Origin of the sequence: Vibrio penaeicida (genome assembly GCF_019977755.1) — a bacterium.
In the GTDB taxonomy this organism is placed as follows: Bacteria; Pseudomonadota; Gammaproteobacteria; order Enterobacterales; family Vibrionaceae; genus Vibrio; species Vibrio penaeicida.
Window position 1 is genome coordinate 229,912 of record NZ_AP025146.1, and the last position, 55,110, is coordinate 285,021.

Here is a 55,110-nt window from a genome sequence, read left to right on the forward strand (position 1 = left end):
AATTAACAAGTTCTTCCTAGAAAATCCGAGAATAAAAATATCCTATGAAAAAGAGTTCAAAAACAGCGTGTCCCCAATCACGCTAGAGCCAAGAGATCTGCATAGAACGGCAAAGACTGTAAAAATGGACGACCCCATTCAGGTGAAAGTCATAAGGGCAAGAGTACTCATTCAACTGAGAAATAAGAATTTCCCAACTAAGCAGGATGTTATCTGGAATAAGGACACCAAAGAATACTTTGACGCTGAGTTTCAAAAAGGTCGATTAGGACTTTCTGCGGAACAATCAAAGTACGTCTCCAAAATTATTCAGGACGTAAATTACTTCAACGCCATGTTTATCGAGCATTACGACCAACTGCATAACGTCAAAACGCTTCTAGAACGAAATATTGATTTATTAGAGGGTATGTATGATTAGGCTGACTGATGAACAAGACTGCGCTGTTAAAGACACTGGTAACTCAATGATCATTGCCTGCCCCGGCGCAGGTAAAACAGCTGTCTTAATCCAAAAAGCTATCTACTTGATTGACCATTGCGGAGTTAATAGCATTCATATCGTAACTTTCACCAGAGAAAGTGCCAAAGAGCTCCAGTCAAGGATTGATGGCCAAGGTGAGTTCTATAAATCACGTGTCCACTGTTCCACCCTTCACTCAATTTGCTTGAACCACTTAAAGAAATATTGCGGACGTACTTCAATGGTTTCATCAGAAGAACAGCACACCTACATGCTTAACGCCTGGAACCAGAATTTAAAGAAAATTGAATCAATAAACCTTACCCGAAAAAATAATGCAGACGAAAAAGGGAATTGGACCAAGATTGAGTTCGAAGACTTTGAAAGGTATGTCGACAAAAGAACAAATAGCCCAATTGCTGATTCAAGTGGAATGATAACTCTCGGCAAAAATTACGATGCGAACGACTGTTTTGATGCAATGTATCAGCACTACACTACATTCATCGATAAGGAAAAATTCTCCAGTATCCAAAACGTAATTCAGACTACTGTTGACCACATGCAAAATGACCCGAATTTTCCTTTGCTCCCTACCGAACACCTATTTCTAGATGAATGCCAAGATGCAGATTCTGCTCAATTTAAGTTCTTGGCGTTACATACACTCAATGGCATAACCACTACGGTTTGCGGGGATGACGATCAAAGTCTTTACGGATTTCGTTTCGCCTTAGGCGTTAACTTGTTTAAGCAGTTCATTGCTATATGCCAGGAGTCCGGTTTAACGCAGCATAATTTAACCAAGAACTTTCGAAGTAAGGCAGAGATTGTCGATGCGTGCCAACGACTGATATCACATAACAAAGACCGCTGCGAAAAGCACATGGTTGCGTCACAAGGCGGGGGTGGAAAAGTAGAAGCGGCTACCTTCGCTAATGACGAACAGCAGCTGCAAGAGATCGTCAAAATGATTTCTGACGACAATCATTCCTCATCGATTGCTATTTTGAGTCGAACTAATAGGGAATTAGATGGAATAGAGAAGTTGCTAACTGAAGCGAAAATTGCGTACAAGCGCACTGATAGTAAAGGTTACTTCGAATCTTCCGTCTGTAAGCAATACATAGCCATTCTGACGGCATGCGCAAACAGCGATAAGAGAAGAATGGTCGCGGCCTTAGAACCGATGATTGGTTCAAAAGATGCAGCTAACGTCATTGCTGGTTGTATTGCTCAGCATGCTACCCCTAGTGGTGATGCAATTAAAAATAAGGTCAAGATATCAAGAAAGATTGTCGAAGCCCTCGGGTTCGCTTACACAAACGTCGCTGAACATGCGCTACGCTTGTTTACTCCAATCTTCATTGAAGTTTTATATCAGAAAAAAACACCGAGTTACGAGTGCATGAAGATTAAGCAGCTCAGCGAAATTTTGCTTAATTTCAGAGGTCCATTGAAGGAAAGATTGAGTGTGCTTCAGTTCGAAAAAGAGGCGAGCCAATGCCGCGTGTCGCTCATTAGTAGTCATGGTTCAAAGGGCTGTGAGTTCGATACCGTGTTTGTCATCAACTGCGACGAAAACCATTTTCCTTACATCCGAGACAATGACGAACGAGATTACGAAGTCGCTATGGAAGAAGAACGCCGGCTTTTCTTTGTCTCTATGTCACGAGCGATTAACAATCTTTACCTTTTTGTTGGCAATAACAATTCGAGTCGATTTATACACGAGGCCGGTATTGATATGAAGGATAGAACGTACCTTTAGTTTTCGCTTATAGGGAGGACACCAACAAAAAAGGAGTCTTTATGCTTTCTCATATTAACCCTAAGGATAACGCTACTGCCTTACTGCTGATTATTGGCTTTTATGTATTCACTGCAGCAAGCCTTATTCTCATAACTACATTAGGTATTCAAGTCAGTGTTTTTGTTTCTCTACTGCCATTTGCATTCATCGAAGTGTTACATTATCGAGCGCTTTGGCATAACGTGAACTTTTACAATATCAAAGCGGTTGGCACCCTTTTAGTTTTGAGCACCATTTACGCCTATCTGATGTTGGAATACAGCGTCACCAAAACGAGTCACCTTTATGTCGTATATGCCTTTGTAGTTGCAGGTGTACTCTTTGGCCATATGAGGTTTGTACTGATTAGAATGAAACAGATTAAGGAAACTCAAAAATGACAAACTCAAAGAAAAGAAACGGTTTAGCCTGGGGTCGATATTTAGGTGAATCAGTCGTTATCGTTCCACACGAACAAGCTAACCTAATGACACCTTTATTCCAGGTGCTAAATGAACCGGCCGTTATTAAGGTCGATACCTACTCAGGGTTTGCGACAATCAGCAACAACGAAGGCGAAACGTCCCGATGTAAGATTACTCATGAACCCAAAAACGGCGACTTAATCCCAGTGCTGGTTGACGACAAGTTTGGAATTCGAGTTGAACTAGACCGATTTAAAGTTAGCCTTCGCTGCTTCACAAGTGAGTATCTGGTACCTAAGCGTTTGGAAAAGGTCAAACGAGTCCCAACTGCAGACGTTCACTATGAAGAAGTTGAGCTTAATGATCTAAAAGGTATTGAGGGCTACGTAGAAGTTAACCAAAAACTACAGAACCTTAGAGCGCTCAAGCAAGATATACATACTGAAATGCACGAGAGAGGTTTAACTAAGGATCGACAATCATATCTAGGTTATGTACTTGATAAGGTGAAAGTGGATATTGAACGCTGTCAATCTGCTGAGAATGAGCTAAAAGTTACCTTGTTATCTGACTTGGAATATGCACAAAAGTTCATGGATGCAGCCCTCGTCACACTAGACCATACTGTTGTGCAAAAAATCCAAGAGAATATTGATTAACCGTCTAATTTTATTAGGCATATTGGTGAAAGAATAGGCTTTGATGTTGTTTATTTGTTAGTATTCTGCTTCATTTCAACCCTAAGGATGGAGTTATAATGAAGCATATACAATCAGTCTATTCTTTGCCTGCCCTGCTGTTATCCACCAGCACAGTATGTGCATCTACTTACTTCGACTCAAACCCATACGACATAAAGAAAGTCTACACGTCATCCAAGATAACGGTTGAAAGTAACGAATCCATAGTCCCTTTAACGGTCATTACAGATCAGGATATTGAGCGATTTGGTATTCAAAGCTTCGAACAGCTCTTCCTTCTTATTCCACAATTGAACGTTGCCTTTGACGGGACAGGGATAGATGTTTCAAACAACATTAGTACCTTAGAACCTCTGCGCATGCAGGTATTAATCGATGGGGTTGTCGCTTACGGTACTGGCGTTCTAGAAATGCACTGGGAAAAACTCCCAATATCGGTATCCCAGATTCAGCGAGTGGAAGTCGTCCACTCACCAAGCAGTTCTGTGTACGGCTCAAATGCGTTTGAAAATGTCATCAATATCATCACCAAGAAACCTCAATCAATTGGTGATCAGTTTCGTTATATTGAGCGCGGTTTTGAAAGGCGTCTATTTGGGCATTTGCTCATCAATAACCTTTACAATGAAGATGACGCATCTAACTTTCATCACAATACTGGGCTTTCAATCGACTATGTTGATAGCGATGGATATGACCATTTAAGTAGTCCGTGGGATAAGCTCTCACTCAAGGCTAGATCTGTAATGATGATTGGAGATCACCAAACATTGGATCTTACCTTGGCCTATACAGAAATGAACACAAAACACTGGGATTCATCCTGGGAAGGGCAAGCACCAAACAACTCATCGGAAGATTGGGCATTTAGACTGAATTATGAAAACCAGATTTCAGAACGGTCATTAATCAAAATCATCACTTCTGCCGATGTACAGAAAGAATCAATGAAAATGAATGCTTACTTCAACCCTTTGCTCTTCCTTGACGAAACTAGGGTTGTTGCTGAGAAATATGGCCTTGGCATTGATGATATCGGCGACATTGCCTCATTACCTGTTACACCTGAATTAATCGCATTCGCTCAGCAATACGCGCTTTGGTTAGGATTGGGCAGTCCTGTATATAACATGGACGCAGCTCTAAAGAATAACACTGAACGGTACTACACAGGCTTTGACTACCTATACAACATTAGTGATCAACTCACTTTCTCAATCTCCTCCAATGCGCGATATGAGAACTATGATACTGACTTTGCGAAAGAGAAAGACTCGGTCTACCAGCTCAACCATGCAACTGAGCTTGCTTACCATAGCCTCGACCATGACTTAATTATTCAAGCAGCTGTAATGGCCGAAAGGATTAAGGACTACGACTATGAGGCGCCCTATCGTTTAGGTTTCAACGCGGGCCTTACGAGTTCTGTTCGAGTCAGAGGCTCATACGACACCAGTTATCGATGGCCAAGCCCCTACGAAAGATTGGGATTACTGAATATTCCGATTGTGTCTGCAGAAGATAACCCGTTCAACATTGGAGGCGGATCATCTTTTGCCTTTTACCAACAGGCCAATAACACTCATTTAAAACCAGAATCAGTGAGCTCTACAAAGATCGGCTTAATCGTAGATACTCCGGGCTGGGGGCGCGGATATTCTGATTCAGTCTTTGAAATCACCGCTTATCACAATGACTATGACGATCTTATCCTTGGTACCATAAACCTTGGGAACTCATACCTTTCGAATGATGGAAGTATGTATAGAATTGGTTTAGACACGAGCCTAATTGGTGAATATGAGAATCTTTTTTACAGACTTGGCGCTTCATGGGCTCAAGACTCAAACCATGCATTTACCAGTGACATTCAGGATAATTTTGAAGAAAACGTTGAAAATTATGGTGTTTCTTCAGCCTTGGCGTATGTTATAAACGATGTCACATTAAGGGGTAAATACTTCTGGCGCTACATACCTGATCAGGCCAATCGCACAATGTATGGAACTGGAGTAAGCTATAAAGGTATTCAGGATGCTGAATTAAGTTTAGATGCCCAATACATAACTAATTCAAAAAACTGGTCGGCAAGTTTCGATAATCGACCGGATGAACTAATAATTTCTGCTGAACTGGTGTTTGATTTTTAATGAAGATAGTGAGCATTGCCTTAATTACCTCATTTTTGACAGCTTCAATCGCTGTTCAAGCAAGGCTTTACGACACTACCACCAGTTTAATTAACAATACCCTTGAATATCGTTCAACATCCAGCCGTTCGGATAGACCATGCCTAGTTATTGGGCTGTCTGAGTTAGAGAAGTTGATTGAAATTAACGTACCTTTAAATGGCTGCAATATTGTCTCCGAAGATGAACCCGAATTTTCCTCTATCCTAGAGCTGCTTGCAGAAAACTCCGTTGATGATGCTAATCCGATATCCCCTATTCCACGTTACGACAAAATTGCCGAATTCATGGACGACATCATTGGCAAGAAACGGGGCCGATTAACCGTCATCGCAAGTCCAAAAACCCATCATTTAGCCAATACCATTTCCGCTCATATACAATCCAATACAAATCTGGTTATCGACGTTCAAGTACCAAATAAAATGCAAGACTTACCAAGAGTCTTTAAACGCATTGATGGTGACGCGGTATTGATGCTGCATGATCCAGAGATATTCAGAAACCCAAAACAAATTCGATCATTTATGGAGTTAATGATCGCACGACGCACTCCGGTCATCGGTGTTTCCCCATACTTTAAAGAGCTCGGCGGCCTGATTGAAATCTCAAAACCTCTTCAACGGACATACCAAGAGGCTATTGGAATTAAAGCTGTCGACGACCGTGATTACATAGTCGAATACTGGGATACGATACCTAAAATCTTTGGCCTCGAAAAAGACCTCAAAAAATGGCGCTCTTAACTTAAAAAGCCCCCATTATGAGTCCACCAGCTCACTAAAAAACCGTTTCTCAGCAACGGGAATTACTTCGCTTATTAGTTTGTACGGAACTGATCGGGAGTAAAGACCTTATGAACTCGGCAAAAATTGTTGGTGGATGGATACTGATATTTGTCCAAACTGCCTTCCCAATATGGATAAACATCTTGAGTGCACTGATGTACTCGCAAGTAGCAAATGCCTCTCAGACATTTGATGAAAAATACAACCAGCTTCTACAGCAAGGAGCTATGGGTGCAGCTAATTCTGTTTATAACTACGATATGCCCACCCTCAACACTGATACTGACCATACACTGAACCCTGACGAATACTTCACAGACGACACCAAGAAGTACTTTAAGTCAGAAGTGCATGCGAAAGATTCAGTCACTAGCTTTAATGCTCCTAGCGGCTACACAATTGATGATTTCAATGAACAGGCTGCTACCAATCAGGGCTATATGGAAGATCCCAACTCCATCAATGAGACCCTCGTTGATGGTGACTTCTTGAATAGTGCTAATGATGTGGATTGTTCATCGGCGACTGGACATGAGAAAGATGTGTGTGAACAGCGAAACAATCGTAAGTTCTTGCTCGATTCAGCAGTTGGCAGACACAACTTTGACTCAACGGTAGACTTCGTTCTAGACGCCACGAAAGACGAACTTGATGGCACCTCCCCATTTATCCAACAAATTCTTGGAAATGACGCCTGCTCTACCGTCACAACAGGTGGCGAAGATGGCGAACCCATTTTAGTGTCGAGACAAGAATCATGTACGCGACAATATCAAACACCCACTCAAGAGTGTTTGCTTCAGCGAGATATGAAAACGGTCTTTCGAGCAACTAAAACCCTATACAAGATTGATACTCTTGTCGGAGTGAGTAACTCTCCGGTCAACTTCATTTCATGTGGTAGTGGCTGTAACTTAGCTTGGCTGGGTACCGTAGGTGATAACTACCTGGCTGGTCGATGTAAAATATATCAAGAAAACATACCTCTTCAGGTCGTAAAACCATCAGCCATCATTGACGCGAAAATTGATTACGCAAAATGGGATGACTACATGCAAATTTGGTTAGATAACCGAAAGGTATGGTCTGGCCCAAATAACAATTTTCCACCTGAAACCGGAGGTGCTTGTGAGTTAGGTACCAGTTGGTCACGAAACCCTAACACCAGCATTAAGCATATATTTCAATCGAAACGCCCGGGCGATATTCTGAGCATCAAAAACCGTGTATCAGTAACAGGTCACGGTGAGGCTTACGCTAGAGCAAGGATCACATGGCGACCGTCACAAGTTACTTGGGAGCATTGCCGAAACAATACCGGTGACAGGAAACCATTTCGCCGAATCTGTAGCGACTTCGTTCGAAATATTCAAACCCCTGCCATGTGTAGTTGGGCTCTCGCTGGCCACGGCGGTTCTACCATACGAAACTACGCGCGAAGCCTTGGGTGCAGCAACTATTTTAATGGTCTCAATAATCGACTAAACAGTGTCCATAAACAAAACAACCATGAGCCGTCCGGTAGACAAACCTGGTACGTCCCAAGCAATGTAATGGTGGGTAATACCAGCGAAGGCGCACGAAAGTCGGTCAACCCCAAATTCCTAAACTCGTGTGTCAGTATGCTCGATAAGCAGAACGTCCCTACGTCGACAAGAGGGCAGATAGAGAGAATTTACTCTAATCTTGGCCTTGATTATCGAGCGGGTAAGATTGCCGCGGCGTACAATGCCCGTCGAGTGTTATTGGAATGCCCACCTATCACCGCTGCGGCTTCGGGCGCTCCTGCTGATTTAACAGGGGAACACATCCTAGACCTACCAGTAATGGGAGCCGTCGGTACACAAAACAAAACCCGATATGAATCAGCGTTTGGCATAAACACGAACGTGACCAGACGCAATTTCAGGCTCGACCATTATCAGCCGGGTACGCATGTGCCGTGGTACTTAGATGTACATACCGATGGATTGTACGATTATGAAATCCTTGATTGGGGTAACCCCGGCAATAACTGGACGATCAAACTTAAACTCAACCTGAAATATGCCTCATTCGTTGAGGTGAAAGTTAATCTTCATGAAGTGGTGACCGCCTCCTTTAAGCCTGCGAATGATTGTCAAATCTGTCCGACATTGACCGCGTCGGTAGATGGCAAGACCTACAAAGTTCAAGGTACCGGTAAAGGGGATTGGGCAACCACCAATGGACGCGTTTCAGGCTCTTCAAACCATGTAACGGCAAACCCAAATTCTGGCCGTTGTTACTATGGATTTCAGTCAGATTCAGGAAATTGTCCGAATGGTTGGACGAAGAACCCAAATGGCTTCTGTAGCAAATCGGTCACACAGTCTTGTTCGACCAACCTTGGTCAATATGACTTTGAGCGAGAAAAGTGCCGAATTGGATACCAGGAGTTCATCAACAACCGTCTTGACGGTGATCTAACCTGCTTGCAAGAGGTGGACGCCTTTGAGACTCAACAAGGAGTGATCTTCGATAACCATCACCCTGGCTTTATGTTTATGCTGCCTTCTTGGAAGCTCACAATCGGCACAAACGACTTACCACAAAACTGCTATCAGGCTGTATTGTCGCTTGAAACCGAAGATGACGCGTTCGATAACTATGAGTGCAGCACGCTAGAAGGTAAGCAGAAAGAAGACTGTTTAAGAGGTGAAATTTGTTATCCGGGGCCAATACCGGAAGACGAAGTCTGCTACCCATTGGATACCCCGTGGTTAGACGACCCTAACGCCCCATTAACGCCAGATCACCCTGAATGTGGTGAGTATGTCGGAAACCCTAACTGTACGATTGATGAAACTCTTTCAGGCTGTATTGACTGGGTAGATGATGCGGCAGTCAGCGGTGAACGCCAATGTGTGGCAGAAGAAGTGGTCTTTAACTGTACTGAGCAAACAGGAACGATGCCGGGCACTGGGGATTCAAGCTCGCTGGTGTGTAACTCCGATATTAAGTGCCTGGGCGGTGAATGTGTGCAGGTAACAGAAGAAACCAACGGACACTTCGTGGAAGCGGCAACGGCGTTGAAAATGGTCAACGAAATGCGTTCAGGCATGAACTGTGCTGACAAAGAAGATCCAACAACGTGCCGTCTTTTCGATGGAAATATGAGCCGATGCCGCGATTACACGATGCCAGGCGCACCGGATTGTTGCTCTAAAAGCGATACTGGGGTTCCGTCTGGTGGGTGGGTTGAAAAAGCCAAACTCGGCTATGCCATGTTCCAGTTCGCTTCACATGAAATTACGACAAAGCTGATGTTTCAAGCATGGACAGGCGTAACCGGTATGTCTCAAGTGCCTGGCGCAGAGTGGGCCGGAGCGACCTATGAAACCATTGTTAACGGCGTCAATACCTACGTCACCAACCCTATTATCAGTGGATGGAACAGTTTGGCTCAATCCGCTGGCGCAGATTGGGCAACCATGGAACAAGTGACCATGAAAGGGGCTGAGGGTGCTGTTGGTACCGCTACTGGTCAAATGGCTGCCGAAGCCGGTACTGAATCCGTATTTGGTGACGGTATGGCTCAATACGCTGCAAAAGGCGTAGTTAAAGTTATGGATACTTTTGGTGGTCGAGAATTAACGAAACAGTACTTTAAAGTCGGTACTGATGGGGTGGTAGAAGGATTTACGAATGAAATGGCCAACCAAGTGGCGACTTACATTGGTAATGTTTTCACTGTGATTGGTTGGATCTACCTCGCTTATCAAATCTACAACATCCTGATTGGGCTGCTTTACGCCTGTGATGAAGAAGATGTTCAAACCGTACAGCAAAATGAAACATTGAACTGCTATCGAGTGGATAAGAGCTGCACCAGTAAGTCTTTTTGGGGTAAGTGCCTCGAATACACAGAAAGGTACTGCTGCTATGATTCTCCGTTTGCCAAGGTCTTTTATAAGCAAGCCGCCATTCAGCTGGGTGAACGTCAAGGCAAAAGCTGGGTTCAATACATGAAGGACCAATCATGTAAGGGGTTCCCATTAAGCGAAGTGACGACGTTAGATTTCGACCGAATGGATTTTACTGAATTTACCAACTTACTGATGACCCCAGGAATATTGGCTTATGATCCGAACGCAATGCCGATGGACTACAAACCGCAAGGGAAATGGTCTGATGGTGGCGCGAATACAGGGCCTGGCATGAATCAATTGAACGAGGAAGCCATTGTTCCAGGCTTGACCTTTATGGATGAAGCGCATAACGATAAACGTACAGACGTGGTTGTGAATGAGTCGGAAGAAATGATTTGGTTCGATGATCATCAATCTTCAGGTAATGTCTGTTATACAGACTGTAATGTGGGAGGTAAGACCGGCACTTTTGACTCGGACCTTGGGTTCTGCGTTGAGACTGTGGAGCAATATGCGACGCCATTGTATTCATGTACGGACCCTGACCACAATCTGGTTGGCGATAAGTGTAAGTTTCAGGTCATAGGCCCAACTTACCCAACGTGTGGACCGGGCTTTGAATTAAAAAGGGGTAAGTGCGTCGCAGACAATATCGTTCGTGAGCCGGCTATCCCATCTTGCCCGTCTGGTTATGAAGCGAATCTTGCTGAAAACCGTTGTGAGAGTTTACAGTTTGCCAATAAGTACGCGACTTGTAGTGCTCACGGTAGTGGATTCTCTATCGTCGGTGATAAGTGCGTGAAAAACGAAGTAGACGTTCAACCAATTCAGTTTGATTGTCCGTACAACTACTCGCCGAGCCCTACGTATGATCAATGTGAGCGGATTGTTGAGCACTCCCCTAATCCTGATCTGACTTGCGATAAAGGTGTGTACGATTCATTGTCAGGGAAGTGTCTAGAGCGGTTTACTAAGCCGATTGACAAGTCATGCCCGAGTCGAGATTACGTTCATGATGGCAATGGCAACTGCGTGAAAACGTCGGTACTGGAATACTACGTAGCTTTAGCTTGTCCTAGTGGGTACACCGAAAGAGATACTAAGACGTGTCAACGTCCGGGTCCCACGAGAACGCTTAATTATGGGTGTAAAGCAGGTTGGACGTTTGAGAATGGCGATTGTGTGATGAATGTGTACGAAGAGCAAGCGGTCGGTACGTTCTGTGAAAATGAAATGCTGATCTACCAACCTGGCACGCGAGATTGTCGAAAGACATACGAGACCAGCGCTGCAATTTCTTGCCCAACGGGATACGTAGAGAATCTCAATCGATGCGTCAAAAGAGAGGGCAATACTTATACCGGTAATTATGTGTGTCCGTAATTACTCGTGCTCAAAAACAAAACCCAGCCAAAAAGGCTGGGTTTTTTATGTCTGCGGTACTTAACGGTAGATCGAGCCTTTGGCAAATTCCTTGTACCAGTCCTTGGCTTGATTTTTAGATGATATTCGTACGACACGGTCATACTTCTCGTCACAAGTACGGCACGTAGACATCGTTCCCTGCCAATCCGTTGCTTCCATGATGGCCATAGAGTCAATTTGATTTATATCCGCTAATTTCCCGATATATAGAAACGATACGACTCTGTAATCACCCTCGGCGTTTTTAATGACAAGAGATGTCATACCAAGTAGGTACTCTTCTCCATCAATAGAGCAGTCATATCCGGCGGCGTACTGAGATAAAGGGCGAACGAATACTCTGGAAGCGGAATAGTTGTCGCCATCTTCAATTGGGTCGTAGTCAGCTGGCAAACATTCGATACCTTGCTGTGACAGGGCCTCAATCGTGCCATTTAACCCATTGAGAAACGCAGTCTTGGTTTTCAGATGGATTTCATGGTGCGCACTTTTTGGCTCAATGCCTTGATAGGGTTCAAGCTCATCCATTGTGTTAATGGAGGAAAAAAAGTGAGAGTTGGCTGACATATATTGCGTATTTCGTCTGTAATTGAGCTGCGCGCGATATTCGGGGCTACCCCAACTCGGGCTATCATTATTCATCACCAGCAAAGAGGCGAGGCTAAGGTTGGTGAATGAAGTAAAAAACGTGGACGCTAAGTACACTTTTTCATGGGTTTTAAAGCCTAATGTGTCCTCAATATAGACATCGCTAAACGGTTCACCAGTTTCATCAAAAGAGAGGATCAGGTGACTCGCAATGTCACCTAGCTGCTGGCTTTGCATTACCTCAAAGTAGATTTCGTCTTGTTCCCAGTCTGTGTAATCTTCCTCTTCGAACATATCGTATACCTGAGAAAGAGTTCTTGGCTGACTTGCGCAGCCTTGAATTAGGACAAACCCTAGCAATAAAATTGATTTAAAAATTGTGGTCATTATGCACCTCCTTGCAGGATTTAGACTAAACGAAAACGTCCATATTCTCGGCTGAATTGAGAACAAATCGAATCAAAGTCTCTTAAATGACACTAAACAACGCGAACTATTCGATGAATCGCCAAGTTCGTAAGCTTCCATGCCACTTCACACTCATACAGCGTTGACGTTCTTGCCTGCTCAATTCGAGTGGAAATTTCCCGTTTGAGCTGCTCATAAATGTCATAGATAAGACGATGAAACACGTCTTGCTCGGAAACGGAATTAAACAGGGCCTTCGTAGGCTTAATCATGCGCTTCATTAGTGGTTCGCTGATATCGCCCTTTTCTACCTCTAACGAGGTTATCCATAACGGGAATGGTGTCTGCGCTACATGCGTAGCAATTGCAGTGCGATCTAGTTTCTGGAAAGCTGGGCGAGTTAATTCAGCGACCAGTTGGTTATAGAGAAGAATCGCGGTGCTAAAGATCATTTCTTGAGAACGCTCTGAAAGATGATTTTGCGAGTCAGTAAACTCGTATTGTCTACCATTGAAACCGCATTCCTCTAACTTAATTTCGTTCATGTATTTGCTTACAGTCATTCGAGGGTCCTCTAAACTTCGCAAAGCATCATGTGGCTATAGCCATCTACTTCATTGGCTCTCACCAAATGGGTACTTAAATAGGATGGATTGATTAGTAAAGCCGACAATTCACTGTCGTTGTGGGCCTCGTAGCGATCGTGTACCAGCAGGTCAAACACATAACCTCGAGCAAAGAACTGCGGCGATTTGGTGTTAATCAATGTCTGATAAACCGCATTGAGTGACTCTCTCTCAAAGCCGTCTACGATGGTTGATCGCGCCAGTAACACATTGATAATCACTCTTAGATGCTCATGGAAATAAAACAGCGTGCTTTGATGCTCAGTATTATCTAGTTGCTGCTCGCACACTTGCTTTGCCTTGCTGCAAATGAATTGATGAAGCGTATTGTACTCGCCGAGTGTTAAAGACGTTTTCATTGAGTCAGTATCGAACTCGCTATAACTCATCTGAGCGCGCTCTAGCAAGTCACACAACATTATGGCAACGTCATTTTGAAGTTCTCGGTCAAACAGTTTTTGGTTGTCGATTCCAATTCTGCCAATTTTTGTCTGAATGACCGTTTCATTCGCACTCATTTCCGCTTTCCAATCTGTGGTCATCAATTCGATGAAGTCGTCCTTCACGTAGTACTTCAATAGTGAAATGACCAATTGAATCGCTTCTCTGTCTTCTTTCGAGTAAAGCTGTGCCATTACGCATCTCCTTTCTTTCGGCTTTACAAACAGTGTCCTGCAAGCTTTTAAGCCGACAATGGGTTTCGCTTATTAGGGAAAACGACAAAAGGAATGTTGAAATGAGTCGAATAGTAAAATTTCAGTCTCTAATCAGTCTGATAATTTGGGCGGTGCTTGGTCTCTCATTCTTTTCTGAAGAGCCATTGGGATTAGTCGCCGCAGCCTTATACCTAATGCTGTTGGAAGTTCTTGTTATCGCCGAAATGGATGCAGAGCGAACCCGCTTGCGCAGCGCATTGAATGAAATACGTGTTCTATTGCCTGAACTCGAAGGTAAACCAGGCAACGAAGCACTAAAGCACAGATTCGCTGATCAGTGCAGAAAATTTGAAAATAGTCACCACAAACTCTTTGGGCAACAAGAGGTGAATGCAAATGACAGCTAATACCATATTCGATCTGACATTTCGGTTTTCAAAAATCGAAAACTCCTTCGTATTCGGGATCGATAACATGACACTACATTGCCAAAATAAGAGTGGTCATGAGTTTAAGTTGTTCATCGATCGAGTGACATTGACAAAATTCAACGACGCAGGAAGTGTTTTCTCTCGTTGCCTAGAAGAGCAATGCAAATTCCACTGGTTGCCAATATTAAATATCTTCTGTAGCGAGTACCGGCTCAAACCTTTCTTTGCCCATCTTCTATGCCAACAAGAAAAAGACACGACCACACTACTCAACATCTACAGAATTGAATCGCATCCTGATGTAACACTGTTTGAACAACGCCGCGCAGTCCAATACGCTCTAAGCCAGTTGAACCCTGACGCAATGTTTTACGCCTTTGATCAGAAAGTGCCGACTGAGTACAGATTTGCCAAACACCTCGTACAAGAAAACATCCCTGTTCTCACTTTTACCGAAGATGAGCGCAATAATAAAATTGGGGAAGGTTTCGCCGGAAAAAGCATTGCTTTTTTCAACTACTACACGTTTTCTTAGGACGCTGAGTGCGGCGAACGTAAATTGTGGTGAGAAGCCAAGGTGTGAACACCTTGGCTTGTCTGGCAGGAAGTTAGGCTTTTTCACCGATCAATTCTGGGGTATCTCTGAAACGCCCAAATCGGGCATGCTGAAGACTGCCATCAGTCGTCATTTCTTGCGCAACCAATTCCACTTTTCTATTCATGAATTTGTCTTGGTTGGCATAAATTTCATCACGCAGTTCGTTACTAAATCCACCGCCGCAATATACGGTCTTTCCGTTATCTTCAAGTAGAACCCCAATTCTACCCAATGTGTTTTCTAGCTCTTTGCCCTTGTCGCCAGCCAAAATTTCCGTAATTGTTCCATCAAACGTTTTCACAGATTTCAGCTTCAACCATGAATCATTTTTACTAAAGAGATAGGGTTCATTAGGGTTCTTGACCATCACCCCTTCGCCTCCTGCGTAGATTATGCCATTGGCAATATCAAAGATTTCTGACTCACTGTTTACAAACCATGTTTTAACGATATCGCAAAAGCCCGTCAGCTCAGGTGCACAATTTAACTCTGACACAGCTTGTTTGAGACGCTGATAGCGGATTTTGGTCGCAGTCGGTTCTCGTTCAGCACCAGCTGTAAATGAACGGTCACAAAAGTAATCAAACGCTCGAAACTTAATGTTTGTTTCCACTTCCCCTTCACGCTTATGGCCTAACGCAGATGCCGCCTCTTGCAATGTACCCACTTCGTCGCCATGAAAGTACACGCCCTCACCGTCGATCCAAATTGTTGTTGAATCCGCGAGTCTTGGGTCAATAAATTTGAGCAGCATAGCAAGCATCAACATTGGTCTGCGCAAGTGGGAAACTGTGATGATGGGGTTGCCTGTGTAAGTGAAAAAGGAAACGGATTGATCATCGAGATTGCACGATGCCAGTACACGCCATCCGTTCTCTTTCATCTGCACGATTGTTTCATCACCTAGTAGGGGGTTAAGAGCCCAATTCGAATATAAGGATGACGTGTAAGTTTTGCCCTTTTGCACTTGAAATATAGGGATTAATCGAGGGAAAATTTCGTTGGTGGCTGTCACGCCAACGCCGCAACCCGTTGATTTCTTAAGGCATAGCTGAATGAAGCGGTGTAACTCCGGTGATGAATCTGAGCTAAATGACTCCAACGCACGCTTTGCAGCATTGCCCGACAGCTCACGGCTTGCCAACTTATCCAGTAGCTCGAATGTCTCATCATCCCCTATATCTGACTCCATAGCGCCGCTGTGTGGAGGAAGTTTAGCAGCACCAACGCCATAGTTTATTTTGGGGTCGAGCAAGTAACGTAAGCCTTTTTGACCGACTGTGTCTAACTCCGATAAGAGTTCCTTTTTGGCGTTAATGCCCTTTAAACCGTTTGCTTTTACAAGTGATGTCACGAGATTCTGGATTGACATAATGAAGTTCTCCCTTTCTGTTGTTAAAACAATAAAGGGAGTATTAGAGCCGACAACTTTGTGACTTATGGCTTTGAGTGTCAGTAGCTAATCAAAATCGTAAGTTATGAAGCGAGAAGAAGAGGAACCGACTTATCAGTGATTTGCAAATTCTTGGTAAAAGCAGGTAACGCAATTTCTGGTGAAATGTCTAACTCATCAGCCGCTTCATAACCATTTTTAATCCACCCTCTTAATCGCCCGTTTTCAATGTTTAAGTCGCATATAAACGATTGTGCAAATCTCAAATGGACGTTCCCGTTTTGAAACGCACGACAATCAAAGAGTAGTTCTTGTTTCCCTGTCGTGTGATTGTGATAAAAGAACTCATGTTTTACGTTTGATGCCCAGTGAAGCGAGTCAGGCCTTTCAACCTTTGATATGTCATAGCCTAGATTAGAAGCTACGGTAATAATGTCGTTCAAGAAGTTCAAGCAACGGCTCTCAAGGCCACACGCAGGTGAGCGCCCCCATGTATCAACTTTAATTCCTCCCACTTTTGAAACAACGATACGAAGGTCAAGCTTATACCTGTCGAGGCCATCAGGTGTTCGTGAGTAACGCCACTCTTCTTTTCCGAACGTGCGCTCATTTGAGCGATACAATGTAATGTTCGCATGACCCGTCATTGTGTCGAAAAGGTCAATCAATTGATCATCAAAGTAAGAATTGGCATTTTTGATCGCCCATATAATGATTGAATAGGCATTCTGAGCGTTAAAATCAACACTGGTTTGATTAAAGAGTTCTTCAAGCATTTGTTGTCGGGAGTTTGTTGTTAACTTGTCCAATATGACGCCCATGTTGTCAAAAAGCTCTTGCCAATAGAGGTTTTTCAACGATGCGATCTTGTTTTTTAGCCCCTCCTGTACGTTTTCGATACTCACGTTCAGCTCCTTAAGTAAATCGGCATCAACGCGATTTAACATCAAATACGTATCCATGATTTGCTTCATTTCTCGGTGGTATAACAATTCAAGGGTTTTAACTAATCCTTCGTTCTTTATGAGCTCGTTGCTGTGGGAAACCTGCTCTTTCATACGCTCAGCCATGCTTGCTTTGCGCTGGAACTCCTCTTGTTTGGTTTCATGTGTGCTGACCTTAAAGTGCTTAGAAAACCAAAGTGAAAAAGGGTCAACGCTCATATTGTTGTCATCATAATGACGATAACTTTTACGCCCCGATTTTAGATCGATTTTTACAATATCAACTTTCGCACGCGCTCGGCGGTCAGCCTCTAAAAAGTCACCCGAATAAATGACATTAGATATGGCTTTACGTGCCTTTATTGCATCACTGATCACATCTGAGTTTTTCCAGCGTTGAGGAATAACGAGGTAAATATACTCGGCGTTCGCTTCAAGAATGATTTTCTCAGCCCATTGAGTAAATAGGCTATAAGGGGGATTTGAAAAGATCACATTTGCTGACTTGTCTATCAAAGTGTTTGATTCAAAATCTGAACCCACTACATAAATGCCTTTATCCATCTCCTTGATGAGTCGCTGTGATTTTTCGATCGCAAACTTTTTACCGACCGTTAAAGCCTCCAGAGCTGAACCAGTGCCAGCGCCAATATCAAGAACGCTGCATCGGGGGTATTTCGTCTCATCACAACCGGTATCATAAATTTCTAGCATATCGGTTCGAACTGCAGCCAACATTTCGCTCGTGGTTGGATAAAACTCAAAATCCTCATTAGCTGCTTTAAGGTCTTCTACTAGTGCCGTTACACCCATTGTTCAGGTCCTTTGATTGGTTCAGATAATCAAAAATTTACAGCGAGTAAAGCGCCCGACAATCCTCTTGCTCTTTTCGCTTATAGCTTCAAGCGAATATGCGTTACCCAATATCGACAAAACTACAGATAGAGAGAAACCTGAATGACAATGACCAGTGCAGAAGTAAGCCTACTTATTTCAAGTGCCTACACAAGAGACCGCAACAAACCGCAGCTTGTCGCTTTTAAAGAGATATTAAGAACGTCACGAAAGTACGGATTCCCGATTGTGTATGCTCTTTCAGACAAGAGCAAAGATGAACAAATTAGGTTGGGAGCGAAGATGTTGCTGTCAGTCAGCAAGTCCTGGCCGTTGGAAGATGTGCCTGATAATCTAGATGTGAATTTGGGCTCAAATCTTTATAACGACGCTGAATTTTTGATTAATATTGCCCTTTCAAATACAAAAGGCTAAACGGATTAAGTGATCTGTCCAAGCCGTATAAATGACCATAACGGGTACTGTTCATTCGTACCCGTTTCTCCACCTAGTTATCGTCAGAACCATGAAGCCCTTACGCTAGATTAGAGGCTACTTACATGCAAAGATTGCATCGGTGTACCATGTCTCGCCATCGTTTTTCGGTGACGTGTTCAAAAGAAATGGGAACTCCCTTTCTTCTTCAATATTGATCAGATAACCGACTCTTCCCATTTCATCTTTTACTTTAATTCGTGTTTTCACTTGAGTGCTCCTTATAGCCATTAGCGGCGAATCTCTTGGTCGTTCAGTGACAAATCGGGTAGCGAAATCTCATAACCTAAGGTTTGAGCAACGTAGCAGCGCATTGCAGCAATCAAATACGTTTCACCAGTAATTTGAGGGTCACTCGTTGTCCAGTTTGGGTTATCGGCGCTAGGGGCGATTGTCGAAATTCGGTGAGTGTTTATGATGTTTCCGCCTAAGTTTCCATCCGTCGAAGGGCTGTAACCGCTTCCAATTAAATTGCATTGGCCATCCTCTCGGCGGTCATACCATACCCAAAATCCAGCTTGTGAGGGTGTCGGTGAGTAACTGCTGAAACCCATAGGGTCACAACGAATATCCTCTCCCTGCGCAACAGCGACAGCGTAATCGAGGGCAGAGTTTGATAGTTCATTAGGGTGCATGGCGTGTCTCCTTTATTTAGTCAGTTTCAAACATAACCATTGGATGCCCGATCGCTTTACTCGGGCAGACTAAAGGAATGGTAATAGGCGCAAAGCAGCCGACAATCTTGAACAGCTCATCGACTAATCTGCAAGGGCCAAATTTAACGAAATAGCCGCCCATACGAGCGGCTTTGATACTGTATTCAACGAATGTTCGCTTGAAGAGTTGTACTGAGGCTACTTCTTCTTAAGCTTTGAGAGGATTTCTACAGTAGAAAGCCCCGACTCTAACAAGTAATCAATCTGATCGTTGAGCCCGCTATCGCACACTTTCGATGCCTTCGTAATCGCAGCGTTGTGCACGAGACTATTGAGCACTTGAGTGTCGAAATCCGGTGATTGGTTTAATAATACGATTAGGTTTACCCTTTCCATGTGATGCTTCCTTGGTGTTACTTTCTTATCTGTCGGTTTTAGCTTGATGTCATGCCACATTGAGGCTTTGACAATATGAGAAATTGGCCTCGACTAACGCCTTGGCTAACGGCGGCGGTACACTGTTACCGCACCTCTCTCTCTGACTAGCTTGACTGAACTTATTCCCCTTTGAGTCCTGATCAATAATGTAGTTTTCTTTGAAACCTTGAGCATTGAACAGCTCTCGTGGAGAGAGAAAACGCATGCCTACATCAACGAGCATATATAGTTCGCCCTTGATTTTGACTATTCCAAACTGGTCATTTTTTGTAAAGCAAGTCATTGGTTTGGTTAATAAATTTGCGCGTTGGTCATCATTAACCTTAATGAGTAGTGTACGACATTCGGACATATGATTACCGGTGCAAATTGTATGCAAAGGTGAATCAAGAACATGCCCCAGATTGGTACCCTTAAACTTCACAAGATGGCTAACAACCAACACTTCATTGTTCTCTGATATGACATTCCCCAATGGGTCGAATTTCTGTTGGCCGTCAATTGATATAGAACCTCCTGTTCTGGCCTTGTACTGCACCTTACCTTCTGTAGTTTCAGCAATAAAAGAAACCGACTGATCATCAGGAACAATAAATGGGTCTGGATGTTCAACAATGAATCGCTGAAACCCTTTAGCTAACCTAATCATGGTTTTTTTCACCAACGGTTTTTTTCGGTTAAAAATGGACTTAACTGGTAAGCTCCAATCAACAATATTGGCGGTGTTTTTATATGGGAGTAATCCATTTCCATGTGTCGGCTTTGGCCAACAAATTGGGAAGCCGTCATTGCGAGCGACAATAAAGAGCCTCTGTCGATGTGTCGGTGCGCCGTATTCATGCGCCTTTAAAATCTCATGCTCAAGGTCATACCCTAGCCCTTTCTCAAGCTTGTCATAATGAGCAAACTCAGGGCCAAGAGACTCCCTGATCTCTTCCCATGCCGGATGCGATTTATTCAGACCGGTAGTGAGAGCGTCAATGAACGCCTGAAACGTCTCACCTTCCTTTTCCTTAATTGGACGCCACTTTCCTTGCTCGAACTCTTCAACAGGGCCCCACTTTCTGAGTTCCTCGACATTCTCCATGTGTATGACTCTCACTGGTACCATCGCGGCCCACTTCAATACCGACCAACTTAAACAACGAATGTTCTTATCAACAGGCCGATTACCTGCCGCACGACTGTGATGTTTGCAATCAGGTGAAGCCCAAAGCAAACCAACGGGTCTCCCTTTTGTTGTTTCCAGTGGGCACACATCAAAGATGGATTCACAGTAATGGTCAGTATGTGGGTGGTTTACTTTATGAAGTTCAATCGCGCTTTTGGAGTGGTTAATCGCAATATCAACAGAGCGATTTAATCCATCCGAAATGCCGATACTTGCCCCTCCGCCACCAGCGTATTGATCGACGATAATCTCGTTTACTCTAAGCAATGTTGCTCCCTCTTCTAGCACTTTGCCAATAAAGGTAATGCTTGTATTGATGCCGACAACTGACATAGCGGTTACTCTATTGGCTCTAGAAGAGTGAAATACAAAGGCTCTACCCCACCGAACTCTCCGGGCACTACAAACTTGATGATGCGCCCATCATCTATCAGGTTGAAATAAGTACTGTATGCAGGGAAGAGCCCTTTATGGCCAGAAACGTTTTGATAACTAATCCAGCCATCTTTAACTTCGTATTGGGCAGAAGCTTCTATCTTAAAGTCCAAGGTTTGCGGAGGAAAAAGGTTATAGCCTTTAAACGAGGATACGGTTTCCGCTGTGCCATCCTCAAACTTAACTTGTACATTGATGTCTACACGCATCGTACCGTCAAAAGCCTCGTACTGAGCTCCGTAGATGCCGTTGGGTAAGGCATCATCATGGTGATGGTTGTAGGTTTTAATGTGTTCAACTACGGATTGAGTCGCCGGTTTCGGTTGTAGGAAAGAGTCAGCTGCGTATTCAGAGACATCTACGCAGCCGACTGCACTTAGGCATGCGATAGACAGTAATAATTGTTTGATCATGTGGTAGTCCTCAGTTATGTACGCAGACATAAGCGAAAACCATTTTGCTCTTCGTCGTATTACTTGTACCCGATAAAGCACTCTTCATTAATCAACTGGTATTGTTCATTGTTCAACTTTCGTTTTCTCAATGTCAAAACACCAGAAAAGCAATCATTGTTACGGGATAGCTCAATGCACGCGTTCGTCCCAAAGAGATCGAAGCTGTGAACAAAATTTATATGCTCGACCAAGCATGTTTTAAGCTTCTTAACTGCCAATTCATCCATATGACGCACCAACCGAGACACGGTAATGACTTTTCCCACGATAAAGACATTCGAACACAGCTTGTTGGAATATACAGTTCCATTGGATTCATGATTGATACACTTTTCTATGAATCGGTTAGAAAACTGAGCTTTTGATGCGAGGCCCTGATACTTATTTAGCAACTTCACTCGCTCAGTCTCTTTTTTGACCTTCACCTCAGTATCGGTCGGCCTTTTCTGTATGACGACCGCGACCGGTTTCACAGTCATCGGGGTTGTTTGGGTTTTGTTTCTTCCTTCAAAGATCATCACTCGCTTTGATTCCAGCACGAACCGACGGGTATTTCCGTCAGGAAACACCAGTCGATGCAATATGCTGTCTTTGCTAAGAGAATGAAGCTCGCTAACAATGCCCTTCAACGATTTCGCCTGAATTTGAATAGTGCGCTTACGCTGCATGACTTTTCTCGCCTTGTTTTCTCATTGCGGCGAGCTCTTGCTCTACCTTTTTAAGCTCGTCTGGCAAATCAAGCCCCATCTGAGTGAGTAATAGGGCTGCAACCGCTTTTCTGTTGAAGGCTTTATCTTCGAATCGGCGGCGTAAATTCAAGCAGCGACCAAGGTACTCAGGGTTATCGATACTAAAATCCAATTGATCTACATTTTGTACAAGTGCGCTCCACTCATACCCATGAAGTCGATAGATTGCCAATGTTTTGGCAACGTATCCCAGTGCTTTTAAGCAGACTGCGGTGCACAAGATGGTTTCTTTCTTGGTCCGATTTAGCGTCTCAATATCGCCGAATAGACCATTAAATTGCTTGTTGACTCTCAAGTAGCCAAAAAACGTACTCACAAACTCAATCCAAATAGTCCGTTTATTTTGGTCAATCAGTAGCTTGTCAGCCGACTTCGTTGTGGTGCCAGTTAGCGTTTTATAAAACTCAATCATTTGATTCAGAGTATAAATGCAGTCTCCATCTACGAGTTCACCCTTATTGGTTACGGACGCTTTCGTAAAATCGACCAGTGGGCTCAACCACTCGATTCTATTAATCGAGTTCTTGACGATTGTGTTAAGCGCCGAGCGGTTATCCATAGCACTGACAATGCTCTTGTTAGGTTTGCTAATAGAGCTGTTCAAGTCACAGAACACCTGCATGTCCTCATCAATACCGAGTGACTTCACAATCTTTACATCAACAAAGTCCTTTGACAGATCAACCGAGTCGATAGAGAGCTCGAACCCGCGATATCGCCCTTGGCCATCCGTTAGATAGCGGAAGCAATCCGCCTTGATTGTCAGTGTCACGACATTTTCAATGGCCGTCGGTTTAACGTCAAAGTCTTCTGTAATTGCCACCAGCTGTGGAAACAAATACAGATCATTCTCTTTGATGTAATTGGCAATGTTGTTCTCACGAGCCTTTGTCAGCTCACGCTGAATGCGAATAGCGGCACCTTTGTGTGCCAGTTGTGGGACTAAACTGAAATGGCGAAGGAGTTGTTCGACAGGCACCTTAGCGCTGTATGTAACGCGTCCACCCTCCTTGCCTTCCAGACAGGTTAATTGCAGATCTGAATCTGACTTGAGCTCTTGATACATGCCTAGCAGTTCAGCGATTTGTTGGTCGGTGTATTCAGTTTTCATGCGATAGATTCCTCTTGGTTGATGTACTTATCATCATCAACCAAGAGTGGAAGCCGACAATTAACAGCTACAAACGTAAGTTTGACCAATCGATTGAAGCGAGGTTTCCACTGAAATTGATGCTCGCCTTGGTTTTAGCGTCCTCTGTTAATGTTCTCACCCATGCCACAGCCTTGTTCAACTCGGTCTCAATGTCAGCAGTATTCGATTCGAGGAGCATTCGATAAACCACTAGCTTCGAATGGCACATATTGGTTTTCTGACCAAGCTGGCGCACTAATTCGAACCCGTCTTCAACACTTTGAGTAAATAAGTCGCGCCCTACTTGTTCAAGGTTTGTTTCAGTCACAGGGCAGCGATACTCACGGTCTGAGCGGAAGTAAGAACTGAACACAGAACTTGATGTGAAATGGCGCTTAATCATGCGTAAGTAAGCCACACTCGTCTCCTTAAGCAAGTCAAAGCGTCGTTCATCGAAAGCTTTTACACCATGTCTGAGCAGGATTTCAGAAACAACTATATCTAATATCGACTCAGTGATGTAATTGCCGTGATTGGCATGCATTTGGTTCATCAGCTCTATCTGAAATGTAGCTTCATCAGACGCTCGTAGCGCTTGCTGCTTTAGTACCTTTTGTCGAGATTGGCTTCGCTTTGCTCTAATTTCCAGTAGATTTTCTGCTTTGAACGATCGGTACTCGTTCATGGACATCAACGAAACGATTTGCGTATTTTTCGGGGCCTTACGTTGATGGAACATCTCGACCAGTTGCTCATTACTAAGGCTATGTAGCCCTACACTTCTAAAGTAATTAGTTCTAGACATAATGCGCAATGAAGAGAGCTTCGCACTGCGCGAAAGGCTCAAGATTCCCGTTTCGGTAAGCCAGTTGAACGCCTGAGTTGAAGATGGAATAAACATCGTTCCGTGTAATTCCTCATTCATCTTTATTTCTGCGCGCCACTGCTTTCTGAGTCGAGGAAGTTCAAATTGCATGATCTCAAAGTACTGGTTTAGGTCCACTTCGAAGCGCTCATCACTCATCGAAGAAAATTCGATAGCCTCAAGAACGGGCTCTTTGATGTGGTGCGGAGCGAAACCCATCACAGTCCTGCTGGTGGACTCTTCAAGCACTGACGTCTCTGGGCGCGCTTTGAACGCATACGAATTGACGCGGCTAGTAGCGCGCTCAATCTTTCCTTTTCTTCTCAGTAGTCGACGCTCACTGCGCTCCTTTCTAGATTTGCGTTGTCGCGATGCTTCTCCACTGATGCTGAACAGTGGTACTGGTACTAGCCCCTGAACCGATAGATAACCATTGTTCACCTGAGTAAGATATTCCGGCAATAGGCGCTTAACGTCACGCTCTAAGAATCTGGTACGAACGAAAGTATCTTGGACTTGGCAGTTCATTTCTCGGTCGAAGCCTAACTGAGACAATTCAGAGTTAAACTCAGGGTTGTAGCTTTCAAAAGGCACACTCGGGATCGCCATGATTGGATCAGGTATTTTCGATTCAACCATTTTGTCGAGATCAACATTCGGGTAAGGGATACGTTCCCCCCCTTGAACCGCCAAATACACCATAAGGCCGTGGAACTTTGGCAAGGCAATGCCATCTCGTGCATGGATTCCTGACAGATAGACAGCGAGTTCAAGGTTGATAGGCTCTATCAAAGGTTGGGTAGCGAATGATGTGTAAACTTCAATCAGCTCAGACTTGTCTTGAGCAGACAGGCTATCATCCGATTGTATTTCAGAAATCGTAATATCTTCATGAGCGCGGCCGTTCTCAACAAGCGTTTTAAACTCTTGTGCACGTTTCTTCTCATCAAATGTCAACATCGATAGGTACCAAATCATGGTAGATAATATTTCGCCGCTAGGGGAGTTTGGCTGTAAGCAGATTGATTCACCGTTACTGTAGTCAATCGCTTTTGAAAGAAAGCTACGATATTGGATATCGCTACTTATAAATTGAAGCCAGTTACGTACTTTGTTCGAGTTCAGGGAATAAGCGCGATGACGGGCCATTTGAGCTGCAGATTCGCCCGATTTATCACGAGTAGATTTAAGGCAAACAAAACAGCCTGTTCTAGCCGAACCTCCACAAGCACCCGGCGATTCGCCTTGCGTTGTCTTGGCTGTAGTCGGGCAAGCACCCTTCTGGCTTGAGTCTTTGTAAAGATGGTATAGGAAGGTGTGAGAGCAATACCCCATAATGTCATATTCGGATTGAGTCATTGATCGGCCACCGAGGGGGTTGGCCATTTTGATGAGACTCCATACCTCATCGTCACTCATATCCTGAATTGGACAAAACACCAGTTGCTCGTTATCAATCAGCTCTTCAGCGGTACGTGACGGCGTGAATTTTTTTACACTGGCACTACGGCGAGCACTTTCCTGATGACGGGAGCCAAGAAGGGTTACTATTTCTTGGTTTGGGTACTTTTCTTGGAGCGATTTTTCGACAATGGCCGCGGTGTCAATTTTCATAATGATTGAACAATCGCTGTTACTTTTTGCATTACATAGAATCTTTAGCCCTGACGCATAGAGCGCGGCCCACTGGCTTGCCAATGGCGGTTTGCCTATATTGAGCTCAAGATTAACCCCCAATGCTTCACAGGTCTTCTTGAGGCCTCTGACAGAATGAAGGCAGTTTAAAACCACAAGTGGATTTTCCACACCAGTATCGATGCTGTGCACGATAAACGGTGTATCTTTGTCGATTTTGCCCTCTTTAATTAGCTCTACATGAGCTTGTAGCGCCGACATAACAACGACTTTGGAATCTTTAGCAAAGGAGGTTGCACAAGTTGTTAGATAGCTGAGCTTAATGATTTTAATCTCGTCGACTGCTTTACGAAAAAGGCTGTAAGCGCGACCATGTAGCGCCTTTCTCTCGCTCTCAGCGTCAAAGCTAGTCACGTTAAGTTCGTTGGTATTGATGTTGATCAGAAGCTCAGCAGGTATGTTCATGTCGTTAATGCTCTTGTTGTGGCTTATGAGTATTAAAACCTGACTCTATAAGCCGACAAGGGCGGCATTAACTGGGTAAGCGTCTTTTCTTGATGACAGGACGTTTTGCCAATTCACGCTTCATATTTCGGCGACACATATCGATTAACCCTTTAGCAGTCGTTGTTGGTGCTTGACTAGCAATGAACCGTAATACTGCTAGATAGAATCCGGTACCAATTCGTTTAGCTAAGTAGGCATCCATCAGAACACTGATCTGAGTTTGATAGTCGATAGAATTAGAGAAGCGCTTGCCATGGACGTTTGTCTGCATAGCTCTTTGGATAACGATCAGCCGATGCGTGCTCTCAAGTTGAGACACAGGAAAAGTAATGAGACGCCCCATTACGGCCTGATAGCGGTTGTTAAGCGTCACTTGATATCAAATCCGAGATGATAGAAACGATGCCCCATTGGGTTTCTTGCTAGATGTTCTCTCATGATGTTGCTCCTTTGCAAAATCGTAGTGTTGAGCTTGAATATGGCAGTGTCGAGTTGGCTCATCAAAACCAACTCGACTTCGTATCTAGAGGCGTTTGCCCTCCTCAAGCTGCCAAACAAAGATCACGTTAAGATCTAGGTTCAAATAAAGTCGAGCATCAGAAATGTACACCTCAATGGCATTGAAACTAATATGGCTAAGCGCCGCATCAATCGCGCCGGAGCAGTACACCAAAGCTGGCTCAACAAATAATCTGTCGCCGCTGTGCGTATCGATGAGACGGACAAGAACGCCCTCTTGTTGCAACCAACTTTGCCAATCTTTCCCCTGATAACTGAAATCCGCTACGCGTTGACCGTTTTGGCCACTTGAAAGAAGACTGCCAACGTTTTCTTTGAAACAGTCTTTATCTGCGCATAGTTTGTCATACATAGTTTTGTCTCCATTTAAGTCACAATGTAAATCGTACTTGCGACCATGAAGCCGACAATTACGGCTTACGGATCAGAAAGTGATATTCACCATTTTCAACATGTTGGCTGAGTAGCTCCCACTCAAGCTGATGAACCATGTGAGAAATTCTCTCAGTCGACAATGGCTCACAAGTGATGACATGCGCCACGCAATCGCTCGCGATTTCCCTGAAAATAAAACGGCGAACAACGACCGTTAAATCAGGGCATTTGACCGATTTGGCATCGAGTTGTTTAAGCTTCATTTCAGCTCCTTAGGCAGCAGTTTCAGTAATTCCTCCATCTCGCTCGAGCTCGGCGTTGATTTGCAATGCGACATCAAACTCCAAATCGTGACTCGATGGGTTGCAGGCACAAGCTCCCGGGCATAAGGGAGCGGCATGCGAATGCGACCCTTGCAATGAAAACCGAGATACGCGACCAACATGCCAAGTGTGTTAAATACTCGTTTCGAGTCGAGTCCCAGTTCAGGTGACAGTTGAATTGACTTGAAATGATTGTGATATTTGCCGGGAATATGCTTTATCAAATTCTTCAGTTCGCAGTTCGGAGCGAATTGGTCATTTTCGGCTGCAGTTTGGTTTGATGGTTCTTTTAAGCTTTCCATATGGTTTCTCCTTCTATAGAAACATCATCCCCCAGCAAGCTAAGCCGACAATTAGGTACGGCCCCGAAACCTAGAACTCATCCTTATGGACAAACTTTTGTCTGTAGTCCCTATTCTGGGCAAAGTTTATTGTTTGAAAATCGACATAAAACTGAAATTCTGGTGAAACTGTGAGACGAACGAACAAAGCACCGAACAGTTTGTTCGTTTGTTCGGTGACAAATTCGACTGCTGAATCTATAATTGCCGTCAAACCTACCCACACCATACAAAGTGACCTCATGACAAACTCGACCCAAGACGCAACCAAACAAGATTACGAGGAGCGATTATTTAAGATCGCAGACACCATGGTTCAGAACGGCGAGAAGGTCACGATCCGTTCAATATTGGACAAATTCCCCGACATAAACTCCACTTCGACATTGTCTCCGGCATACACTAAATGGCGTGAAGCTCAGCGTGAACAGATAAACTCCATTAACAATCGTCTGTCATTTAGCCCATCGTTTAATTCAGCCCTTATCGCCGAAGTCTCACGCCTGTTAGATGCAGAAAAAGCATTATTGGAATCAGATAGAGCTGACCTTGAGGACCAAGTCGGGATTCTCCATAGAGAACTAAGCATTCAAGCTGATAAGTTCAAGGAAGCAGTGGACACGATTAACGCTCTGAAAAGAGAAAACTCTGATCAGAGAGCTGAGCTGCAGCTGTCAGCGAAGCAAATTGGCGAACTGCGTGAAGCCCATGCTCAAGAGCTTCAGAAAAAAGAAGAACAGCATAAACAGCAAATCGAAGAAAAAGAGCAACTCTTCAGCCAGAAGTTAGAGGAAAAAGAGTCGTTAATCATTCGACATGAAGCCAAAATCGAAAGTCTGAATGAGGCCAATCAGCACAACTCATCAGAAGCCTCAAAATACAAAGTCCTTGAAGGTCAGGCTAGAGAACAATTGGTTGCTGCCAATGAAGAAAAGCAAACCCTTCAGGAACAACTAAAAGTGTTACCAGATCTACGTTCTGAGCTGAATGTAGAAAAGGCACTCAAAACGAGTAAACAAGACGCGCTGACTGCCCTGCAAGGCCGTTATGACACGTTGCAAGAACAAAGTGTACAGCTCAATTCACAACTAGAAGTCAACCGCTCTAAGCTGGAAACCTACGATCAGAAAGTTCAAGAGCTCTCCAACCTATCGAAGCTTCTCAATGACGCTCAGAATCAAATATCTACCCTGTCCACATCTGAGCGAGCAATGGTTCAAGATATGAAAGAAATGCAGTTAGAACTGAACCGCCGAGAGTATGCGCAGCAAGAAAATGCCAATTTACGAGGGGAGTTGAATGCGACTAGGGAGCAGCTGAATAACTCAGTGAAACAAATCACTAGCCTTACGCAGCAACTTAACAAAAATTCGGATTAAAAAAACTCGCCATTCCAACTGAAATGGCGAGTCTGGTGTTGAGCTTTGTCTGAGTTCTACATTGATCAAGGCATACTTCTAGTCGAATGATAAAACAGAGATTCGATGGTCGCTAACTTCCCCTGGCATATCAACATTGTAGAAGTCAGCGTTAGTGACCCCTGAATCTACTAGTACATGGTCAATCAACTGCTGCTTGCCACGATATACGTAAGAGTAGTCTTCGGCACTTGCCCATTGGACCAAATTAGGCGCACTATCATTGCTACCCATCAATGAGGCAAGGGTGGCCGATTCAGGGGTATCATTCATATCCCCCATAACGATCACTCGATCGTATTTTGGTTGATTTTTAGTGACGGCTTTTCTAATCGCTTCGGCTTGAGCAACTCGTTTTGCATCCTTTTTCTTACTGTTGTGTCTTTTCGAAATTAAATGCGTTGCCACAACGTAATATGAGTCATCCCCATCCATTAAGCCGACAGCCAATACCTTCGATGGTCGTACTTGCTTCTTAGTTTCAGTCGAAATCGCGTAGGTTTTTGGGTTGGTACTAACCGTTCCCTCCATAACGCGGTACTTTGTCAAAATTGCGATATCTTGTGACGTGAACGTATCGCGGCTTTTCTTAAATACGTATTGGTACTCTGGCAAGAGACTCGTTAGATCTTTCGCAATGTGCTCCCCCTCAATTTCGAGAAGCGACACAATATCAGCATCTAGATCAGTGATTTTTTTGGCGATTAGCTTTAATTCGCTGCGGTATTCAACTTCTGTTGGCGGTGGGCGATTGCCATCCTCTGTGCCAACCACTCGCCCCTCATGTGGAGAGACATGATCCCAAAGCCATTCGGTGTTAATCGTTGCTATTGTTGCTGCGTTGAGCTGCCAGGAAAACACACAGGCCATAATCGGTAATAAGCGGTTCATCATTTCCTCCTAATTGAATAGAAATTAAAACGGTTTTGTCAGTCCCTATTAAGTAGGGAGTAGGAACAGAAGCAGCGAGTAAGAAATAAAGACAGCATCAAAGACCCATACTGCTTTGCGAGCTTTATCGAACTGATTTTGTCTTTGAAAATGGCACTTCACCCAAAACAGGAGGTTAATGCCTACTAGAAACGCCACAATTGAGAAAAAGTGAATGTTCCATTCCCATTGCTTATCCATAGCGCCTAAAGCAACTTTAGTTAGCGAAAGAACCCCAACTGGCACTACCACCAGAAGCATATAAAATGGGTAGGGCAACTTTTGCCTAAGCATATTTATCGTTTCAAGAAACTTCATATTCTTACTCCCGACTGAAGTCCATGTTATCTAATAGCGAAACAATATTTAGTTGGCCGACCATGAATCCCGACAAAGGCTGTTTGATAGCCGTTCGTGCGCGATTTACCAATTTCATTGCTATTTTTTGTTCGTAGCTATCACTGCCGATACTTAAGGTAGAAATCCAATTATTCATCCCCCATGCTATCGACTGTTTAATGATCGATTGATGGCAAGCAATCGACTTGTGCATGAGATTGAGGTTGAAGAAGTCAGCTCCTGCTTGCTCTCCTTTGATGAAAAAGGGATCAAGCTTATTCCTAAGCGGTAAGCTTGCGTTAATGCCAGTGAGTGGATTTAGGCTCGGTTTAAATGGCAGTTTGGAATGACAGTAATTCTGTGCTTGTGACACGATGTATATCAATTTATTGAGCTTTACCATTCGAGGTAAAACCACCTTATGTTGCGCGAGTAACTGTCCATAAGCCTCACGATTGTTGTTTAGGAGCATCTTGCCTTTGCGTTCATCCAAATCCGAAAGCTGGTTGCTCAACTGTTCCTTATAGATCCCCAAGCTCACTCTCAGCTTGCCAAGGTGTTGAGCCGCAAGCCAGTAATTAAAGTAACGACTCGCTCTTTCAGTGGCTTGGCTCAGTCGCATTTGGAACCCGCAAGCGAACCCATTTCTATATGCTCTGGCCTGCGTTGGGGTTAGATTGCTATCCATTACTGGAATAGCGTCTTTGTGAGGCTCTTTAATTTGTGAAACGATATCTTCAAGCATTGGTGTTCCCTCTATGAATTTCTTATAGAGAGTAAGCTCGATGTTCGAGCCGACAAATTGAGCCGGTACTCCGGTTAAATGGGAATAAGAGAAGTCAGTCATTTTTAGTACGGCACGTTTCACGTCAAGAATCTAGGCACATCAACGGCCAATTCTGACGCAAGGCTTGAATGCTTTAACTCCCTTACCGTTTTTCGCAACTTGTCTCGCTCGGATTTTAGCTCTGCAATAACAGTGCTCTGCTCTCTAATTGATTCATTGAGTGCGGCGATAGTCGATAACTGCTCCTGATAAGCATTGCGAGTAATGAAAGAAATAAGAATTGAGCTTTCGGCATGATAATCAAGTGAGTGACGATACTGAGAAAACTTCTTCTCGTTAAACCCGAAGCTATGTTGGTCTACCGCGCCTCTCAGCACATCGAATTTTGAGTCTCTCTTGCATACCACGAGACCCCATTGGTTGTTAATGTCAGCGAGCATGTCACTGCTAAACGAGCTTTCATGGATTAACAAATAGCGATATTCCCCGTATGTAATTTCATCTAAACGAGGCTTTAAATCTGATGGGGAAAGGTCATATCCTACGACCAGAGCCACGCTGCAATCAAATGAGCCGGTACCATGCCGAAAGGCTAGGAAGTCGGGCAAGGCGTTGGTGATTTCACCGGAATGACAGTTGATGATTTCTGACTTACTTAATATAAACTGGCAGCCATGCCCATTGGTAGATGAGTCAGTAGCAAGCCAATTTTTGCCTGCGTGTGCGAGACGTGCTTTTGAATAGACCATAAATTGAACTCCAGTTACCCACTTTCACAACATAAAAGCGAAAACCTTAACTGGAATATCTGGCCCTAATGCAATCGGATCAAGCTTCGTTGTTTATACCAATCACGGAACTTGCTTTTAAACATCTCTCTTGTTTTGTTGAAGTCTTCAGTGATGAAGGCAATACGTCGGATTATGAACTCTACGACATATCTGTGCTCTACCTTAAATTCCTGAGATAAGACCTCAATTTGCTCTGACTTTAAATGCGGCAGGACAAGCAGTTTTTCGAGCCGCAATGTGATGTACGCTCCAACATCTAGTTCTGAGATTTCAGTCGCTATACTAATTTTTTTGCAGATGATCTGAATCTCCATATTGGACATATAAGGACTGATCATCCAACTTTTTCCGCTAACTTCATAAATCATAAAGTACTTATTCATAATGATGTTTTCGGCTGCGTGCTCAATATCTTTGAGTGTATTAGGCATATGACGGCTTGTTGATGGACTCTGGTAAAAAGCATTTTTTGTCATTGGCTTATTGTTCCGCCCATCTCGGTACTTCGCTCCTGCTTCCTCTACCAGTTCTTTGCCGAAAATTTGAAAGCTCACAAAGTCTCGGCTTCGCTGCGTATCACGATATCCATTCATATTGTGAATTTCGAAGCGCATCGTTACACCGAACACATCCAATTCGATGACCCGATGATTGGGGTTCTCATCGACAACTTCGTTACTTAACAAAATATTGTTATAAAGGTTTTTGCATGAACCTTTGGGAGCAATAATTTGCCTGAGTGCTTTCACCATCTCATGAGAGAGTTTGAAGGCTTCCTGGTCGTCACTGAGTTGCGTCCAATAGCACTTCACCGTATCGAAGAGATTTCCTTCACCAAAACCATCATCGTTGATCAGTTGATGCTTATTAGAAAAGTAGTCTTGCCTGACTTTTTCATAGAATCGACGGATCATTAATGGCAATTTGGCCAGGTCTTGATGAGCGATGCCGTAAGCGGAGATTGAGTGCAATCGATGATAAAAACTGGCATGCCAGGTCAAAACGCACAACTTGAATACTTTACTGTAATCATGGTCAATTCTGTCTTCTAGCTTGCATGCGCCATCAAGTGGCTTTTTCGGTTTGGGTTTATTCGCATGGATGATGTGGAATTTATCAATTAACCTCAACTGGCTTTCCGCGTAGATCTTACTGTCATCATAAGATCGTTCGATATGGGAATAACTTTTAGTAGTATGGTAAGCCCGGATTATTGAATGGTTAATCGCTTTTAGCACGCTAGGGCCGCGAGATAGCCCTTGTCGATCGGCAATATCCTCAACCCAAATCGGGATAAGCACTTTGCTCAAATCTGTGTATTCATCGATTTCACCTTTTTGGCGCTTAAAGTCGAGGTAGTCAATCGTGATATCTTGGATGCGGCGCAATACATCTTCATCTTCTTCGTTGAAAACACCGTAGTACGAGGTCGCTCGCGCCCATTGTCGTTCCCCATCCTGATAGAAACTACCTTCTCTGCGTTCAGTGATGATATTGGCAGGACTCAAGGTACAGTTGGAAGCCTTAAGCTCAAAATCCGTTCCGTAAATCGACTCAAGGGTAATTGGATTGGGGTGCTTGGGGGCATTCTTTGTGTGATCAACACCGTTGTACTCAAGTGTGTCATTGAGAAAGTTCTGAGCTTCTCGACCGCAGATAGGGTTATCAGACACCGCGGTAACTTCAGTAGAATCTGAATAGTTCAAGAACTCATAGCACTTTAGCCGTTGATCAGAAACTTCAAACCAATTATTGGCAGCGGTTACTTTTACGAACTTAGGTTGTTTGCTTAACGACCTCAAGTAACGATAAATGGAAGTGCGCCCCTTTTCGTATGTATTGGCAAAGTCATCGATCTCAAAATACTCTCGCCCACTGTCGCCCCTTAAATTTTCACTAAAGGATTTAATGGCTTTCAAGAACCCAAGTAGTCCAACTTGCCCTTCAGAGCTGTTGATCATGGAGTCTAGAGAAGTTTCAGCCCCCACGGGAATTCTGATCACTGCTGAATTAACGAAATTATTGTGGCTCATAACTTGAACCTTGAGCTAATCATTACAAGCGCAGGTGTGGGCAAATCACTTCCTTGAGAGTTTACAGTGTCCATTTGCATGTTCTCAAAATCGATGGATTGCGCGGCTAGACATCCCAACCATGCAATCGAAATTGGCTAAATAATATTCAGGCGATCAATTTATGGCATCAGGATAGCTATTTGCAAGCCCCTGCAATTGGGCGTTTTCATTCACAGTTTCGGCGAAAATATGAATGAATTTTTTACATATCCCAATCAAGAAAGATCCATTTTTATTATTTATTGATCTTTTGATCTTTAACTTGGTGATACTGGTTAGATCTGATCTATTGATCGGGGCGATGCGCAAAAAAAATGATTCTCACAAGTTATTGATATATGGGATTAAATATAAATCTACTCTGCTCGGCTTACGGAACAATGGATCAAGGAAAGCTCGGAAGCATGATCAAGAAAGGGAGTTAATCCCATGTAGAAAAGTAGCTAATCCCATATTTAAAGCCGCATAGAAAGCAAGGTGATACACACAGCATATTTACAGCATAGAAACAGCTTATTTACAGCATAGAAACAGCTTATTAACAGGTTGTGACAGTCTATATATTTCGACCGATTTGATGGTTCAATAGCGAAAACTAACGAATTTACGTTATATATTTGTGAGTGAAATCTCTAAATGTTTGAATAATTACATTGATTTTCATTTTATCAACAAAATTATCAAAAGAATATGAGCCATAACCGTCAGCAAACATGATGAATGGCTTATCTGTCTTTCCGATTTCGTATCGCTTTGACAAATTTAGGCTTGTTTAGGAGTGAGTCTTTTAATATTTGCATTTCTTTGTCGTTCCGTAGGACACCGTAGTTGTTTCTACGTTTTTGCATTGCTTTAGCTTTTCTTCACCACACTCTATTGTTCGTAGGGGTGTTCAATGTCAGTGCTAATCCCATATTTAATGTCATGGTCACTGGATAGTAGGAGAATGATCGTGAGTTAGTGACGAAGTGTTAATCCCATATTTAAAGTCCTTGTTGGTGTTAACTGCATCAAGCCAATGCTCTGTAGATCATTTCTTTCAATGGCGAGATGCTAATCCCATACTAAAACCGATTTAGTCTCTTAAAAATTGCATTACTTTTTCACGTTCAAACTTGTCCACAATTACAGTGGGTAAGTCGGTGCATAAAAAAGCAGCGATCTAGTCGCTGCTTTCTTTATTAGTTGGAATTTGATTTAAAAAACAGTGACTTTTTCTCGACTCTGTAGGGCGGCTTCACCACTTGTTCTACGACTTTTTCGACCGCCACATAACGCTTTGTTAGCTACTAGGTATTTAGTCTTGCCGTTGAAATCTGGCAAATAAGTCAGTAAGGACGTTCCGTACTTCTTACTTAAAATTCGTCCGTCAGTAATCAACACTTTACCGCGACACTGGGACGTTCTAATCAGTCTACCGGCATATTGAGTGAGCGTATTACTGGCACATGGCAATGTGTACCCATAAAAGCTGTTCTGCCCTCTTTGCTCCATCTGTTCGCACTTGGCAGCGATGACTGGGTCATTGACAGCCTTAAACGGTAAAGCACCAATGATAACGGTATCCAACAGCTCTGCGGGCAAGTCTAAACCTGTACCGAAACTCGCCAAGCCAACCAATACCGATACTCGCCCATTTCTTACATCGTCTTTATGTTCATCTATGAGTCTCTCGCGAGAATCTTCACCTTGGAATCTAAACGTTATGCCGCTGAACTCATCACGCCAACGCATTTCTTCCTCAAGGTCATTGACTTGCTTATAGGAGTTAAACAGCATAAGCCCTGCTTTTGTGTCAGTCAGCATTTCTGGAAGTGCCTCGACAAGCTTGGCAATGTAATCTTCATCACTTGGGCAACCGAGTGAATCGTACACCTTTAATTCCCCTTGCTTGGTCAGATTGAACGGTGATTTTAAGATCAGTTTTTGAGGCTTCCATATTTCCTTTTTCAAGCCTAACTCACTCATAAAGAAGTCGAGCTTACCAAGCGATGTAAGTGTCCCTGACATAAAGATACATTTGCTGTCAGCGAACTGATCGAAAAATGGACTAAGACGCAACGGTGCAGCTTCATAGCTAACCAGTGAGGAATACTCTTTGCTCTCCAATTTCGTCCAATCTACGGGTTCAAAATCTCGCTTTAATGCTAGTTCGTGAACGCCTATTGCTTGTTCCAGTAGGTAAACGTAATAGGATGCTTTATCCATTACCTCGTTGTGAGAAGCGTTGGAGTTATCCTCACGGAAGCTCTCAAGTAAGTCGTTAAAAAATCCGCAAAGATTCGATAGATCTTCAAAGAGGTTGACGAGTTCTTGTTTCGGCTCTGCATGTTTGTCGAGCCTCAAGGAAACGTTAACAGGGTTGGATTGATAAATGTCACCAGACTGCTCAGACAGTTTAATTGAAAGCGTCTGCTCGAAGTCATAAATCTTGTCGATAATTTCATCCAAGCTGTTGTCCAGACTTTCGAATATCTCTACGAAGTTAGGGTAAAGTTGTAGCGTGTTCTCTTTCCAAGTATCGAACTGTTCTGACTCAAAGCACTTGCAAATACGTGAGAGTTGGAAGCTTCGCTGTAATGAAGCCTTTACTAACTCTGGGAGTTGGTGCGCCTCATCAAAGATGAACACACAATCTTCTATGTTACCAAGGAGTTCATTATCTGATTCTAATAGCGCAAACAACATCGAATAACTTGTTACCAAAAGCTGTGAATCCTGCGCTTCTTTGCGCATCTTGATGTATTGACAGTTACTGGCATAAGGGCAATTGTCTTTTTTGCAAAAATCGCCTCGAAACTTGATTTCCTGCCATAGTGCATCTGAGATCTCAATGTCACCCTTATAGGTGTCTCTGGTCTGATTCCATTCGCCACTTAACGCTTGGTCTTTCAATGTCTTTTGATGGGGGTATTGCTCATCAAATCGGTTAATGCAGCAAAAGCGATCCTTACCAATTAAGCCTGTAGCGGTTAAGTCAGGGAATAACTTCTCGATTAAAGTCGGTATGTCCTTTTTCATGATCTCGTTTATGAGTAGGACGTTAGGTGTGCAGTAGATGATGCGTGGTACTTTGTTAACCAGTAGCGGTAAAAGACTTGCTAATGTCTTTCCCGTCCCTGTTGCCGCCTCCGCAATCAAAGCATTGTGTGTGTCACTTTCGATCAGTGTATCGACACTGTCCATCATTTCCAGTTGCTCTTTACGAGGTTCAAAATCTGCGTTGTAAGCCTTAATGTATTCCAAAAATTTCGATGCCATGCTTTGGACTCCTGTTCAAGTTCGTTAATAAACTAAACCCGCACCCAAAGCCGACAAGTAACTTGCAGCTACAAACCGAAAAATTCGAGCGTATATCCGCAAGTCTTAATATTAAGAAATTATTAAGTTGACCACTGTATATAATGACAGACCAAAATTGTTACAATTCGGGCAAATAAAGGAGTTAGCAATATGGAAACCCATGCTAACAATTCATCAATATACAATCGCTCCATTAAAACGCATGTTATCGTGCTCATTGCTCTCATGTTGTTCTTTGCGGCATTGTTTGTTTTGCATCTGGATTACGACAGAAAATGTAGGCAATACGTCCAACTCACAACGCTAACTTACCTGTTTGATCGGGTTGAAGAGCCTTTAAAAATTGACCTGCAAAACCACTCTCGCCGTTTCCTGCTAGATTACTATTCAGAAGTCCTTTCTAAAATTAGCGTACTGGCGAGCCTTGAGGAAGATAAGTGGAATTGGGCGAGTTACGATATCGACTCGAAGATGATTCAAGTACTCGAAAAGAATTACCTCTCGTTTGAGCACTATTCCGTTGATGACCTGCGTTACCTATGGAATCAAGACCGAATTACTCTTGAAATGCCTGTGGTTGACTATGAATCCCTCAAGTTGATGATCGCCAAGATTACAACCACATTCGAATCTCGATTTTCACCTAGACAGTCATACGACATTAAGTTTGATATAGAGGCATTTGAGCCTTCTACCCTATCCTCGGTTTTTTTGATTTCCGCTTCATACGGTTCTCAACACCATTCCGAAGCGGTTGCTATCCCGATACGAATGCACCGCTTTACCATTGATGAACTCAACAACCTGCGCATGCATATTGATGGACTCTACAATTCAATTTACATTGTCGACGATATTGCCAAATCATTCGATCATAACTTCCCAAGCCTAAAATCCCTGCCGGATTCATATCAGGGTGTGCCGCCTAAAGTGGCTCATGATCTTGCCGAAAAACAGCTTTATAAAGCCTATGTTCGATGGTCGCCACCAGCTGAAGTTACGGTATTAATTATGTGTTTACTCTGTACGGCTACCTACATGCTGCTGCGAATCCCTCTTGTCGATATCAGCTCTATAAAGCCAGCGCCCTCGTGTTTTTTAAAAGCCTTTCTTATTGGAATGCTTCCATTTGGGATAACGGCCTCAGTGTCCCTTTATGCATACATGACCTTCAGCACCTTCGTTTCCTACGGGGAATGGTTTTTTATTCTGATCGCCACAACGATAGGACTTCAAGGCGTCATCTTTGCTCATAGGTTTGGCGTCTATATGTGTAGCCAATCTGTCTCTGAGGAAACCAGTACAGAGCCTGCCTGATCTAAGACGCTGCGGTAGTCTTCCTGCTGTGACTGCCGTGGTGTTTATTCGCTAACGTTTGGCTGACATACCTCTTCAAAGTGCTCCAAATCTAACTCATTTCTTCTGTACCACAACTCAATTGCTTTCAGCTGATTCGTTGTGGCTTCGATCGCACAGTGCCGCCCCGTCACAAACCAAGTCATGTTGCTTAACTTGATCCATCCTCTCTTTTCCATCTGCGCTTCTGATTGAAAACCAATCTCTATCATTAGGGCTTGATGGCATTGGTACCTACAAGCATGAAGTATCCCGTCAGGACAGAGAAAGCCATTCATTGCGATCAATCGATTGTCTATGACGTCCATGCCAAGGGGTAGCGCATTATCAAATAGTCGCATGGCTTTTGAGGGCTCTAGAATGATGGGCATCTTTACCGGCTTAACTTGATGACCACTTAAACTTTTATACATTCGACTGAACAGTTCACTACACGATACTTCTTTATCCATACCACCTCCTTACATATTTGGTCCCTCTATTAGCGAAATACTTTTCGCTAATAGAGGTATTGAGTCACAAGGAGAATACTCAAGATGGACACTGAATCTTTGATTCAAAAGCTAAAAGACGATCAAGAGAACTTTAGAAAGCTCAGCTTCATTAGCAAGGGGAAATACTGCATCCACAGTAGCGGATTTGTTGTTTCTCTCAATCAGAACGTTCCCAGAATTATCGACCCTGTATTTTCAATGCCGGAGGGCCTGAGTCTTGTGCTTTATTGCCCAGAACCCATCCGTTTTGCAGTAGCTAACCTTGTCGCCCACTGCTTTGGTCTTACCAAAACAATTCGGGAACGTGTTTACTTCAAAGATGGTGATATGAAGAACGTCAAATTAGAAAACCTCAAGACTGCGAGTGGATCAGATAATTCAGAGCAAGCGTTACTGCAGAACGACTTGAAGCTTGAAATTGACCAAATCCTAGAGCGCCATGACTCTGGACTAAAAAAGCTCGTCATAACTCAAGAGTTCATAGCGCACCTTTCAAAACTGCTAGATCTGATCAAACACAAGATAGACCGCAAACAAATCGAAATAGCCGATGTTCAGCTAATAGGGCTAGAGAATTGGTTTAAAGAATACTGGCTCGACTCGCAAGAACTTCCGTTTACGTGCTTAAAGAAAGAGTTAGACGAAAAAATCGATGCGATACCTGTGTTGTCTGCACGCGACATCATCAAGCCATCTATCTATCAATACTTTCACTTATAGGAAGGCGCAGCCATGAAAGCTTTAACATACCGGCTCGTTCAATCGTTAGTTTTATTGGCCATATCATTCACGGCCTTAGCTGTTGATGGGGCAACTTCAGAAATCACCAAACAGATGGTTTATAGAGAACTGGCAAAATTAAATGAAGGTGAAGCCAATTTCTATATCTTAGGCCAGGCATATCAGTATGGATCGTATGTCCCGAAGAACACCAAGTTGGCAATACGCTATTACCAACAAATGCCTCAGCACCAGCCATCTCTAAGCAGCCTTCTTCACTTATACAGCCAGGTCGAGACGTTTGATAATCAACAAGCTCTTGAGACCATTCGCGTACTTGAAGAGATGGGTGAAGAAGACCTTGTCAGTATCAAGCTCTATCATGAAATAATCAGTGGAAAGAGCTTATCTAACGAATACATCAGACAGGCCATATACGGGCGACCTAAAACTGACGCTTACGTACATTTAGCGTTGGCTCATTGGTTCTACGACCAGGGGCAGATTAAAAAAGCATACCAATACATAGTGACGGCCAACGGGTTAGGCCATCACTCTACGCTCAATTCGTCTGAATTATTGGCAACAATGTGGTCACCTAAATTGCTTGGACTAACGGTGTCCACTACGACTCTGACCGAGTTATTAGACGCTTTAGACCGCTCAGAAGATTTTTATCGCAACTCTACAGACACAACCCAGCTCATCCCCTACTTATCCACGTCAAATGAAATTTACGAAGGGATAATCATTGAACCTAGCTCTAGCAAGGAAGAAGTAAAGGGTATTCAATTTATCTTCTCTGGGCCACCTGCATTCAACAAAGCCTACACCTCATTGTTGAGTAAGCATGGCGCGCCCAAATGGGTAGTAAAACAGAATGTCGACTACCTTGTGTGGTACGGTTCAGGCTACCAAGTATCCTTAACCGCCCCTCTGACTGGCATTCCTTGTTCGCATCTTGAAAACTGGCGTCAGCTGCCTCGCCATCAACGTATTCATGCTAACCAAGGGCGTTGTCTTTCCCTGCCCGGCACTAAAAGCCCTACTCAATTCATTCAGTACAATTTCCCGACCAACACATCAATTAACACTGGAGATACTCATGTTGAATTTTAAGCCACTTGTACTTCTAGTTTTAGGAACCTTGCTGTCCACTAGTTGCCTTGCTGAAACAGTACTACTCACCGGCATAATTCGGTTTGCCGAAAAGATTAATTACAACGACAAAGCTCAAATGCGTTATGTGGTGGAAGTCGATGAAACAGCACACAATAGCTGGGTACGCAAATATGCCGATGTCCGAGTAGAAATGAACGACTTCGCCAATCCCTTGTTATTTCAGAAAGATGACTACCTCATTGTATCCGGTCAGCCTGATGCAACTGACGGTGATATTCTCTATTCTTCGCTCGTCCATAAAACCAACGCCATTGAAATGTCGAACGATGAATTGCTACCGATTTGGATGGCCTATTACCGTGAGCGCCTAGAGGTGGATTTACAACGGGCATTAGATCAGTTTGAGTCCACAACAATTGAGATGATATACCCAACTCAATTTACGTTTCGTCTAAGTAAAGATCACGATGCTTACACTTTTGTGGAGTACAACCGGCTTAAAGATCACCCTCTAATGCCACTGATTGAATTTCAAATGAAACGCACTATGGCAGGTATGGATACGCTGATTCCTGAAATATTTTTCGATTTTTTTAAAATTTCTATAAAAGATATGAAAGTAACGGTAGAGAGAGATAAACGAACTATTTCTTAGTTAATCAGCAAGTTAGAGTAAACCCAAGTACGTTTAATGATTTTCAGGCAGAATGACAGATTTTCGACACAATTAGGGGGTTTTCAAGGCACATTTTTCGTTCTAAGTTAATATGCACATTCACTTTTGAGGCGAAAGAATATGCTTAAACCGGCAGAGATTTTATTGAAAGAGATCGAAGAGAACGCTCGGATTGAACTGGCGAGCGATTATCTCGATGCTCTCAGCAGTTTTCATGACAACGAGTATATTTTAGAAACATTGCCAGAATTGAAATGTGTGGCCGGTGACATCATTAGCGAGCTGATTGATAAGACCGCGCCGCTTCCAATCGTAGATATTGTGGCTTTGCACTACTACCAAACATTGAACAATGCGCAGGAGTCATGTGAACGCATTTACCGTGATTTGGCCATCGAACATTACCGAAGCGGTAAGCTATATGCGTACAATAAGGTTATTGAATATGTCGATCCATATTACAAAGAGTTGCCAGATAGACTCACAGACAAGCATTACAAATTAGCGATTGAGTGGCTCCATGTTCAACCCGAACAGGTGATTTTTGATCATATGGAAGAGACTTTCAAAATGGTATTTGAGCACATGCCAACCACTCTGTTTAAGGATTTGTGGATACATGACGCTCTCTTGTTCGACAACCCGAAAGACGAATTGTTATTGCCGATATATGCCAATAAGTTATACGAAGAAGTGTTGTCTCATTTTGGCTTGAACTTGCAAGAAGACAATCAACGCGTGGTCATTGCTTGCATACAAGATCAGCATGTCGTTGACAACGCGCGACTAACAGTTCAACAACGCATGCAAGAATAATACAGTAGCCATGTCCAGTGGGCATGGCTATTTCCGTTTCACTTAACTCTACCCTCTTCTCTCGCTCCATTTACATACTGCTTGTAGTTGAAGTAGCGTCTAACGAAATAGCTTCTTACGATCGATACTCCGGTAAAAACTGCCGTAGTGAGCGCATTATCTACCAAAGTCAATTCGTGACCGATTAACGGAAACCACAGAAGCTGCACACCAAATGACAGCGCCAGTCCTACTCCTATGTTAGTTAATGCTTCAATCAGGGATTGCGTTCGAGATTGGCTCATGTTCTTCGCTCCTTTTCTTATAGTAAAAAGCGAAAACTTTTGCTGACAACCTCCATGTCGGAAGAAATATAGTTTGTCGATTCCAATAAAGATTGATCGTTTTTTTGGCAGTATCTAGCAGACGGGGAAGGTAAGCTACAACACTTTTGCCCCTTTATCAGCTAGAGCAAAGACTCCAACCAACTTTAGTCTGCAATATCTGTCAGCCCCCTAACTGCATAGCCATTCAATTTTCGGAATCTACACTTACTAAGGCCACTTCAAAAGTTAGACTGGAGGTCAATTATGTGGACAAAGAAAGGTCACCTAACTGGGTAGAAAAAGCCGTTCAAGCTTGAAGACATATGGCGAATTCGCACCAGACTGGAAATCGAAGGCAATATCATGGAACTCGCCTTGCTGAATCTCGCCATAGATTGCAAGTTACGATCATGTGATTTGCTTAGAATGAAAGTGAGAGGCATATCTTCTGGTGGTGTCATTCAAGATCGTGTGCTCTACAGCCAAAGTAAAACGGGGCGAGAAGTGCAGTTTGAGATCACTTCCCGTACGGCACAATGCGCCGAACGAAATTATGCACGGACAAAGAACATCCGTGCGGTTCAATTATTGCTCGGACACGTAAAACTCGACAATACCATTCGCTATCTTGGTGTTGAAATAGAAGATGCATTAAATATCTCTGAGAATACCGACTCTTGAACTAGGTCAGTATTTGCTATTGGCAATAGCTGAATTAGAAATTCTTTACTTAAAGTTATTTATTTACAGTGATTTATTTGTTTTTAGGCGTGTGCCAATGCCGTTTTTCTTCATTCTGTCATGCCGTATTTCTTTCTGTCATTATAAGGTTGCGTTATACTACCGACACGTATGAAAGCTAGGAGGTTCAAATGACAGCTGTTGAACGCGTTTATCAAAAGATAAAGCGCTCAAGACGTTATGTTTTTGAGCGCAAAGACTTTGATGGTTTTGCTAGCTACGACCAAATCGGTCGAGCGTTAAGGCAGTTAGTTAAGCAAGGTGAGTTAATCAAGCTTGGCTACGGTCTATACACAAAAGCAAGAATGAATAGTCTAACCGGCAGACCCATGCCCACAAACCCTGGCGGAAGCGATGCCCTGATGCGTGAAATTTTAAAGATGAAAGGCGTCGATTTTGAAATGGACAGTCTATCTTTGCAAAGCTTATCAGGAGAAAGTACCCAAATCCCATCCTCCGTTCAATACTCATGGAACCCCAAACAGTTTAATCGCAAATTGGTTGTCGGTAACCGAGTATTAAACTCGCCGAGTTAGTATGGAAAAATTAAAACAACAATTTCTTGAGGTTTCCGATGCACTTGAGCTCGGAAACCCCGCCATTATTGAAAAAGATTACTGGGTCGTCGCCTTACTTAGCGAATTAGCGAAGGTATCGCCTGTGTATCATCAAATGGTTTTTTCTGGGGGGACTGCGCTAGCCAAGTCAAACGTTAAAATCCTGAGAATGTCAGAAGATGTAGATATAAAGCTCATTCCCCATCAAGAATTTGGTGAGCTGAGTCGCGGCCAAAAGAAAGCCGCCCGTAAGACATGCATTCACGAGATTGAAATGGCGATCACTCAAACAGAGCGATTTACCGTTGAGTCGCGTCTCGTTCGTGATGAATATCGCTATGTCGAGTTTGAACTCAGATACCCGCAGCAGTTTAGCCAAGCGCCATGTCTTCGCCCCATAATTAAACTTGAGTTAATAGAGACGATCCCTCTACTGGATGTAGAACCACGGCCGATCCAATCATTGGTAGCGGAACTGTATCGACAACCACAAGAAGTAAAAGCGTTTGATTGCGTCTCTATCCACGCGACCTTAGTTGAGAAAGTGATATCAATGTTGCGCCGTACAATGTCAGTCAAGCGCAGTGCTGAGCGTAAGGATGATGTCACGCTTGTTCGCCATATTTATGATGTTTACTGTATTTTAAAGACCGAAGGCCAGAAAGAAAGCTTCGATCTGAAAGCACTTACACCCTTATTTAAAACGGTGTTGGAAGAAGATGTTAAGCGTTTTGGTAATCAGCATGCAGAATTCGTCTCCAATCCAAAACAAGAGCTACAACTTGGCCTCAAAGAGCTTGAGGAAAATGCAATATTCCGCCAACGCTTTCAGGAATTTGTCACGCCAATGGTGTTTAACACCGAAGCCCATGATTTTGATACCTGCTTTGCCTCATTTAAACGCATTGCAGCATCGCTAATTGAAAAAATTTAACGCTATTCGAGATAACTTAATGCCAAACTCTACTATCAACCAAGATCCTCTCTACCAAGAACAAGTCAACAAAGCCGTTTGGGCTGCCTGTGACACATTCCGAGGCACCGTTGATCCGTCCATTTACAAAGACTTCATCCTAACCATGCTGTTCTTGAAGTACATCTCTGACGTACACCAAGATAAATTTGATGAGCTTTCCAAGCAGTTTGATGGCAATGAGCAGATGATCACTGCGATGATGTCGAAACAGTCTTTCAAAATCCCGACTGGTTCAACATTCTGGGACTTATATGAAGCTCGCCATGAAGCGGGTAACGGCTCTCGTATCGATCAAGCCCTACACGCGATTGAAGAAGCCAATGGCACTAAGCTAAAGAACGTCTTCCAAGACATCAGCTTTAACACCGACAAGCTGGGCGATGAAAAACAGAAGAACGATATCTTGCGCCACCTACTGGAAGACTTTGGTAAAGACACGCTAAACCTGCGCCCAAGCCGCGTGGGTTCACTGGATGTGATTGGTAACGCTTACGAATACCTCATCAAACATTTCGCTGCGGGCAGCGGAAAATCTGCGGGTGAGTTCTACACTCCACCAGAAGTATCTGATCTCCTCTCCATTATCCTAGAGCCACAGCCAGGCGATAGCATCTGTGACCCGTGTACAGGCTCAGGCTCACTACTAATGAAATGTGGTAAGCAAGTACAAAAAAACTTTGCAGGCTCTAAACAGTATGCTCTGTTCGGCCAAGAAGCGATTGGTTCAACGTGGTCACTGGCAAAGATGAACATGTTCCTACACGGTGAAGATAACCACCGCATTGAGTGGGGCGATACGATCCGCAACCCTAAACTACAAGACAAAGACGGTGGTCTGCTGCACTTTGATGTGGTTACGGCGAATCCCCCGTTCAGCCTTGATAAGTGGGGCTTTGAAGATGCCGCTAACGATCACTTTGGTCGCTTCCGCCGCGGTATCCCGCCAAAGACCAAAGGTGACTATGCGTTTATCTCACACATGATTGAGACGCTTAAGCCCGTCTCTCAAGGTAAACAGGGCGGCCGCATGGGTGTGGTAGTGCCTCATGGCGTGCTATTCCGTGCATCAGCAGAGGGGAAAATCCGTAAACAACTGATTGAAGAGAATCTGCTAGATACCGTAATTGGTCTTCCTGAAAAACTGTTCTTCGGTACGGGTATTCCTGCGGCAATTTTGCTGTTCAAAAAGCAGAAAAATGATAACAAGGTGCTGTTTATTGATGCCTCTCGTGAGTTCAAATCAGGCAAGAACCAGAACCAACTGACGCCTGAGAACATTCAGAAGATTGTTGATACTTACAAGGCGCGTGAAACTACTGATAAATACTCTTACCTAGCGACACTAGAAGAGATTGCTGAGAATGACTTTAACCTGAATATTCCTCGCTATGTCGATACCTTTGAAGAAGAGGAAGAGATTGATTTGGTTGCTGTGCGCAGTGAGCGTTTGGAACTGCAAAGTGAACTGGCTGACCTAGAAGCAGAAATGGCGGGTTATCTAGAGGAGTTGGGTTATGGTAACTGATACAAAATATCCGCCAAGCGTTAAAGCAGGTAAGCCAATATTAGGTGAAACTCCCGAAGGTTGGGCAAGAGAATCATTAAAGAAACATTTGACGCTTGAACAACGAAAAGTAAAAGTTCTGGATGAGAAAGAGTACGACCTCGTGACTGTAAAACGCTCGCGAGGTGGTGTTGTTCGTCGAGAGCACCTTTACGGGAGGCAAATTTCAGTAAAAAGCCAATTTTCCTTGAAGCAAGGGGATTTTTTAATCTCAAAGCGACAAATTGTTCATGGTGCATGTGGGATCGTGCCTGCACACTTAGATGGTTCTATTGTTTCCAATGAATACTCAATTTTCACGGCTAAAGATAGTTTTGATCTGACCTACCTACGTTATTTATCAGAAACTCTTTATTTCCAACAAACATGTTTCCACTCAAGTATCGGTGTTCATATTGAAAAAATGATTTTCAAATTGGATAACTGGTTTAAGTGGGACTTCAACCTTCCACCACTCCCAGAACAACGCAAAATCGCCCAAATCCTTTCTACATGGGATCGCGGTATTGCAACCACTGAAAAGCTGATTGAAACCAGCAAGCAGCAGAAGAAAGCCCTGATGCAGCAACTTTTGACGGGTAAGAAGCGTTTGGTGAATCCTGAAACGGGTAAGGTGTTTGAGAGGGGATGGGAGCATGGCTTTCTTGGAGACCTTTGTACTTTCAAAGGTGGCTCAGCCTTTAAAGAAGTTTATCAAGGGCAACTTAGTGGTGATTATCCATTTATCAAGGTAAGTGATATGAATTTGCCTCAAAATGGTAAATTTATTTTACAAGCTAACAATTGGATAACAGATGAAGTGGCAAAAACAATAAAAGCCAAAGCTTTTAATGCTGGTTCAGTTGTCTTCGCCAAAGTAGGCGCTGCTTTGTTATTAAATCGACGGAGAATATTGGTACAACCAACAATTGTTGATAACAATATGATGGCTGCAACACCCAAGAATATTTGTTCAACAGAGTTTTTATACCAATTAATGTTAATGATTGACTTTGCTAAGTTTGTTCAAGACGGTGCTGTTCCATCCATCAATCAATCGGATCTGAGTCGTTTCAAAATTTCTTATCCGCATTTTGAAGAGCAACAAAAAATCGCCTCTGTCCTTACTGCTGCCGATAAAGAAATCGAAATACTGGAAGCCAAGCTTACTCACTTTAAACAAGAGAAAAAGGCATTGATGCAGCAGTTGTTGACGGGTAAGCGCCGCGTTTCCCTGTCATCTTAGTGCCTGTCGCCCTTATGTGAAAAAGACGGGCTGCGCTTTTCTACCCCAATCAAATAGGATAACTATGTTCATGGGGCTAGAAAAGCTAGCCGCCTAGCGACAAGCCCTAAGCTATATGGGAAATATAATAAAAGTGGATGAAGAAGTTGCAGCGTAAAGCATCTATTAACTCTCGACCAATGAGTGACGCTGTGCGCCACTCATTATTGCCGTTACCAAAATTAGGTATGACACAATGTTAGTGTTTAACTGCACCAAAGCCGCTGCGGACTTTTTCACTGTAAAGCGCAATGGCAAAAAAATCTCTCCATTGGAAGCGCCGCCGACGGACACTGTCAGTGGTTCTGAAGCTGTGAATGTGTCGAATCCCCCGACACCACCGATGAGTGCTTGGCTGGTTCATGCGGTCAACGTTCAACGCAAGAAAGTACTCATCGCCATGCACGTTGAAACTCGCTATTCCATGGTGTTTGTTGGCATTCAAAAAGGGGATTGGCTCGAATTTACTAACCAACTACTGGAACGGCTGTTTAACAACATGCAGTTCTTTGGTGAAGAGTTTGAAATGTGCGATGAAGAGAGCTTTGAAGAGATGTTCAATGAGTTCATCAAACTTCATCCTAAGCCTTACTTTTGTCAACGCGGTGATCGCAGCGTGCAAAGCCACATTAATGATGTCGCTTGGCAGTTTGAAGAGCGAGCTTATCAAATTGGTTCTCTACCTGAAGGACATGAACAGTCAGCCAGCTTTGATGAGTGGATAAACAGTTTGATTCGCTCGACCAAACAAAAGAAAGACTACTTTCACCCTGACGAAGAGATGTTCCTTGACTGGATGCAGACCTACAGCGAATTGGGCGACAATGAGGACAAACTGGTCCGCCAGTTATTTGGTTCTCTACGCCGACAAATGATGCACGCCGAAATGGTTAAGCGTGGCATTCCAGATGACAGCTATCTGGACGAGATGAATGCGGAACTCAACCAAGCAATCGACGAGTTTTACCAAGAGATTGCCCCTGACACGCAGAGCGAAGACATTCCCGATAACGTCATCGACTTCAATCAGGCTAAAAAACGTAAACTACATTAAAAAATATAGATAATTAAAACAAAACGAATCGATAATAAGGGCAACAATGTCAGGCAACTTACCTAATTTCCGTGAAGAGCAAAGTGCTAAAATCCCAGCGTTAACCATGCTCACTAACCTTGGCTATCAATTCATTCCACCGAGCGAGTGTGTGGTGAAACGTGGCAATCTCTCAACGGTCATTTTGCCTGACGTGCTGCGTGATGTGCTCAAACACAAAACCTATTCGTTTATGGGTAAAGATCGCCAGCTATCAGAGGCAGCGATGGATAAAATCATCCATGAGCTTGCCAACCCTGCCATGAACGAAGGGCTGAAAGCGGCTAACGAAAAGCTGTATAACGCTCTGACCTATGGCATTGGCGTAACCGAGTTTGTTAATGGTAAGAAAGCCAGCCCAACGATCAATATCATTGATTGGGAAACGCCTGAGAACAACCAGTTCCACTTTACTGAAGAGCTAGAAGTGGAAAATGCTCATGGAACGGGTCATCGCATTCCCGACATTGTCTGCTTTGTGAACGGTCTGCCTTGGGTGGTGATTGAAGCCAAGCGTCCTGACTCTTCTCATGAAGGCAAACCTACGGTTTCCGAGGGTATTTCACAAAACATCCGCAACCAAAAAGTCGATGAAATCCCACATCTATTTGCTTACAGCCAATTACTCATGTCGGTGAACGGAAATGAAGGTTTATACGGCACCTGCGGCACACCGAGTAAGTTTTGGGCGAAATGGAAAGAAGAACAGATCACCGATGCCACCTTTGCACGCCTGAAAAATACACCATTGACACCAGAGCAGCTCGATAAACTGTTTGCGCACCGCCCAGCCAAAGTACGTGATGAGTACTTATCGCTGATTGCTGGCGGTGATTTAATGGTGACAGACCAAGACCGCTTGTTGGTGTCGTTGCTTCGACATGACCGCCTTCTGGAAATGACCCAACTCTTCACCTTGTTCGATAAAAAAGCGGGCAAAATCGTAGCGCGTTATCAGCAAGTTTTCGGAATTAAAGCCCTGATTGAACGTGTAACCTCCTTTGACGAGAAAGGCGCACGTAACGGCGGCGTTATTTGGCACACCACGGGCTCAGGTAAGTCCTTTACCATGGTGTTCTTGTCCAAGGCCCTGATATGGATTAAGGAGCTCGCCAAGTGCCGTGTTGTTGTCGTCACTGACCGTGTTGATTTGGAAGATCAGCTTGCACGTACTTTTGCCTCTGGCGGTGCACTGTCTGAAAAAGATCGTAAAACGGCCATGGCTACAACAGGCCGCCGCTTAGCGGAGCAAATCGGCAAAGGCAACGAGCGCATCATCTTCTCTATCATCAACAAGTTTGGCACCGCGATTGAACTGCCAGAGTGTTATAACGACAGCCCAGATATGATTGTGCTGGTTGATGAAGGCCACCGCAGCCAAAACGGTGAAAACAACATTCGTATGCAGCAAGCCCTACCAAAAGCCGCTTACATTGGCTTTACGGGGACACCGCTACTGCAAGACGATAAGACCGAAAACAAGTTCGGTAAAATCATCCACTCGTACACCATGCAACAAGCAGTGGAAGACAAAACGGTAACTCCTTTGCTGTATGAAGAACGTGTACCCGAGTTAAGCACCAACGACAAAGCGCTCGATGCTTGGTTTGACCGCATCACTGATAAGCTGACCGAAAAACAGCGTACCGATTTGAAGAAGAAGTTCGCTCAGAAAGGCCAAATCTATCAAACAGAAGGTCGTATTGAGCTTATCGCTCATGATATTTCTGACCATTTCCAAAACTTCAAACGTCAAGGTTTAAAGGGCCAGCTTGCTTGTGACTCAAAAGCGTCTGCCATCCAATACAAGAAGCTTCTTGACCAAATTGGCAAGGTGACTTCGGTTGTCGCTATGTCACCGCCAGACACCCGTGAAGGGCACGATACGGTCGATGGTGAAAGCAAAGACATGGTGCAAAATTGGTGGAAGGATAATGTCGGCAACGAAGATGAAAAAGCCTACACCAAACGCATCATTGAAGAGTTCGCCAAAGACGATGGCCCAGATTTGATGATCGTGGTGGATAAACTTCTAACTGGCTTTGATGAACCAAAGAACACCGTGCTGTACATCGATAAGCCGCTGAAACAACATAACCTTATCCAAGCCATCGCTCGTGTGAACCGTCTGCATCAGAAGAAAGAGTTTGGTTACCTCATCGATTACCGTGGCATCTTAAAAGAGCTCGATGCCACCATTGCGGACTACCAAGACTTGGCCGAGCGTACCCAAGGTGGTTTTGATATCGATGACCTTAAAGGCTTGTACAGCCGCATGGACACCGAATATAAGAAGCTGCCAGGTCTTTATAGTGAACTGTGGGCAATTTTCGCTGAAGTGCCAAATAAACAAGATGGCCCTGCTCTGCGTCAGGTTCTTGCACCAAAGATTGACACTATCGATGGTCAGCTCACTGATACCAATCAGAAGAAGCGTGAAGACTTCTACGCGACGTTAACGGCTTTCTCCAACTGCCTAAAAGTGGCTCTGCAATCCGCCACCTACTTCGAAGATAAAAGCTTCGACGATAAACGCGAACTCTACAAAAAAACACTTAAGTCTATGGCTGAACTGCGCAAGCAGGTACGTGAAGATGCCGAAGAAACCATTGATTACGATGAGTATGCTGAGAGTATTCGCACCATGTTAGACAAGCACATCGGTGGCGTTGAGATCCAAGAGTCTAAAGGCGCGTATCTGGTCGGCAGTATGGGTAAAGATGTTAAGCCAGAGCAACTGAGTGATGATGAGGCGCGTAACAAAAAGGATGCGATTACAGGTCGTGTGACTAAGATGATTGAGCAAGACCTTGCTGATGACCCATACGCCCAAGAATACTTCTCAAAGCTACTTAAGCAAGCGATTCAGCAAGCAAAAGAGATGTTTGATGCGCCTGTTAAGCAATACCTCCTATTTGCTGATTTCGAAGAACAAGTGAAAGAGCGCAAAGTCGAGGGGTTACCAACCGATCGTTTCGCAGAGCTAGATCCAAAAATTAAGCGTCATGTACAAGCTTACTTTGGACTGTTCTTAAAGCATGGTTGTGAAGGTCAAGGTCTTACTGAAGATCAATGCATCAACTATGCAGTAGAGATTGACGAGAAAGTGCGCAAAGCGGTGGCAGAGTTTTCAATCAACCCATCAGAGATTGAAAACCAGATCAATCTAGAGGTGCTTCCGTTACTGTTTGCCGATTTAGGGGTCGATAAAGCGCAAGTCATTGCCGAAGAAGTGGTGCAAATCACTCGCTTAGGTTTAGCAGGTCACCATTAATGGCATCAACAGTCTCTGACGAACGTAACAAAGAGGAATACAGCTTCATCTATGGCGATGAGGCTGTGAGCTATGAGGTGCTGCGTAAGCCTATCAAACAAGGAAAGAAGCGAAGCATTACCATCAAGGTGCAACCCAACTGTGATGTCACGGTTAGTACCCCAGAAGACGCTGAGCTTGAGGACATTCACCAAGCGGTAATGAAGCGTGCCAAGTGGGTTTATGATGCGCTTAAAGAGTTCAGAGGCCACCTAGAATACGTACAACCTAAGCAGTACGTCAGCGGTGAAATGCAGTTCTACCTTGGTCGTCGTTATGTGCTGAAGGTAGTAGAAGATGGGGATGCCTTGCCAACGGTAAAAATGACACGCGGTAAGTTACTTGTCACCCTGACCAGGTTCAACGATGACAAAACTGCCATGGTTAGAGCGCTAGTAAAGAACTGGTACAAGGTTCGCGCTGAGCGGGTGTTCCATGAACGTCTATCGGAGTTACTGCCCCAAGCTAAATGGGTTGACGGCATCCCCAGCTTTCGGGTTCTGCCTATGACAAAACAATGGGGAAGCTGCTCAGCCAAAGGGAACTTAATGCTCAATCCACACCTCATCAAAGCGCCAAAAGAGTGCATTGATTATGTGATTTTACATGAGCTTTGCCACATCGCCGAGCATAACCACAGCGAGCAGTTCTGGCGTTTGCTGACCAGCGTGATGCCGAATTGGAAAGAAGTGAAGGCCCGTTTAGATGGGATGGCTGAGTTGTATTTGAATGAATAAGGACTGCTGAAATGAGATGTCCAACTTGTGAAAAGCATATTGGCTGGGACTGGCTAGAAGACGAATGCATCGAGCCAAACGAAGCCTTTGATTGTCCGCATTGCGATGAAACCCTACGTTATGAAGTAGATGAAGGCACATACCTTGGTGCGCAGCATGTAACGATTGAAGTTGTGGATGATTAGGAGATAATGACCATTATTCAATGGTGAGTATGTATTCGCCTCCAATGGCGATTTATGCGGCGGCTTTCAGTGTAGGCATGCCAGCGTTGGATATTTGCTCTAAGTGATAATTGTCCAAAAATGAGCTTAAAAGCGATCAAACATTATTGTCTCCTGACACTCCAAATGATACCCGACACGGTCAAATGACTTGTCGGTTCAAAAAGTGAAGTTACCTTTTCGTTATTAATGCGAAAGGAGAAAGTATATGCTTCCAACGAAACTTAACGAGCAGAACCTAAAGAACAAAAAGCAGGTGGCAAAGCGAATTTCACAGCTGCTCTCTATTACTGAAAATCGTTTAGAACTACCTGATGGACACTGGACGAAAATCAGTAGCTCGATCGATATAAACAGTGGATTAACGTGGGCAAATTACTTTTCAATTAGTTTTGGTGACGATTTGGGTAAACACCGTTTTTCAGGTGAAATTCGACTTTTTACAAATGGTGAATCCAGCAAGCGAGGTTGTCGAGCAAAGGGAATGCTATTTATGCGTTGGGGAAAGAATGATAACTTCTGTTCAGAAGATCTATTGTTTAATCGTGAAGAGCGATTTGCCTATGAGAAAAGTTTGTCTGCAGTTTTAAGGTCGATGACGGCCCTCACAAACAAAGTGGTAAAAGAGCATGCTGAGAGCCATGGAACTCAAAACACAATAGCGTGAATTAGTATCTGGAAAACATATTGCTCCCTAGAAAAGAGCGATTCCTGAATGAGTTTTTGTACACTCTCTGGTTTTCATCTACATCTATGCACACCAAATCACCACACTGAGTCATAGCCGCAGTGATGTGGCTTTTGACGTGAAAAGGCTTATGCGCAACATCTAGCTGAAATGAGTAAAAGAGTTTATCGCGGACCCGCGTTGTCCTTATTTTTACAACTGTTCCTTCAATACTCTTTCTCATGCATGCAGCCCCTACAAACCAAGAACCCAATAGTTGCAATTCAATCAGTGTCATAAAAGCACCTTATCTAATTTCTGTTAGTTGATTCGAAAAATAGAATGAAAGCAGCATCTTAGAGCTCGCTAAATGCAACGAAATGTTTATGAACAGAGTCTCTATGTTGACGAACTTTCCCTGAATATTGAATTTCCAACGAAATTATGTCGAATTTGTGAGCAATCTAACTAAATACTTCTTGATAAAACAATACTTAGCTTCCCTTTCTATCAAAGTGCCTCTAAAATTACCCCGAGTCGTTAAAATAGCACCAAACGCCAAAAAATACATTTCGGCATAGTTTAAGGGATAGGC

General features: G+C 43.6%; 51 protein-coding genes (1 of these 51 only partly in view). 26 read left to right on the forward strand and 25 right to left on the reverse strand.

Annotated elements, in window-relative coordinates:
- From LDO37_RS29940 to traN, 7 genes are all read left to right on the forward strand, one after another.
- On the forward strand, positions 1–421 hold the 3' portion of the coding sequence (locus tag LDO37_RS29940; RefSeq protein ID WP_126609576.1) for a hypothetical protein. Its footprint begins 131 nt before the window's first position; 421 of the gene's 552 nt are visible here — the last part of the coding sequence; the start codon falls outside the window, past its left edge; it ends in the stop codon at positions 419–421.
- Positions 414–2,234: a 3'-5' exonuclease gene (locus LDO37_RS29945; RefSeq protein WP_126609575.1), complete on the forward strand. Its 1,821-nt coding sequence runs from the start codon at positions 414–416 to the stop codon at positions 2,232–2,234. Before LDO37_RS29940 ends, LDO37_RS29945 begins: the two co-directional genes overlap by 8 nt.
- A gap of 41 nt (positions 2,235–2,275) precedes the next feature.
- Positions 2,276–2,656, forward strand: coding sequence for a hypothetical protein (locus LDO37_RS29950; protein ID WP_126609574.1), 381 nt, complete (start codon positions 2,276–2,278; stop codon positions 2,654–2,656).
- Entirely contained in the window at positions 2,653–3,339 is a 687-nt protein-coding gene (locus tag LDO37_RS29955) for a hypothetical protein (RefSeq protein WP_126609573.1), read from the forward strand. Before LDO37_RS29950 ends, LDO37_RS29955 begins: the two co-directional genes overlap by 4 nt.
- Positions 3,340–3,437: 98 nt before the next feature.
- Positions 3,438–5,531 (forward strand): TonB-dependent receptor plug domain-containing protein, encoded by a 2,094-nt coding sequence (locus tag LDO37_RS29960; RefSeq protein WP_126609572.1) that lies wholly within the window; start codon positions 3,438–3,440, stop codon positions 5,529–5,531.
- A complete protein-coding gene (locus LDO37_RS29965; protein WP_126609571.1) occupies positions 5,531–6,316 on the forward strand; it encodes a hypothetical protein in 786 nt (261 codons plus the stop codon). Before LDO37_RS29960 ends, LDO37_RS29965 begins: the two co-directional genes overlap by 1 nt.
- A 110-nt stretch (positions 6,317–6,426) precedes the next feature.
- Positions 6,427–11,631, forward strand: a complete 5,205-nt coding sequence (gene traN / locus LDO37_RS29970) for a conjugal transfer protein TraN (protein WP_126609570.1) — start codon at positions 6,427–6,429, stop codon at positions 11,629–11,631.
- Between the two features lie 60 nt (positions 11,632–11,691).
- Here the strand turns inward: traN and LDO37_RS29975 are convergent, their stop codons facing one another.
- The 3 genes from LDO37_RS29975 to LDO37_RS29985 all read right to left on the reverse strand — a co-directional run bounded on the left by LDO37_RS29975 (position 11,692) and on the right by LDO37_RS29985 (position 13,930).
- Entirely contained in the window at positions 11,692–12,648 is a 957-nt protein-coding gene (locus LDO37_RS29975; protein WP_126609569.1) for a hypothetical protein, read from the reverse strand.
- A gap of 92 nt (positions 12,649–12,740) precedes the next feature.
- The gene (locus LDO37_RS29980) at positions 12,741–13,232 is read right to left on the reverse strand and encodes a hypothetical protein (protein WP_126609568.1); all 492 of its coding nucleotides are present in this window, start codon (positions 13,230–13,232) and stop codon (positions 12,741–12,743) included.
- Positions 13,233–13,243: 11 nt separating this feature from the next.
- Positions 13,244–13,930 (reverse strand): hypothetical protein, encoded by a 687-nt coding sequence (locus tag LDO37_RS29985; protein ID WP_022614833.1) that lies wholly within the window; start codon positions 13,928–13,930, stop codon positions 13,244–13,246.
- A gap of 101 nt (positions 13,931–14,031) precedes the next feature.
- Between LDO37_RS29985 and LDO37_RS29990 the strand changes: the two genes are divergently transcribed.
- Positions 14,032–14,358 (forward strand): hypothetical protein, encoded by a 327-nt coding sequence (locus tag LDO37_RS29990; protein ID WP_126609567.1) that lies wholly within the window; start codon positions 14,032–14,034, stop codon positions 14,356–14,358.
- On the forward strand, positions 14,348–14,917 hold the full coding sequence (locus LDO37_RS29995; RefSeq protein WP_126609566.1) for a hypothetical protein: 570 nt from the start codon (positions 14,348–14,350) through the stop codon (positions 14,915–14,917). The genes LDO37_RS29990 and LDO37_RS29995 overlap by 11 nt, the downstream gene beginning before the upstream one ends.
- Before the next feature lie 73 nt (positions 14,918–14,990).
- Here LDO37_RS29995 and LDO37_RS30000 read toward each other — a convergent pair whose 3' ends face one another.
- Both LDO37_RS30000 and LDO37_RS30005 read right to left on the reverse strand, forming a co-directional pair.
- On the reverse strand, positions 14,991–16,352 hold the full coding sequence (locus tag LDO37_RS30000) for an ATP-dependent DNA ligase (RefSeq protein ID WP_126609565.1): 1,362 nt from the start codon (positions 16,350–16,352) through the stop codon (positions 14,991–14,993).
- Positions 16,353–16,456: 104 nt separating this feature from the next.
- Positions 16,457–18,130 carry a class I SAM-dependent methyltransferase gene (locus LDO37_RS30005; protein ID WP_126609564.1) on the reverse strand — a complete coding sequence of 558 codons (1,674 nt, stop codon included), beginning with the start codon at positions 18,128–18,130 and terminating at the stop codon, positions 16,457–16,459.
- A 144-nt stretch (positions 18,131–18,274) separates the two neighbouring features.
- Between LDO37_RS30005 and LDO37_RS30010 the strand changes: the two genes are divergently transcribed.
- On the forward strand, positions 18,275–18,586 hold the full coding sequence (locus tag LDO37_RS30010) for a hypothetical protein (RefSeq protein ID WP_126609563.1): 312 nt from the start codon (positions 18,275–18,277) through the stop codon (positions 18,584–18,586).
- 117 nt (positions 18,587–18,703) lie between these two features.
- On the opposite strand, the gene LDO37_RS30015 is transcribed toward LDO37_RS30010, so the two are convergent.
- The 12 genes from LDO37_RS30015 to LDO37_RS30070 all read right to left on the reverse strand — a co-directional run bounded on the left by LDO37_RS30015 (position 18,704) and on the right by LDO37_RS30070 (position 28,208).
- A complete protein-coding gene (locus LDO37_RS30015) occupies positions 18,704–18,856 on the reverse strand; it encodes a hypothetical protein (protein WP_153811648.1) in 153 nt (50 codons plus the stop codon).
- Positions 18,857–18,876: 20 nt separating this feature from the next.
- Positions 18,877–19,281 carry a phage protein NinX family protein gene (locus tag LDO37_RS30020; RefSeq protein WP_126609562.1) on the reverse strand — a complete coding sequence of 135 codons (405 nt, stop codon included), beginning with the start codon at positions 19,279–19,281 and terminating at the stop codon, positions 18,877–18,879.
- 219 nt (positions 19,282–19,500) lie between these two features.
- Positions 19,501–19,698 carry a hypothetical protein gene (locus LDO37_RS30025; protein WP_022614841.1) on the reverse strand — a complete coding sequence of 66 codons (198 nt, stop codon included), beginning with the start codon at positions 19,696–19,698 and terminating at the stop codon, positions 19,501–19,503.
- A gap of 49 nt (positions 19,699–19,747) precedes the next feature.
- A complete protein-coding gene (locus LDO37_RS30030; RefSeq protein ID WP_185829917.1) occupies positions 19,748–21,244 on the reverse strand; it encodes a DNA cytosine methyltransferase in 1,497 nt (498 codons plus the stop codon).
- Positions 21,245–21,249: 5 nt separating this feature from the next.
- Positions 21,250–21,759 carry a hypothetical protein gene (locus LDO37_RS30035; protein WP_126609561.1) on the reverse strand — a complete coding sequence of 170 codons (510 nt, stop codon included), beginning with the start codon at positions 21,757–21,759 and terminating at the stop codon, positions 21,250–21,252.
- A gap of 59 nt (positions 21,760–21,818) precedes the next feature.
- Positions 21,819–22,469, reverse strand: coding sequence for a hypothetical protein (locus LDO37_RS30040; protein ID WP_126609560.1), 651 nt, complete (start codon positions 22,467–22,469; stop codon positions 21,819–21,821).
- On the reverse strand, positions 22,459–23,661 hold the full coding sequence (locus LDO37_RS30045; RefSeq protein WP_126609559.1) for a DNA sulfur modification protein DndB: 1,203 nt from the start codon (positions 23,659–23,661) through the stop codon (positions 22,459–22,461). Before LDO37_RS30045 ends, LDO37_RS30040 begins: the two co-directional genes overlap by 11 nt.
- A 67-nt stretch (positions 23,662–23,728) precedes the next feature.
- Positions 23,729–26,647 (reverse strand): adenine nucleotide alpha hydrolase family protein, encoded by a 2,919-nt coding sequence (locus tag LDO37_RS30050; protein ID WP_126609558.1) that lies wholly within the window; start codon positions 26,645–26,647, stop codon positions 23,729–23,731.
- 67 nt (positions 26,648–26,714) lie between these two features.
- Positions 26,715–27,062, reverse strand: a complete 348-nt coding sequence (locus LDO37_RS30055; protein ID WP_126609557.1) for a hypothetical protein — start codon at positions 27,060–27,062, stop codon at positions 26,715–26,717.
- A gap of 150 nt (positions 27,063–27,212) precedes the next feature.
- Positions 27,213–27,560: a hypothetical protein gene (locus LDO37_RS30060; RefSeq protein ID WP_126609556.1), complete on the reverse strand. Its 348-nt coding sequence runs from the start codon at positions 27,558–27,560 to the stop codon at positions 27,213–27,215.
- A 58-nt stretch (positions 27,561–27,618) separates the two neighbouring features.
- A complete protein-coding gene (locus LDO37_RS30065; RefSeq protein WP_022614849.1) occupies positions 27,619–27,846 on the reverse strand; it encodes a sulfurtransferase TusA family protein in 228 nt (75 codons plus the stop codon).
- On the reverse strand, positions 27,843–28,208 hold the full coding sequence (locus LDO37_RS30070; protein ID WP_126609555.1) for a hypothetical protein: 366 nt from the start codon (positions 28,206–28,208) through the stop codon (positions 27,843–27,845). The genes LDO37_RS30065 and LDO37_RS30070 overlap by 4 nt, the downstream gene beginning before the upstream one ends.
- Before the next feature lie 281 nt (positions 28,209–28,489).
- Here LDO37_RS30070 and LDO37_RS30075 point away from each other — a divergent pair, with 281 nt between their 5' ends.
- Positions 28,490–29,626 carry a coiled-coil domain-containing protein gene (locus LDO37_RS30075; RefSeq protein WP_126609554.1) on the forward strand — a complete coding sequence of 379 codons (1,137 nt, stop codon included), beginning with the start codon at positions 28,490–28,492 and terminating at the stop codon, positions 29,624–29,626.
- Between the two features lie 78 nt (positions 29,627–29,704).
- Here LDO37_RS30075 and LDO37_RS30080 read toward each other — a convergent pair whose 3' ends face one another.
- The 6 genes from LDO37_RS30080 to LDO37_RS30105 all read right to left on the reverse strand — a co-directional run bounded on the left by LDO37_RS30080 (position 29,705) and on the right by LDO37_RS30105 (position 37,848).
- A complete protein-coding gene (locus LDO37_RS30080; RefSeq protein WP_224056090.1) occupies positions 29,705–30,556 on the reverse strand; it encodes an endonuclease/exonuclease/phosphatase family protein in 852 nt (283 codons plus the stop codon).
- A gap of 48 nt (positions 30,557–30,604) precedes the next feature.
- On the reverse strand, positions 30,605–30,913 hold the full coding sequence (locus tag LDO37_RS30085) for a hypothetical protein (protein WP_126609552.1): 309 nt from the start codon (positions 30,911–30,913) through the stop codon (positions 30,605–30,607).
- A gap of 4 nt (positions 30,914–30,917) precedes the next feature.
- Entirely contained in the window at positions 30,918–31,802 is an 885-nt protein-coding gene (locus tag LDO37_RS30090; protein ID WP_126609551.1) for a hypothetical protein, read from the reverse strand.
- Positions 31,799–32,470, reverse strand: coding sequence for a hypothetical protein (locus LDO37_RS30095; protein WP_126609550.1), 672 nt, complete (start codon positions 32,468–32,470; stop codon positions 31,799–31,801). The genes LDO37_RS30090 and LDO37_RS30095 overlap by 4 nt, the downstream gene beginning before the upstream one ends.
- Positions 32,471–32,535: 65 nt before the next feature.
- A complete protein-coding gene (locus LDO37_RS30100; protein ID WP_126609549.1) occupies positions 32,536–34,545 on the reverse strand; it encodes a hypothetical protein in 2,010 nt (669 codons plus the stop codon).
- A 1,239-nt stretch (positions 34,546–35,784) separates the two neighbouring features.
- Positions 35,785–37,848 (reverse strand): ATP-dependent DNA helicase, encoded by a 2,064-nt coding sequence (locus LDO37_RS30105; protein ID WP_126605935.1) that lies wholly within the window; start codon positions 37,846–37,848, stop codon positions 35,785–35,787.
- Between the two features lie 192 nt (positions 37,849–38,040).
- On the opposite strand from LDO37_RS30105, the gene LDO37_RS30110 reads away from it, so the two are divergent.
- Positions 38,041–39,207: a hypothetical protein gene (locus LDO37_RS30110; protein ID WP_126605934.1), complete on the forward strand. Its 1,167-nt coding sequence runs from the start codon at positions 38,041–38,043 to the stop codon at positions 39,205–39,207.
- Positions 39,208–39,251: 44 nt separating this feature from the next.
- Here the strand turns inward: LDO37_RS30110 and LDO37_RS30115 are convergent, their stop codons facing one another.
- Positions 39,252–39,698, reverse strand: coding sequence for a hypothetical protein (locus tag LDO37_RS30115; RefSeq protein ID WP_126605933.1), 447 nt, complete (start codon positions 39,696–39,698; stop codon positions 39,252–39,254).
- An 84-nt stretch (positions 39,699–39,782) separates the two neighbouring features.
- Between LDO37_RS30115 and LDO37_RS30120 the strand changes: the two genes are divergently transcribed.
- The 4 genes from LDO37_RS30120 to LDO37_RS30135 all read left to right on the forward strand — a co-directional run bounded on the left by LDO37_RS30120 (position 39,783) and on the right by LDO37_RS30135 (position 43,074).
- On the forward strand, positions 39,783–40,460 hold the full coding sequence (locus LDO37_RS30120; RefSeq protein ID WP_126605932.1) for a hypothetical protein: 678 nt from the start codon (positions 39,783–39,785) through the stop codon (positions 40,458–40,460).
- A gap of 12 nt (positions 40,461–40,472) precedes the next feature.
- The gene (locus LDO37_RS30125) at positions 40,473–41,579 is read left to right on the forward strand and encodes an SEL1-like repeat protein (RefSeq protein ID WP_126605931.1); all 1,107 of its coding nucleotides are present in this window, start codon (positions 40,473–40,475) and stop codon (positions 41,577–41,579) included.
- The gene (locus LDO37_RS30130) at positions 41,566–42,237 is read left to right on the forward strand and encodes a hypothetical protein (protein ID WP_126605930.1); all 672 of its coding nucleotides are present in this window, start codon (positions 41,566–41,568) and stop codon (positions 42,235–42,237) included. The genes LDO37_RS30125 and LDO37_RS30130 overlap by 14 nt, the downstream gene beginning before the upstream one ends.
- Before the next feature lie 141 nt (positions 42,238–42,378).
- Complete coding sequence (locus LDO37_RS30135) at positions 42,379–43,074, forward strand: hypothetical protein (RefSeq protein WP_022614864.1); 696 nt, start codon at positions 42,379–42,381, stop codon at positions 43,072–43,074.
- Between the two features lie 38 nt (positions 43,075–43,112).
- Here the strand turns inward: LDO37_RS30135 and LDO37_RS30140 are convergent, their stop codons facing one another.
- A complete protein-coding gene (locus tag LDO37_RS30140) occupies positions 43,113–43,358 on the reverse strand; it encodes a DUF7220 family protein (protein ID WP_022614866.1) in 246 nt (81 codons plus the stop codon).
- 342 nt (positions 43,359–43,700) lie between these two features.
- Here LDO37_RS30140 and LDO37_RS30145 point away from each other — a divergent pair, with 342 nt between their 5' ends.
- From LDO37_RS30145 to LDO37_RS30190, 10 genes are all read left to right on the forward strand, one after another.
- Positions 43,701–44,060 (forward strand): site-specific integrase, encoded by a 360-nt coding sequence (locus LDO37_RS30145; RefSeq protein WP_224056097.1) that lies wholly within the window; start codon positions 43,701–43,703, stop codon positions 44,058–44,060.
- Between the two features lie 191 nt (positions 44,061–44,251).
- A complete protein-coding gene (locus tag LDO37_RS30150) occupies positions 44,252–44,656 on the forward strand; it encodes a DUF6088 family protein (protein ID WP_126605929.1) in 405 nt (134 codons plus the stop codon).
- Between the two features lies 1 nt (position 44,657).
- The gene (locus LDO37_RS30155) at positions 44,658–45,611 is read left to right on the forward strand and encodes a nucleotidyl transferase AbiEii/AbiGii toxin family protein (RefSeq protein ID WP_126605928.1); all 954 of its coding nucleotides are present in this window, start codon (positions 44,658–44,660) and stop codon (positions 45,609–45,611) included.
- A 19-nt stretch (positions 45,612–45,630) separates the two neighbouring features.
- The gene (locus LDO37_RS30160; RefSeq protein ID WP_126605939.1) at positions 45,631–47,178 is read left to right on the forward strand and encodes a type I restriction-modification system subunit M; all 1,548 of its coding nucleotides are present in this window, start codon (positions 45,631–45,633) and stop codon (positions 47,176–47,178) included.
- Positions 47,168–48,442, forward strand: coding sequence for a restriction endonuclease subunit S (locus LDO37_RS30165; protein WP_126605927.1), 1,275 nt, complete (start codon positions 47,168–47,170; stop codon positions 48,440–48,442). Before LDO37_RS30160 ends, LDO37_RS30165 begins: the two co-directional genes overlap by 11 nt.
- 235 nt (positions 48,443–48,677) lie before the next feature.
- Positions 48,678–49,535 (forward strand): DUF6933 domain-containing protein, encoded by an 858-nt coding sequence (locus tag LDO37_RS30170; RefSeq protein ID WP_126605926.1) that lies wholly within the window; start codon positions 48,678–48,680, stop codon positions 49,533–49,535.
- Positions 49,536–49,581: 46 nt separating this feature from the next.
- Positions 49,582–52,848, forward strand: coding sequence for a type I restriction endonuclease subunit R (locus tag LDO37_RS30175; protein ID WP_126605925.1), 3,267 nt, complete (start codon positions 49,582–49,584; stop codon positions 52,846–52,848).
- Positions 52,848–53,624, forward strand: coding sequence for a M48 family metallopeptidase (locus tag LDO37_RS30180; protein WP_126605924.1), 777 nt, complete (start codon positions 52,848–52,850; stop codon positions 53,622–53,624). Before LDO37_RS30175 ends, LDO37_RS30180 begins: the two co-directional genes overlap by 1 nt.
- An 11-nt stretch (positions 53,625–53,635) precedes the next feature.
- Positions 53,636–53,809, forward strand: a complete 174-nt coding sequence (locus LDO37_RS30185; RefSeq protein ID WP_170963342.1) for a hypothetical protein — start codon at positions 53,636–53,638, stop codon at positions 53,807–53,809.
- 247 nt (positions 53,810–54,056) lie between these two features.
- Entirely contained in the window at positions 54,057–54,515 is a 459-nt protein-coding gene (locus LDO37_RS30190; RefSeq protein ID WP_126605923.1) for a hypothetical protein, read from the forward strand.
- Positions 54,516–55,110: the final 595 nt, after the last annotated feature.

Excerpts from the sequence above, each read along its gene's own strand:
- LDO37_RS29975 (WP_126609569.1), bottom strand. The coding sequence starts at position 12,648 with ATGACCACAATTTTTAAATCAATTTTATTGCTAGGGTTTGTCCTAATT.
- LDO37_RS30160 (WP_126605939.1), top strand. The coding sequence starts at position 45,631 with ATGCCAAACTCTACTATCAACCAAGATCCTCTCTACCAAGAACAAGTC.
- LDO37_RS30070 (WP_126609555.1), bottom strand. The coding sequence starts at position 28,208 with ATGGAAAGCTTAAAAGAACCATCAAACCAAACTGCAGCCGAAAATGAC.
- LDO37_RS30150 (WP_126605929.1), top strand. The coding sequence starts at position 44,252 with ATGACAGCTGTTGAACGCGTTTATCAAAAGATAAAGCGCTCAAGACGT.
- LDO37_RS30155 (WP_126605928.1), top strand. The coding sequence starts at position 44,658 with ATGGAAAAATTAAAACAACAATTTCTTGAGGTTTCCGATGCACTTGAG.
- LDO37_RS30010 (WP_126609563.1), top strand. The coding sequence starts at position 18,275 with ATGACAATGACCAGTGCAGAAGTAAGCCTACTTATTTCAAGTGCCTAC.
- LDO37_RS30135 (WP_022614864.1), top strand. The coding sequence starts at position 42,379 with ATGCTTAAACCGGCAGAGATTTTATTGAAAGAGATCGAAGAGAACGCT.
- LDO37_RS30030 (WP_185829917.1), bottom strand. The coding sequence starts at position 21,244 with ATGTCAGTTGTCGGCATCAATACAAGCATTACCTTTATTGGCAAAGTG.
- LDO37_RS30065 (WP_022614849.1), bottom strand. The coding sequence starts at position 27,846 with ATGAAGCTTAAACAACTCGATGCCAAATCGGTCAAATGCCCTGATTTA.
- LDO37_RS30130 (WP_126605930.1), top strand. The coding sequence starts at position 41,566 with ATGTTGAATTTTAAGCCACTTGTACTTCTAGTTTTAGGAACCTTGCTG.
- LDO37_RS30115 (WP_126605933.1), bottom strand. The coding sequence starts at position 39,698 with ATGGATAAAGAAGTATCGTGTAGTGAACTGTTCAGTCGAATGTATAAA.
- traN (WP_126609570.1), top strand. The coding sequence starts at position 6,427 with ATGAACTCGGCAAAAATTGTTGGTGGATGGATACTGATATTTGTCCAA.
- LDO37_RS30085 (WP_126609552.1), bottom strand. The coding sequence starts at position 30,913 with ATGAAGTTTCTTGAAACGATAAATATGCTTAGGCAAAAGTTGCCCTAC.
- LDO37_RS30060 (WP_126609556.1), bottom strand. The coding sequence starts at position 27,560 with ATGTATGACAAACTATGCGCAGATAAAGACTGTTTCAAAGAAAACGTT.
- LDO37_RS30105 (WP_126605935.1), bottom strand. The coding sequence starts at position 37,848 with ATGGCATCGAAATTTTTGGAATACATTAAGGCTTACAACGCAGATTTT.
- LDO37_RS29980 (WP_126609568.1), bottom strand. The coding sequence starts at position 13,232 with ATGACTGTAAGCAAATACATGAACGAAATTAAGTTAGAGGAATGCGGT.
- LDO37_RS29990 (WP_126609567.1), top strand. The coding sequence starts at position 14,032 with ATGAGTCGAATAGTAAAATTTCAGTCTCTAATCAGTCTGATAATTTGG.
- LDO37_RS30095 (WP_126609550.1), bottom strand. The coding sequence starts at position 32,470 with ATGGTCTATTCAAAAGCACGTCTCGCACACGCAGGCAAAAATTGGCTT.
- LDO37_RS30125 (WP_126605931.1), top strand. The coding sequence starts at position 40,473 with ATGAAAGCTTTAACATACCGGCTCGTTCAATCGTTAGTTTTATTGGCC.
- LDO37_RS30050 (WP_126609558.1), bottom strand. The coding sequence starts at position 26,647 with ATGAACATACCTGCTGAGCTTCTGATCAACATCAATACCAACGAACTT.
- LDO37_RS30185 (WP_170963342.1), top strand. The coding sequence starts at position 53,636 with ATGAGATGTCCAACTTGTGAAAAGCATATTGGCTGGGACTGGCTAGAA.
- LDO37_RS30000 (WP_126609565.1), bottom strand. The coding sequence starts at position 16,352 with ATGTCAATCCAGAATCTCGTGACATCACTTGTAAAAGCAAACGGTTTA.
- LDO37_RS30035 (WP_126609561.1), bottom strand. The coding sequence starts at position 21,759 with ATGATCAAACAATTATTACTGTCTATCGCATGCCTAAGTGCAGTCGGC.
- LDO37_RS29965 (WP_126609571.1), top strand. The coding sequence starts at position 5,531 with ATGAAGATAGTGAGCATTGCCTTAATTACCTCATTTTTGACAGCTTCA.
- LDO37_RS30190 (WP_126605923.1), top strand. The coding sequence starts at position 54,057 with ATGCTTCCAACGAAACTTAACGAGCAGAACCTAAAGAACAAAAAGCAG.
- LDO37_RS30040 (WP_126609560.1), bottom strand. The coding sequence starts at position 22,469 with ATGCAGCGTAAGCGCACTATTCAAATTCAGGCGAAATCGTTGAAGGGC.
- LDO37_RS30025 (WP_022614841.1), bottom strand. The coding sequence starts at position 19,698 with ATGGAAAGGGTAAACCTAATCGTATTATTAAACCAATCACCGGATTTC.
- LDO37_RS30140 (WP_022614866.1), bottom strand. The coding sequence starts at position 43,358 with ATGAGCCAATCTCGAACGCAATCCCTGATTGAAGCATTAACTAACATA.
- LDO37_RS29950 (WP_126609574.1), top strand. The coding sequence starts at position 2,276 with ATGCTTTCTCATATTAACCCTAAGGATAACGCTACTGCCTTACTGCTG.
- LDO37_RS30165 (WP_126605927.1), top strand. The coding sequence starts at position 47,168 with ATGGTAACTGATACAAAATATCCGCCAAGCGTTAAAGCAGGTAAGCCA.
- LDO37_RS30110 (WP_126605934.1), top strand. The coding sequence starts at position 38,041 with ATGGAAACCCATGCTAACAATTCATCAATATACAATCGCTCCATTAAA.
- LDO37_RS29960 (WP_126609572.1), top strand. The coding sequence starts at position 3,438 with ATGAAGCATATACAATCAGTCTATTCTTTGCCTGCCCTGCTGTTATCC.
- LDO37_RS30045 (WP_126609559.1), bottom strand. The coding sequence starts at position 23,661 with ATGAAAACTGAATACACCGACCAACAAATCGCTGAACTGCTAGGCATG.
- LDO37_RS30175 (WP_126605925.1), top strand. The coding sequence starts at position 49,582 with ATGTCAGGCAACTTACCTAATTTCCGTGAAGAGCAAAGTGCTAAAATC.
- LDO37_RS29945 (WP_126609575.1), top strand. The coding sequence starts at position 414 with ATGATTAGGCTGACTGATGAACAAGACTGCGCTGTTAAAGACACTGGT.
- LDO37_RS29955 (WP_126609573.1), top strand. The coding sequence starts at position 2,653 with ATGACAAACTCAAAGAAAAGAAACGGTTTAGCCTGGGGTCGATATTTA.
- LDO37_RS30120 (WP_126605932.1), top strand. The coding sequence starts at position 39,783 with ATGGACACTGAATCTTTGATTCAAAAGCTAAAAGACGATCAAGAGAAC.
- LDO37_RS30005 (WP_126609564.1), bottom strand. The coding sequence starts at position 18,130 with ATGGGTGTAACGGCACTAGTAGAAGACCTTAAAGCAGCTAATGAGGAT.
- LDO37_RS30100 (WP_126609549.1), bottom strand. The coding sequence starts at position 34,545 with ATGAGCCACAATAATTTCGTTAATTCAGCAGTGATCAGAATTCCCGTG.
- LDO37_RS30170 (WP_126605926.1), top strand. The coding sequence starts at position 48,678 with ATGTTAGTGTTTAACTGCACCAAAGCCGCTGCGGACTTTTTCACTGTA.
- LDO37_RS30180 (WP_126605924.1), top strand. The coding sequence starts at position 52,848 with ATGGCATCAACAGTCTCTGACGAACGTAACAAAGAGGAATACAGCTTC.
- LDO37_RS29985 (WP_022614833.1), bottom strand. The coding sequence starts at position 13,930 with ATGGCACAGCTTTACTCGAAAGAAGACAGAGAAGCGATTCAATTGGTC.
- LDO37_RS30075 (WP_126609554.1), top strand. The coding sequence starts at position 28,490 with ATGACAAACTCGACCCAAGACGCAACCAAACAAGATTACGAGGAGCGA.
- LDO37_RS30020 (WP_126609562.1), bottom strand. The coding sequence starts at position 19,281 with ATGCACCCTAATGAACTATCAAACTCTGCCCTCGATTACGCTGTCGCT.
- LDO37_RS30080 (WP_224056090.1), bottom strand. The coding sequence starts at position 30,556 with ATGAACCGCTTATTACCGATTATGGCCTGTGTGTTTTCCTGGCAGCTC.
- LDO37_RS29995 (WP_126609566.1), top strand. The coding sequence starts at position 14,348 with ATGACAGCTAATACCATATTCGATCTGACATTTCGGTTTTCAAAAATC.